The following is a 57,671-nucleotide window of genomic DNA, read 5'->3' as shown; positions in this document are numbered from 1 at the left end:
ATGGAGGGTCACCTCGATTCCGATATATATGGAACTGGAAAGATCATTGAGGATTTTCAAACGGATATGGCAGAAGTGCTGGGGAAGGAAGCGGCGGTGTTTTTTCCAAGTGGGACCATGGCACAACAGATTGCCTTAAGAATATGGTGTGACCGCAAAGGTTTGAGCAAGGTGGCCTATCATCCGCTCTGTCACTTGGAGATTCATGAACAAGATGGTTTGAAGAAACTGCATCATATCGAACCTGTGCTGCTCGCTGATAAGAATCGCTTAATTACGCTTGAAGATGTTCAGGGGATGCCGGAGGAGGTTGCTTGTCTGCTATTGGAATTGCCTCAACGTGAGATCGGTGGGCAGTTGCCGGATTATAGAGAGCTTGAAGCCATTTCTGCCTATTGCCGGGAAAAGGGAATTCATCTTCATCTGGATGGCGCAAGATTGTTCGAGATTTTACCGTATTATCAGAAGAGTGCTGCTGAGGTTTGTGCGCTGTTCGATAGTGTGTACATCTCTGTCTATAAAGGGATCGGTGGGATTGCCGGAGCTGTTCTGGCTGGCGCAGCGAGTTTCACAGCGGAAGCGAAGGTATGGAAGCGGCGGCATGGCGGGGACTTGATCAGCTTGTACCCTTATATCATCCCTGCCAATTTTTATTTTAAACAAAGAGTTCATAAGATGGAGAAGTATTATGAAGAGGCTAAGGAGCTGGCCGTTTTATACAATCAATGCCATGCGATCACTACGCTTCCGGTAGTGCCAGTGTCGAATATGTTCCATGTACATGTATCCCTGCCCAAAACGGTAGTTGAGGATGTATTAATCGATCTTTATCAGGCCACGGGGATTGGACTCACCTCTTATGTAAGGGAAGTAGATGAGTTCTCTTCGTATTATGAAGTGAGTATCGGAGACAATTATAGTGAGGTTCCCCAAGACAAGCTGCAATCATTATTCGCTATGCTGAACGAAAGGCTGCAACAAGCTTCTTCCTAAGGAACGGAGTGGAAGGTAGTTGTTTGTTCAGGGGAATAGCCATATATCTTTGTCTGTGAAAAAGAAACGCCCGTCCAAATCCCTATTGGGAAGTGGACGGGCGTTTAATGTCTGACTTGGCCTGGATTAGTCGATCAGGCCAGTTTTGCTCAGCAATTGATGCAAGGTAGCTGCAACTGTCTCGCGAGTAGCTGCTGCTGTCGGATTGAAGCTTGATCCGACTTCGCTGCTAATAACACCAGCAGTAGACAAGGATTGCACGCTATCCTTAGCGTATGGAGCAATCTTGGTGCTATCGGCATAAGTCGTGAATGATGGATTGGAGGCTTTCAGCTCCACACCTGTCAGTTTCACGGCTCTTGCCAGGATAACAGCAAGTTCTTGACGCGTAACTTGGGCACTCGGGGCAAATTTGCCATTGCCGATTCCCAGAATCAGTCCTGCCTCGGAAGCAGCAGCAACATCATTTGCATACCAGTCAGAGGACTTCACATCTGTAAAGGTAGAAGCCGAGCTAGAACGTAGTCCGAGCGAGCGGGACAGCAGCGCTGTGAACTCGGCACGGGTCAAGTTGCTCTTCGGCGAGAATGTTGTTGCCGAAGTGCCTTCAATGATCAGTTTGTTAGCCAGTGCTGTAATATCGGCAGCAGCTGGGGAGTTGGCGATGTCACTGAAAGTAACAGGGCGGCTCACCGCAGCGTAGACCGAGAACCCAGGGCGGCTAACCGTAACGAGAGTCGTGCCGTCTGCTTGTACTTTGAACACGGAAGATACCGGAGTAATCTTACCGTTCGCTTCGAACAGTACGCCAGCTGTGTTAGGTTCAACTTTGCCTGGAATTGTGAAGGATCTCTTAATGAAGACATTATTAGGTACCTTCAGAGTTGTGCTTCCGGAAGCTGTAGTCCAATTAGCTTCAAAGGCTACCGGAGCGCCAATAACTGTTGATCCAGCGCTTGTCGAGAATTTGGAGGATTGGTCATCCGCTTTCTTGATGATCAGATCCAGATTGGCATCGGCTGCACCGCCAGTCAGCAGGCTTACTGGCAAGGCGAATGCAGAACCTGCTGCATTTACAATAATTGTACTCTTCGCTGGTGCACCAGTGAGCAGCTTCACTTGCTCAGCAGTCAGAGCTACTTTAGCAGTTGCATCGGCGGTTACCGGAACATTGATCACAATCGCTGCCGGAGAAGCCGAAGCAGAGGCGATGGCTGCCTTCAGATCATCGTTAGTTACCGTAACGGTTGCTACGCCATTGCTGGAGGCTACAGCAGCCTTCACAGGCGCTTGCTTCAAGCTTTGGTCAATGACTGCATTGGCAGCGCCGCTAGCTGGAGCAGGTGCTGCAGATGGTGCTGGTGTGGCAACTGGGCCGCCTCCACCGCCGCCTCCATTGCTACCACCGGTGTTGGACTCAGGTGTGGCTGTCGGAGAAGGAGAAGGAGAAGGAGAAGGAGTTCCACCGCTCTCTCCGCCGCCTTCTCCACTGCCATCGTTAGGTGTAGGTGTTGTTGTTGGAGAAGGAGAAGGAGAAGGAGAAGGAGTTCCGCCTCCATTATCCGTGCCTGGGGTATTATCCACTCGGAAAGATGTATAGGCTTTGTACAAAATAGGATTGCCTTGTGCATCATTAACGACTCTATTGTTCTTCAATTGAGCGGCTACAATGTTGATTTTATATACGCCATCGTCCAGTTTCTTAATAACAAGGTCACCATTCTCGTCTTCGAGAGGTACGCCGTCTTCATCAACTGCAACATAAGTTCCGTCAATGCCCTTCAGACTGTAGAGTCCAGGTGCAAATAGTTGATTGGCTCCTACTGGAGTCCGTGCATCAAGAATACCGATCTGTTGGTCTTCCAGATTGATAAGATCCACTTCATAATAATTTGTATTTTTAGCTGACAATCTAAATGAAAGATCAGTAGTTTGTTTGCTGGTAGCATTAGGAGTAATCTTAGGGTTGGTCAACTTCACTTCCTGAATGCCAAATGGATTGGCTGGAAGATCATCTACTACATACAGACTGAATGGTAAATGCAAGGTAGGAACACCATCGGCAGTCAGGTTAACCTGTCCTTCATAGAACTTCCCTTTGACTGGATTTGTTAAGTCTAGATTTAGGTTAAAGGTCGTTGTTTTACCCCCGGCGGCAGTGATATCACTGCTGCTCAGAGAGGCAGTAATTCCGTCATGATCAGCATTGTGCCACTCAACAGAAGCGGAGTAGGTCAGGGACTCACTGCCTGTATTTTTGAGTTGCAGATTTTTGGAGACGGATTGTCCGGATAGAACTGTCCCGAAGCTGGCGGAAGAATTATAGTTGATAATATTTTGTGGATTGTAGTCCTTGTCCAGAATGGTGATCGGCTCAAGGGCTTGTAGCAGTGCTTTAGTCGAAATAGCATCTTCTACATTTACACGTCCGGCACCTTGTTGGAAAACATCGTACTCTTCGTTAGGCTCAGCGGTATTAGCCAGAGCTGCGCGAATATCAAATGGTGACCAGTCGGGATGAGCCTGCTTGATCAGCAACGCCAGTCCGGCAACGTGTGGCGTGGCCATACTTGTACCATTTAGACGCTCATATGCTCTGGCGTAAGAGACGTTAGGATCATCTTTGCCGTAGGCGGGATATGTGGATAGGATGCTCACTCCCGGTGCGGTAACATCTGGTTTGATACTCAGTTTGTCATCAGCGTTTGGACCCCAAGATGTGAAGCTAGCAAGCACATCGCCTTTGTCTTCTTGGGGATGGTAATCGGAATCAAATTTGAATTGAACCTTTGTACCTGGGTGACTGAGGATTCCACGCGCTAGAGCGCGACCTTCTTTACCTTTGATATCGAAGGTTGGGATGTTATCAAAACCGTCTCCAAGAAGGGAATTGATATAATCATCACGGTTAGCAATGCTTTCGCGCAAATCGACAGCTCCGTTTGCATCAGCGTTGCCGTTAAAGATCACGATCGCTTTAGCGTTGCGCTCTTTAGCGTTGGCGATCTTATCTGTGAACGCCAGCTGTCCACGAGATAACAAGACAATTGCTCCGTTCAGATCAGTTACACCGTGGTAATCTGCTTCAGCGCCTAGACCTGCGTATACTACATCAACTGGATCGGTGCCGATAATGTCTGCGAAGTTTTCTTTGCCAAGCTCCCAAGCCATCACTTTAAAGTCACCATAAGTGCTGTAAGTGGCAGTTGAAACCGTATCTCCTACGAATTCAGGAGTGAAATGTCCGGAATACTGCTTGCTTGGACTAGTTACTGCTCCGACAGAAATGCCCAATTGGGAAGTGGCAGGCGAGCCGAGGGTATATTGACCTGGCCCAGCATTACCATTAGCAATTACCGCTGTAACGCCCGAAAGCACAGCGTTGTTAATAGCGATGGCATCTGGAGAATTTACATCCTTCTCTTCATCGGAGCCAAGCGATAGGTTAATAACGTCCATATGATCTTTGACAGCGCGTTCGATGCCATCAATAACCTGTGCGGATGAGCCTGAAGCGGAAGAAGGGTTGGCTGGATTGTATCCGAGAACCTTGTACACATAGAGATCGGCATCGTACGCTACACCCTTCTGGGCAACTTCCCCTTGGGTATTAGCGAATTGTCCGATGATAGTACCGGAAACGTGTGTGCCATGAGAGGTGCCGGGGAAATTCTTGCTGGGATTCGGCAGCTCTTCATAAGGATCGTCATCATTGTAGAATGAGTCATATCCGCCTTTGTATGCATCTTTGATGTCAGGGTGGGTGTAATCTACGCCTGTATCAATTACGCCGACTTTTAGACCCTCACCGGTAAAGCCATGATCCCATGCCCAGTCTGCGTGGATCTGCTTCAGAGGGCCTTTGTCGTTTTTCGGAACGATTGCATCCTGAATGGCTGCATCAGCCTGCTCAACAGGCACTGGATACCAGGTGCTGTTCTTATGGATGGAAATAACGCCTGGAATTTTAGCCAGCTCAGGGATTTCATTCGCAGGAATTGTGACTTCAAAACCGTTCAGTACCGTGTTGTACTTGTAATTGACTTCAAGGTCCAGTCCAGCCTTAGACGCTTTGTTCAGGACATCGGTTTGTTGGCTGTTAACTGCGGCTTCGGTGGCTGTGGAAGCTAGCGAGGAGATACCTTGCTTCGCTGCATATTTGCCGACGGCTGCCGGCTGCCCGCTAAGTTGTACGATGACGCGAATGTCATCTGTGGATTTTGTATTGATCTGAGGCGAGATGAATGTTTTCTGAGAACTTTGAACCAATGAGAGTACGCTTTGGCCGATTTTAGGTTGCGCTGCTCCTGCTGCGGAAACTCCTCCGGGAATCGTGCTGATCGTCACTCCCGCGGCAAGTGCCAGCAGTGATAGTTTACGAGATAATTTGCCCCACTCCAAAAAAATCCCCTCTTTCATAATGATTTTTCAAAATATACTTTTTCCGGCTTCTCGGCGAAATCGCGGCAGACTCTCCTTTCCTATGAATTCAAAAAAATAATTCCACCCAAGTTAGTAGGAAAAAATGTTAAGAAGATTTTACCACTGGTAAAATGTAAAATCTATATGAAAATAAAAAATATTTTAGTAGATTTTCAACCCTTATATTGGAATATAAAGATTATGATGGGCAAAAAACGTTGGAAATGGCTCTGTAAAAGGGATTTTTGTTAACAAATGGTGTTATGTTAATACATACTCTTTTAATAGGAAATGAGGTTCACATCTCCGACAAATGACCCAATTTCTCGCACGAAACCAACTATTAAAACACATCATAAGACACAAAGTGAGTCGCCAAGCAACACGATTGTAACAAACATTGAATCGGAAATAGGGATAATTTCGTAGATATAAAGCAACGGTAAAATGCTGTTTTTAAGAACAGGAGAACAGATGCAATCACAGCTCGCAACCTATTAGGATTAGAAAAGGAAAAGCCTCGGAACCCTATGAAAAAGGGTCCAGAGGCTTTTTTAGAGGATAAAGAGCGGGGTGGGCACTACTTGGAAAGGAGATTAAACAGTACCTGTGCTACTTCTGCTCTTGTAGATACACTACCAGGGTTAAGCTTGCCGTTGTTTCCTGCAATGACTCCAGAGGCTGTAAGAGCCTGCAGGGCTTCTTTGGCGTAGTCTGCGATCTGGCTGGCATCGCTATAGCTGGACAGAGCAGGGCCATTCTTAGACGCTGGGAGCTCTCCCAAGACATCCAGAGAACGATACAGTAGCGTGAATAGCTCCTGGCGTGTGATTTTGCTGTCAGGCTTGAATTGATTCTCGCCGACACCTGTGGTAATACCTAGGCGTTTGGCAGCAGCCAGATAGCCGGTGTAATACGTGTTTCCGGCGTCAGCGAAGTTATCGGCAGCATTCTCGTCGGCATCAATGCCATAGGCTTTCAGCAGCAGAACAGTGAACTGTCCGCGGGTGACCGAGGCGTTCGGGCTGTAGTGGCTGTCGTCCGTTCCAGACGTGATGCTACGGGCAGCCAGGAAGCTAACGGCATCGTTGTACCATGCAGTTGCTGCAACATCGGCGAAGTCAACTTTGTTGTAAGCGACGATGTATTGGGAGAAGTGAGTAGTGACAAAATCCACAGTTCCCGCAGCATATTTGCCACGTACATTGTCGAGACTTCCCGACTCATTGATATGGTAGATGATGATAGAATTCGGCTCTTCACCGGCTTGCAGTTTGTAAGGAACGCTGATCTGCACTTTACCTCCACCGAAGCTGGCAACAGCAAGCTCGCCTGCTTTGACAGACAGATCGTAGACGGGTCTGTCACCAAGGACAGCTTTACCTTCGTCGGTGAGTGAAACCTTGGCGATCCGAATATGGATATCGCCCTCATCTTTAGCTCCGCTGATATTAGCGATTGCTTTGGCATCCAAAGTGATCGTTCCCACGTTGGCATAGTTAATCTTAACCTGAGCTTTTGTGCCGGAAGCAACTGCATTGAACGCACTTCTTGGAATGGTTAGCTCAGCGGTTTGAGTCTTAGCAGTAGTCTCAACCTTGATTTCTAGCAGTGCCGATTTTCCATCGGCTTCTGCTTTTTTAGCACTCTCTACAAGTTCCGTTACATCAGCTGCTGTAATGGAAGCTGTCGTAACACCCGTAGATTCATCAGTAGTAGCAACCGCTGTTTTAGAAGCGATGATTGTATTTCCTTGAGCACTAGTAACTGGTGCCGCACTGGCAGTAGGTGCCGGACTGCTAACTGGAGTCGGTGCAGGTGAGTTGCTGCCAGTTGATGGACCGGTATCTCCGCCACCGGTTGGTGCTTTGTACTCCGGTACGACTACATCAGTTACAGGGCTTTCTTTGTAGCCTTCTTTGGCAGCATATCGCACGTTATAAGTACCAGGCACAAGTCCTGTAATTTCGACATCTGTGGCGTATACATAATTAGTAACAGTGGACAGTTTATATTCCAGTGCTGGCGTTGTGCCGGTGATACGTCCGTCATTATTGGCAGATGAAGTAGGGGCGATACCGGTGAGGCCGGTCGGCGCTGCTTGCTCTGCGGTATAGGCTGGCACAATTACATCGGCTGCTCTGCCCGCTTTGAAGCCTTCCTTGGCTGCGTATCTAACGTTATAAGTACCAGGCACAAGCCCTGTAATTTGGACATCTGTAGCATAGACATAATCGGTTACGCCCGCCAGTTTGTATTCCAGTGCAGGTGTAGTTCCGGTGATACGTCCGTCATTATTGGCAGGTGAAGTAGGAGCAATGCCTACCAGTCCGGTTGGTGCCGCCTGCTCGCCGTATGCAGGTACCTCAACGCGAGTTACAGGGCTGGCACTGTAGCCTTCCTTGGCGGCATAGCGAACTTCGTAGAAGCCAGGCACGAGCCCTGTGATAGCTTCGCCAGTCACTGGAATGTAATCAGCAGCAGCGGCTGGCTTGTATTCCAGAGCTGAATTGGTTCCTGTAATTTGCCCGTCATTATTGGCAGGTGTTGTAGGAGCTACGCCGATCAGTTCAGTTGGTGCTGCTTGCTGGTGTGTAAAAGCTGGTACGACGATTTCGATGGCTTGACCCGGTTTATACGGGATTGCAGTTGCTCCTGCTGCATTAGTTGGACCTTGATAACCCGGTTTGGAGGCATATCTTACCTGATAGGTGCCTGGTGCCAGCCCAGTAATGGCTTCACCGGATACTGGTTTGTAGTCAGCCTCATCGGCGCGTTTGTACTCCAGGGATTTGTTCAGAACGCCTGTAATCTGTCCGTCGTTCGCGGTGGTCGAAGTTGGCGCTACCGCTGACAGTTCGGTTGGGATGGCTTCCAGTCTGGAGAAAATTTTATCTAACGCGTTCAGGTAGAAGCCATATCTTGCACCGATAGCGTAACCGTTGCTGATGTTATCGGGCTGGATATTTGTCCAGCTGTACATCAATTCGATGTGTCCAAGAATGGGAGCTGGTTGCCCGTTGTCATCCTTATTGTTTTTGCTGTAGGTAAAGAAATAAGGAACTTGCAGACGATCTCCATAGATTTGCGTACCATTTTGATCCACATAACTAATTGTGTTAGGTGGAGTTGCTGTGTTGTCTTGTGTCTTGATATTGGTCAAATAATTGTTTACGAGATCAACATACAGTTTAGCATAAGAATGCTTGGTGTCCCGGACTTGCAGCTCATTATTGGTGTGTGGATTTCCATCTTTGGAGGAATTGCCGCTATTGTTGTTCGGCACTCCTACCGTCACACCGGAATCAAGCTTTGTATCCCACAGGTATATTTTCTTGATGTTGTTCTTCTTGGCTTGCTCGTTAATGTATTTAATGACGGCCTGGGTATTCGGGCACCAGGAACCCCCGAACAGGAAGGCATAGTTGCCGTCGCTGGACAAGATTTCTTTTAATTGATGATAGGTAACATGTTCGTAGACGAGATCGCCGTCAGCCTGGGTAAAGATCGTTGGCTTGCCCGGATTCTCTCCTTCATAGTTCTTGTTAAATGCAGCTTTGATATACTCCGATTCATTGATCGTATCGTATTTCACAGCTTTGGCGAATACGGATCGAACCTGGTCCTTATAGGCGTTGACCTTGGTTTGATCAAGGGTTCCGTTAGTTTGGAACTGTGACCAGGATTTACTGTCATTAAGGTAAGAGACAATTGGAGCACTGTTGCCTTGGGCATCCTTGTTGTCCTTGTTGTAGACAAACAGGAACGGTGCTTCGATTTTGTTCGCCGAGACTGTGCTGCCGTTCTTGGCTGTATAGCTCACATTGTGCGCCGGGTCGTTTTTATCGTAAACATTCAGGTTCGTCAAATACTTGTTAACCAGATCTACGTACTTGTACGCGAATTTGTTATTGGTATCTGCGATTTGTAGTGTATCGCCATCCAGCTTGGTATCAAAATTATAAATAGTAGAAATGCCGTAATCCTTGGCAACTTCATTGATAAAGCCGATATCTGCTTGTGTATTCTCATCCCATGAACCGCCTACCAGAACGGCATAGGTGCCTTGGGTTTCAAACAAATGAACGATGTCCTCGTAAGTTGCTGTTTTATAGACATGGTTCGGATCGTTCAACTTCGGGTATACCTTGCTGAAATAATCAAAAGTAGATAGAGGAGTAGCAGCTGTAGAAACGGTTGTTTCAGCAGCCGCTGCCCGGCCTGCCTGAAGAGGCAGGACCGCCAGGGAGGCTGCCAGCAGCAGACTCACGATTTTTTTTGGCTTGAACTTGATGGCCATTGAATTTGCACCTCGATTTCTGTCGTTTTCTGAAAATATAGTTGGCTGGAGCTTAGCTCAGCGGCGATGATGCAGTAATCAAGGGCATACTTCTTCATCAGATGACGAAGCAGGTGCAGGTGCTGGTGCCTGATCAGAGGCAGGTGCCGGAGCTTGCACACTCTCTGTTGGGGCAGAAGCGCTTGATTTGGAATGAACGGGTTCCGCAGCTGGAGCAGCGGTAGCCTTGGCTTTCACCACTTCGGTCGTGGAGAAGGTGATTTTCTTGGCTGGAGCAGCTGTAGGCTCCGGTGCAGCAGTGGCTTTAGCTTTAGCTTCAACAGCTGGAGCTTGTGCTGGTGCTGCCGTCGGTTGGGCGGCTTTCACTGCTGGAGCAGTGGTAGCTGCCGGTGTGGTCTTGGAGACCACGGGCGCTACTGCGGCTGCAGGTGCAGTGGTTGCTTGCGGCTGTGCCGGTGCAGTTTGTGCGGCAGGTGCAGCAGTGGCTTGTGCTGGCGCAGCTACTTTGACAGCGGCGGTGGTCACGATTGCTGCTTCGGCAGCTGGTGCAGAAGCTGTCTTCACCTGTGCGGCTTGTGCTGGCGCAGGTGCTTCAGTTGCTTGTGGCTGTTGGGTATTAGCCACAGCGGTTTGGTCGGTAGTTGCGGTAGCGGCCTGTTCGGCAGGCGCGGCAGTGGCCTCAGCCTGCACAGTTTCAGCGACTGGCGCAGGAGTCGCTTCCGGTTGAACGGTCTCGGCTACAGTCTGCACAGCTGTCTGTGTGCCTGCAGCGGAGGCGGTATCAGTGGTTGCAGCGGTGGTATTGTTTTGGACAGGCGCAGCTTCCGGTTTTTTCTGATTGGCCGATACGGCGGCATAAGTCAAAGCGGAGAAGACTACAGCAGCAGTAACGATCGAAATAGTGAGCTTTTTCATAAGAGTAATCATCCTTTTCTTTGCGCCCTGGGCCAGGCAGACAAGACGGTTAAGCCTGTCGCCTCCGGGCTTATTTTTAGTGCGTTTTGCGAAAAACAATTTGGCTTCGAAAACATGTCTTGAGCAGTACGTGTATATCCATTCCTTCAAGCTGGGTTCCAGCGGAAACAGCAAAAAGACTCAGGCAGGTGGTGCTATGACATCACCTGCTGAATCTCTGGCTGTCCAGTAGACTCATTACTCCGCTAGTTATGTATGCTCATGCTGGATTGATCGGCTAAAGTTCCATCCCCCCTTTTTTACGCCAATAAAAAAACCAGAGACTCAAGAGAACGCATACCTAGCGCTCTAACTCGAATCTCTGGCTGTCCAGTTGATTCTATCCCTTTGGTGATCCAGCAAATGATGCATGCATCGTGTGATGTTTTTAATATTATTCAATGCCGAAAGTAGTTGTCAATCAATATTTATTTTTCATACCGAAATTATCGGAATTAAATAGGATTAACATATTATTACATTGACTTTCATAGATTTTGAATATACATTATTTTCATTATTCATATCAAATAAGTGGGGTATGGGAGGGTTTTAGAAAGAATGAAGAATATAGACAATAATCTACTCTCGGCGATTCAAACAAACTGGTACGGATTTGTAGTTTCCATCGTTGTTTTTGGAATTTTATTTCTTCTGGCACGCAAGCGGGTAGGTTTTGGTACCCGGGTTATCATCGGTTTGGTAATTGGACTTGTGGTCGGGATTCTCTTTCAAAAGCTGGAGTTTGAGACTAAGGCCATCAGCACCTTCGGCAGTATTTATGTAAGTCTGATCCGCATGCTTGTTATTCCTCTTGTATTCATTCTTGTATTGAACAGTATCGCATCTCTGACCAATCTGGAGTATTTGCGTAAAGTTGGTATCAAGACCTTTGCTTGGTTCCTGGGGACAACGGGAATCGCTTCTATTATAGGGCTGACGGTAGCCCTACTTTTCAACCCTGGTCAAGGTATCCAGCAGGAAGTGCCAGCAGACTTCACTGCACGTGAGATTCCAACCTTCTCGCAGGTCATTCTCGACCTCGTACCTTCTAACCCGGTGAATGAAGCAGCGACTGGCAAGGTGGTTCCACTGCTCATCTTCGCAGTCTTCCTGGCGGTAGCAATTATCAAGATTGGTGCTAAAAAGCCGGAGGCAGTAAAGCCTGTACGTGATCTGATCGAATCCCTGACCCTGGTTCTGCACCAGGTCGTCAAATTCATTATCCGCTTAACACCATATGGCGTGTTCGCACTCATTGCCGCGATTACGGCGCGTTACGGATGGGAGACGTTGCAAGAGCTCGGAAGTGTTATTGTTACCTCCTATGTAGCCTTGATTATCCATTTTGTACTGATCTTCGGTGGCTTGGTCTTCTTCGTAGCCAAGGTTAATCCGATTAAGTTCTTCCGCAAAATCTATCCGACCATCGCTGTAGCCTTCACCACTCGCAGCAGCTATGCTACGCTTCCGGTCAACTTGGAAGTTATCACTAAGCGCTTGCATATCTCGCCGCGTATTGCGAGCTTTATCGCTCCGCTTGGCGCATCTGTGAACTTCAATGCCTGCGGCGGTATCTGGCCAGCAATTGTAGCGGTGTTCACTGCTCAGGTATTTGGTATCAACTTGACCGTAACGGACTACATAGTTCTAGTGCTTGTTAGTATTATTTCTTCTATTGGTGTAGCCGGAGTTCCTGGTCCTGCGGTAATTTCTACTACAGTTGTATTAACTGCACTGGGACTGCCACTTGAAGGGATCGCGATTGTGGCAGGCGTAGAAGCACTTATCGATATGGGACGTACTGCCGTGAATGCGACAGGGACTACCGTTACAGCTCTGTTGGTTGCTAATTCGGAAGGTGAATTTGACCGTGAGGCCTTCAATTCGGATAACGACGACGATGAGATCGTGCTTGGTACGGCATAATTTAACCTAACATTAAAAACAACACTACAACCCTCCAGTTCCTGCACGTGCGCAGTGCTACTGGAGGGTTGTTTTGCACATCCATGGAAGTTGCAACGTACAATAACCTATATTTTAGAGAATACAGAGTCATGGGAGGTACAGCAGTGATTACGTTCTTGAGTGGCGATATCAACGACATTAACATGCCCGGTTTGTCCGGGGTAGAGCGGGAGATTGTGGCGGAGAAACAGAGAAGTCCGGAGAACTATGTGTACGAAAATCCGGCGGCACTGGAATTCGAGTTGAAGACAAGAAAGCACATTGTGGATGCAGCAAGGGCGCTGGATGCTAGCGGAGCGGAGTTTGCCTCCTTCGAGACGACTCGGGGCAACCCGAATTACTGGACCCGAACCAGCAAAGGCGGGCTACAGCTGAGAAAAGGGGTTCAGCCATCCGATGGGATCAACGACATTTTCCGTCACGGTTATCTTTATGCATTTGAATGCGCAACAGCTACAGTAGTGATTCTATACAAGGGCGTCCTTGATGCGCTGGGTCCCGCTGTATTTAACGCCTATTTCAATGATTTGCTCTTGTATGACTGGCATTATGATAACGATTTGCAGCTCACTACTATTAATAACAATCTGGAGGCCTATCCTGGCGATGTGCAATATTTCAAGAACCCCGATCATGATCCGAATAAACCTGAGTGGCAGGGTGAGAACGTTATCGTCCTGGGCAATGGAAAATATTTTGGTCATGGCATCGGGATCAGCTCCGGGCAGGGCATCATTGCTGCGCTGAATGAGGAAAGGGTACCGGGAAGCACAACGTCTGCGTATCTCTTAGATGAGACTTTTCATCCCGACTTTGAGTATTTGCGGAAATTATCCGAGGGGCAAAGCCGTTCGTCTTCTGGAGTCAGAGGTCCAGACCGGGCGGTTATCGCCAGAATTGGGGGTCATCAGTATATTTATATGTATAAAAAGGCAGACCTCCCTACCACATCGGTATAAACCAGCGAGTTTTAAACTATGAACAAGATCGCAAAGCATCAAAAAACCGGCGCTACGCTACGTCATGAACGTGTGCAGGCCGGTACATCCACCTTTCAGGAGGTCTCAGAAAGACAAGCATTCCCCCCAACCTATCAGAGATTGGAGGGCTGTCTTGTCTTTCTGACTTTTAAAGTTGGACAAAATCGTTACGGTACTTCTCAAAGTCTGCAATTTTACACTCCAGCGTCATCCGGGTACCATTTTCTTCATAGCTGACGGCTTGGACATGAGCGTTCTCGTTGAAGTAAGAGACTAAACGTCCCTGGTCAAAAGGCACGAGAATCTCGCATTGCATATAGTCATTGAACACATGACTGCGGATCAGCTCTGTCAATTCTGAGATGCCTTTATTCTGCTTCACGGACAAGTACAGGTTATCCCCTTCAACCAGCGGGTAGGACAGCTCTGTCAAATCTGCCTTGTTGTAGGCGTAGAGGACCGGAATCTCATTTGCGCCAAGCGCCTTCAGGGTCTCCTCCGTCACAGCCATATGCTGCTTGTGCTGCGAATCAGCGATATCAACGACATGAATTAGCAGATCCGCTTCGGTCACTTCTTCAAGCGTGGAGCGGAAGGCTTTGACCAGATGGTGAGGTAGCTGGCTTACGAATCCTACTGTATCCGTCAAGAGAAAGGTTTTGTGATCCGGTAAATCGATACTGCGTACCGATGTTTCCAGGGTGGCGAACAGCATATCCTTCGCGAATACCTGTTTGTTGGAACCTGGGTGGTAAGTCTCAACCATAGCGTTCATCAAGCTGGATTTGCCGGTATTGGTATATCCAACGAGACAGACCACAGGTATTTCATTCTTGTGGCGTTGCTTGCGTTGAATCTGGCGCCGGGCTACCTGCTGTGTAAGCTCAGTCTGGAGAGCGGTGATGCGCTCCTCGATTCTCCGCCGGTCGAGTTCAAGCTTCGTCTCCCCGGTACCTTTGTTCTTCATGCCGGCACCACCGCCCTGGCGTCCCAGAGATTCACGCAGACCCGATAGGCGGGGGAGCATATATTGCAGCTGAGCTACTTCCACCTGGAGCTGGGCTTCCTTGGTCTTGGCCCGTTCGGCGAAGATGTTGAGGATCAGAATTGTCCGGTCAATAACCTGTCGGTCCAGTGTGGATTCCAGATTGCGGATTTGGGAAGGGGATAATTCATCGTTAAAAATAACAAGTTCAGTATCCGCTGCTTCCATTAAAGCTCTCAGCTCTCCGATTTTACCAGTCCCGAGATAATGGGAAGGGTTGATCCGGCTGGTCTTTTGGCTTAATTCCCCAACAACCTCGATATTGCATGCGGCTGCGAGATTGCGCAGCTCTTCCATGGAATAGGCGAAGTTATGGTCTTGTTGAAGCTGGACTCCAACAATGATTGCGGTCTGCTGTGTAGGTTCCATCATATATAATCATCCTCCGTTATTTAGCAAAAAGTGAAAATCGAAATTCAGCAAAAATAAAAATCAAAAAAAGCACAGGCCATCTGCCTGTGCTTACAGTATCTGTAGAGGACTTCAGAACAAGGAACCAAGGGAAGACGTGCTTCCGCTGCGAGACCTGGTCTTCCATAGGATGCAGGACACAAATAACCTTCCGCATGAGGGTGGATGCGTGAAATCTCCCCTGCGATAGCAGGCTATGCTTGTGTTCATGGGTTACTATGGAGGTTCCTAAAGGCGGAATGCCGAAGAGCGTGAAGCTTCTTCGGACAGTCCATAGCTGTGGGTTACCTTTAAAAATGGCAGACCTATCCTGAGTCCTCTGCACATGGGCAGAGCTTGAGCGCTATTCAATTAGCCGCGCAACGTACGAACTCGGATAAAGTCTATCACACGTAACCCTCCGTTCAATCAAAGTTAAGTCGATTCTAACACATGCACTAATTTATGGCAAACCCGGTATGATCCCGGGTTCACTTCAAAGCTCTACATAATGAAAGAGAGCCTCCATGTCTGTAGCGTACAAGAAGATAAAACCTCACGGGCTTACGGATAGGCACACCACTTTACGCCATCCACTCCCTGCGCAGGGTAAACAAGTCCTTGAGCGCGTCTGTAGACAACTCGGTAATCCAGCCTTCTGAGCTGGAGATGACATTGTCGCTAAGCTGCTGCTTACTCTCCAGCATCTCATCAATACGCTCTTCGAGCGTGCCGAGGGAGATGAATTTGTGGACCTGAACATCCCGGGTCTGACCCATCCGGTAGGCCCGGTCGGTCGCCTGATTCTCAACGGCAGGGTTCCACCAGCGGTCGAAGTGGAACACATGGTTGGCCGCGGTCAAGTTGAGGCCAACCCCGCCGGCCTTCAGAGAAAGGATAAAGACGTTAGGCTGATCGGACGCTGCATCGGTCGAACCTGTTCGCGCAGGAGCTTGGAAACGCTCGATCATACGATCGCGTGACGTTTTGGAGGTGCTACCATTGAGATACAGCACCGGCTCTCCCAGCTCCTGCTGGAGCACAGCCTGCAGCATTTGGCCCATGCCGACATACTGCGTGAAGATGAGGCAGCGCTCATCCTCCTCGCGCAGCTCCCGTACCATGGCCATCAAGCGCTCCAGTTTGGCTGAACGCCCGATCAGGGCCGGGGCGTTCAACGGTGCCATCTCTCCTGAATCGGCGTCCATCTCCTGCAAGGCTTCCTTCGATAGCAGTGCTGGGTGATCACATAGCTGCTTGAGCCGGGTAAGTGCCGAAAGAATAGCACCCTTGCGCTCGATGCCTTCAAGCTTCTGCACACGTTCCAGTAGTTCGTTGACGGTCTGGTCATACAGTGCAGCCTGTTCTGCCGTCAGGTGAATATAGGTCTTCATTTCGTTCTTATCCGGCAGATCCAGCTGGATTGCCGGATCTTTCTTCTTGCGCCGCAGCATGAACGGCTTGACGAGTCGTTGCAGCTCACCTGTACGGCGCTCGTCATGCTCCTTCTCGATGGCATTGCTGAAGCGGTCCTGGAACGACTTGGAGCTGCCAAGGTAACCCGGCGAGATAAAGTCGTAGATCGACCACAGCTCGGAGAGACGGTTTTCGATCGGTGTGCCTGTCAGCGCAATCCGGTGCAGCGCCGGGAAGCTGCGCACGGCGACCGATTGCTTCGTCTGGGCGTTCTTAATATTCTGCGCCTCATCCAGGCAAATGCACCCCCAGGTGAACTGCTTCAGCAGTTCCTGGTCCAGCGAAGCCGTGGCATAAGATGTCAGTACCACATCGGCCTGCGAAGCGGCTCCATAGAAGTAGCCGGCTTCCAGACGTTTGCTGCCGTAATGCAGCATAACGTTCAGGGACGGGGCGAAGCGGGCCAGTTCTTTCTGCCAGTTGCCGAGTACCGAGGTCGGGCAAATAATGAGCGATGGCCAATCCGCAGGGGCCGCATGGGGGTCCCGTTTGACAGCCGCGTCCTGTTTGGAGGCGGCGGTATAGTGTTCTTTAAGGTGGAGCAGATAGGTGATCAGCTGCACCGTTTTGCCCAGGCCCATATCGTCGGCCAGGCAGGCGCCAAGCCCGAAGCGACGCAGGAAAGCCAGCCAGGCGAAGCCGTCGTGCTGGTAGCTGCGAAGCTCGGCCTTAAGGCCGGCCGGCACCTCGGGCTTCGGCCACTGGGCCTGTTGCCCGAGCTGGCCGATCAGGCCGAGCAAGTGCTCGTTCAGCTCCACCTCCAAGCGGAGCCGTGAGGCCTCTTCCTGAAGCTGCTCTTCAGCGGCTTCAGCGTTCTCGGCTTCATCACCTGCATTCAGGAGATGAAGCTGCAGAACATCCTGGAAGGACAAGCCCTGCGACTTGTCCATGCCAGCCATGGCCCGCTGAATCTGGGCCAGGAGGGTGGGGTCGAGCGAAATCCACTGGCCGCGGAAGCGGACCAGACGCTCGCCCCGGGCGACCAGCTCGGCGAACTCGGACTCCGAGAGGTCCGCGTCGCCGATGGAGATTCGCCAATCGAAGTCGATCAGCGAATCCAGCCCGAATAGCGACTGGCCGTTGCGCTCGCCCTCGCCGGAGCTGACCTTGGCGCGCAGTCGCGGCTTCTTCCGGCTGGCGGCTTCCCACCACGCCGGGAGCAGCACCTGCCAGCCCGCTTCCAGCAGCCGGCGGCTGTCCGCCGTCAAGAAGCGCCAGGCCAGCTCATTGCTAAGCGGCGCGCCTAGCACATCGGCGCCGTCCAAGAGCTGCTCGCCTGGCAGGCTGGCGCGCAGGCGGGTGAGCCAGCCTGCGGCGCGTTCGCGGACATGGGGCGTCCACGTCGCAGGCCACTTCCCGGCGGCTTCGCCCACGCCGCTCAGCTGTATCGGTACCAGCACGGACTCGTCAAACTTGTCCTGCAGGACAAGCCTCAGCACCCAGTGCGGATCATCCCTTTTCGGCTCCAGCAATTGCAGTGCTGGGCGGAATGGGGCGGTGTCGGTCTTCCAGCCGATGGAGATCAGCCAGGAGGCCTCATCCATCCCTGCCGCGCCTGAGCCGCTTTTATCGAACAGCAGTGGGTATTCGCTGCGCAAATCGCCAGCCGCAGCTTCAGTTCCGTAATATCGCTGAAACACCGCTGCTGAGAAGGCTGCACGTAGTCCTTCCGTGAACTCGGAATTCTCAGTAAGCATCTGGCGTAGAGTAGACGATTCGTTTCGGTCTGTGGCGATGCGTACAAGCGCGGCGTCTTCCCAGGTCCATTGCAACTGCCCTTTCCGATAGGCGGACAGACTTGGAATATACTTTTTCCCGTTCAGGCAGTCCGTCAGTAGGGGGGCCAGTACATTAAGCCGGGCAGCGCTGCCTTCCCAGACCCAATGTACATGGCTCAGAAGCTTAAGCTCTGCGAAGAACGGGATTACCTGCTCTGCAGGAAGAATCACCAGTTCCACATCCTCCACCTGCCGCACCGCCAGCTCTGTACCATAGAAGGAAGGTTCATGCCAGGCGAACAATCGCTGTTTGAGGGTCAGACCAGGAACATAATCATCCCGTTCGTTAATCCCAAATATTAAGGCATCGCCGTACTCGCTCAAGGCAAGCTTCACGGTGATCGCATTCAAATGCATATTGATGCTCATGTGATTAGCTTTCCTTTCCGAAGCTCTTCCTGCAAGGCGCGCAGCCTGCTATTCCGGACGGAGAACGAATGCATGTACAGCTCCCAGCGCTCCTCCTGCTTCATTTTCTTGTATAGCTTGGATAGCCGCTTCAATAACTTAACTGCGGCTTTATAACTTTGCCTGTTCTTGTCCAGTACGAATCGTTCTACAGCCTGATGGTAGAAGGGGAGCAGCGTTTCCGGTGCGTGCTTCTCCAGCGGCTGAAGGTCCCGAACACGGAAGTCCGCAGGCTCTTTACCGTTTGCAAGCTGGTAGTCCATCCAGGCTTGCCATTTCTCATAGATGATCAGTTTCTCGCTATAGATCTCACCGGCCAAAGGCAGCATTTCGCTCAGGGTGCTCCACATCAATGGCTCGCTTTCCGGTCGCTGGGCAACGGCCGCATCCCAGTAGGTCGAATAATCCTTCAAATTACCGTAGATTCGGCTACCGAGCAGCGGACCGGTCTGGGTTAGCCAGTTCACCAGTCGTTCCCAATCCCCGGTGTTGTATAAGGGCTCTAGGAAGCCGAGCAAGTCTTCTGGTTGTAGAGCCGGGGTATCCGCAGCGGTGCGAAGATGATCCCAAGCGGGAGGATCATCCCCGAGGTAGAAATACATCCGGCTCTGCGCCAGCAGCCAGGCATGTCGCGAGAGAGAAGTGCCGAGCTCTGTCTCTGCTGCACGTAGCTGAGCAATCTCCTCTTCGTATAGCTTGTTGTCGCTGAGGTTGGGTTCGAGCCAATATTTCCAGTACAGCTCATAAGCTATACGGAAATAAGGCTGCTCACGGGAACGGCCGCGTGGCTCTGATAGCATTTGCATCCGTAGATAGGCCAGAATTTCCGTCGCACGAGGCCATTGCTGTGATTCGACCTTCAGCGGCAGGCCGCTGGTCAGGAGCTGCCCGATGGAATCCTGCAGCTCCGTGACAGTCAGATGGGCGAAGTAGCCCATGGAGGAAGCGAACGCACCTTGCGCCGCACCCTGGGGTTTAGTTATCGTTTCCAGCACAAAGAGGTGGGCATGAAGTAAGAACAGCTTCTCTGTAGCCGGAGACATCGATGGTTTGTATTTCAGAATGGCAGCGATGGCTTTCTCGGCATAACCCGGCGTCCGGCTCGTGTGAGCCAGTGGTGCGATGCAGCTTACACAGTACTCGCGCCACTCCGCAACTCCGGCATCGGGCATCCGGTCTGCCTGTTCTTTAAGCAGATCTTGCCGTGCTAGCATTGAGGCGGCCCCGGGAGGAAGCTTGGGACTGGCTGGGGGATGCAGGGAGGCGGCGGCCTTGGCGTTCGCTAGCATCTGCACGGAACGATTTTGCATGTCTGCATAATGCATCAGCACAGCAGCCATATGCTTGCAGGGGCCTTTGACAGGACATTCGCAGCGGCTGTGGCCGAGATTGTCCAGATCGATGGTCACGGAGTAGTCATCGTTCCCTTCAACGAGCGTGATGATTTTGTGGTCATCGGTCACCGCAAACGGCCGGACACGTTTTTGCTTATAATATTGAAATCCACGTTTGAGCGTCAGATCATCAAAAAGATACGCCACATCCTGAATGAGCTTGTCCCACTGCTCATCATCCATGGCATCTATAGTAGATTGCATCGCTTTGTTCTCCCGTAATATATAGTTGTTGCGTTATCTTCTTCTATTATATCACTTATTGTCTGCTGTTCTCTTCATCGTCAAATGGTGGTTTCGGATAGCATGAATGATATAGATTTGCCGGGGTTATTGACTTATACTTACAGAAAAATGAAAAAGAAGGGTGTGACCCGTTTGGCTGTGCTTAGACAACCCCGGCATTGGCTGGACTATGTGGTCCTTGGAATTCGTTTGGTGTGGGGAGGGCTGGGCATCTCGGGCCTTCACTTCAGTATCGGGAGCCACGGTGTGCTTTTTTGGTTGGGGGCGGCGGGATATTTGCTGTCGAGCTGCGTTCCCTTTGGTCTCTATATGCTTCGAAACGTGCCCCGTTATCTCCCGGTTGCAGCGGAGCTGCTTATTACAGGCGGACTGTTTCTGATTCTTCCAGAAATGAGAGAGACGGTCTTTGCTTTTTTTCAGGTACCTTTTTTAACACTCGGCTATTTATGTATGGGCTGGCCCACAGCGGGGGCGCTCCTGGCCGCCTTCTTCCTCCCGGTCCTGCTGTCTGGCGGGGTGCGGGAGATGCCGCGTGCCGAATTTATCGATGCTACAGCCAATCTGTTGGTCCTTCTCGGCATCGGATTTTGTTTTCAGAAGCTGGTCCATTCCTATCATAAAATAAACGGGATGTACGATATCATTCAAGAACAGAACGCAACCCTTGAGGTTTATGCTAGTCAGATTGAATCGCTTACCCTGGCAGAGGAACGGAACCGTCTGTCGCGTGACTTGCATGACACGGTGGGTCATACCTTTACTGCGACCATAATGGGGATGGATGCTGTTCGCTATCTGATAGATGTGGACCCTGAAGAGGCCAAGAAGAATTTGGCCGAGCTGCTGCAGATGACGAGAACCGGACTGGACGAGATCAGGCAGCATATTCACGGGATTGCGCCGGAGGCGCAAATTCACTCTCTCTCGGATGTGCTGAGCCAGGTGGCCCGGCAATTCGAGCAGCATACGGGAATGAAGGTGACACTGGAGACTGACGGTACCACAGTAGAGACATCGGAGCAGGTGCGGCTGGTTCTGATTCGCTGTCTTCAGGAATCACTGACCAATGCCAAGAGACATGGGGCAGCTTCCGAAGTGTCTTTAAAGCTCATTACCCGGGCTGATTTTATCACTCTAAGGATCGAGGACAATGGGAGAGGGATTGAAGGGACTGGTGAGCTGATCCATGGATTCGGATTGAAAGCCATGGAACAACGGGTGGCGAATCTGAATGGCAGACTGGAGATTGCTGTAAGAGACGTTGGAGGAGTATTGGTAGACTGTACAGTACCGGTTCGGCCTCGTAGGGTGCCGGAGATTGGAAGGGAGGGAGCATAATCTATGGGAGCTATTCAACTGCTGATTGCAGAGGATCAGGATTTGATCCGCAAAAGCCTAGGAATTGTCCTCGGTATGACTCCGGGAATTGAAGTTGTAGGCATGGCCGAGAACGGGCAGACGGCGATTGCGCAAGCGGGAAGTCTTTAGCCAGATGTGATTTTGATGGATATTCATATGCCGGTTATGGATGGGGTAGAGGCTACGGCAATCATTAAGAAACGGTGGCCCCAGATCAGGATCATCATCCTGACGACCTTTCAGGAGGTTGACTATGTGGTGGCCGCGCTAAATGCCGGTGCAGAGGGATATATCCTGAAGGCCATTGATCCGATGGATCTGGCGAATGCGATTGAGCTCGTTCATCGGGGCGAGACGATGATTACCCAGGAGGTGGCCCGCGCCTTGTTCTCACAGCATATCTCTGGTAGTCGAGAGACCAAGACCTCCGAGCCTACCAAGGATTCACTTCATGGACTGACAGAACGCGAGCTCCAGGTCTTGCAATACATTTCGGAAGGGCTGGTGAACCGCTTCATTGCTGAGCGCATGTTCTTGTCCGAAGGAACCGTCAAGAATTACATCTCCAGCATCTACTCCAAGCTGGGGGTTCAAAACCGGGCTTCGGCCATGCGTAAGGCAGCTGAGGAAGGGCTTTTGTAAAAGAACACAATGTATACCTGTGATCTCATAACAATTTATGAGCCGGTCATCCGCCGGCTTTTTATATGCGCATTACTTTTTATAGCCGAACGTCACTAACCGAGTATTACTTTTCAAGGGTATTCTGAATTCATAAGAGAGGAATGAAGCAGTCCACTACTATATGAAGGAAGATGACGCCCATGTTTACTGATTTAAAGGATTCCACTAAAGCTGTCGTGTTCACAATCATGGTTCTGGTACTGGCCGTTGGATTCAGCCTTGTGCCGGGAATGAACGGATTTTTGTATATGATGACCCCTGCGTTCTCTGTGCTGCTGATGATGCTGGTCGTTACCCGGGACGGATATTCACGAGCGGGTTGGGGCAGTCTCGGTCTGAACAAATTGGGGAGAAAAGGGTGGGCTTTCGCATTGCTCGTACCGGTGATCCCAGTTGTGCTCGGTTATGGAATAGTCTTGCTGACAGGACTATCGAAGCTGTTTATTCCAGCAGATTTTCAAGGGATTAGTTGGAAGGTGTTCCCGATTGTGCTTGTGGTTCTCTATGTGAAGGCTACGATTATGGAATCTATGGGCGAAGAGCTGGGATGGAGAGGATATTTGCTTCCGCGCATGTTGGGTCTGGGGAAGAAAAAAGCCATGCTGCTGAATGGTCTGGTGCATGGGATATGGCATTTCCCCATCATTATAAATACTGCGCAGTACCATGCCGGGGAGAAACTGTGGATCATCCTTCCCTTTACAGTAGCCAGTACAGTATTCCTTGCCCCGGTCATTGGCACCTTGCGGCTGCGCACGGGAAGCGTATGGACGGCGTCCATGCTTCATACGAGCCACAATCTGTTTTGCCTGATCATGACTTCGTTGTTTGTCAGCCAATCTGCAGCTTCCTCGGTGATTGCAGGGGATATGGGACTTGTCGTTGTCATCTTCTATGCCGCCTTGACCTTCTATTTGTGGAGAAAGAAATCACGGAAGTCTGTGGTACCTAACAATCCCCAGACCGTTTGAACTGAAAAGCTTGCTATGAGGGAAGCAGCATGGCGGGGGTTATGCAAAAAGAAGCAGCTCAGGATATCTGAGCTGCTTCTTTTTTTGATCGTTAAGGCGCTTTGATATAGGTGCCTTGTTCGTAATCATCGGCGTCCTTCCAGTTTACGCGCAGGGACTTCGTAGTGTACAGCTCCGCACTGTTGGCTACCTCGAAATGCAGATGCGCTTCACTGGAGTTACCTGAGTTGCCGCATTTACCTAGCAGATCTCCAGCCTTCACCTGGTCGCCGACTTTGACGCTGACCGAACCCTTTTGCAGATGAGCATAATAGCTGAATTCTCCATTGCCATGATCGATAATAACATGATTTCCAGCAATCTCCTTCGTATTCTCCGTTCCGACAGGGGTGTTGTCATGAATGTTATTGACTACTTTCACTACCTTGCCTGCTGCGGCAGCATAAATAGGTTTACCGAAAGCGTAGTAGCTTTCATTTTTGGTAGGATCACCTTTATAGCTGAAGCCATTGTTAACGACAATCAGGTCATACGCATATCGCTGCTGCTCAGCTCCATAGTGGTAGTTGATCAGTTCATTGGGTCCTCCCCAGAAGACAAACCAATTCCCTTTAAAGGGGAGCTGAAAAGTCGTCTGCGTAAGCTTAGCATCGGTCTCAGGATACAGTTTCAATGTATCGAAGATCAGGAACTCGAGCTGATTTTTGCTGTTAAACATCGCTTGGATCGTTTTTTCGTCTTTAGGGTCCGTCCAGGCATAGTAGTTGGTACTGTTCAAGGATACATGACTCTTCAATTTATAGGATGTGACGTTACTGTGATACAAGCGGGCTATTTGCTTGAATTCCTGAAGCGGGAACGCCTGCTTGAATGCGTCGATCGTCTGCCCATAGATACGTTCATATTTCTCTTGCTGCAGCAGTTGCAGTAGTTGGTCCGGTTTGAAATAAGAAGCCTGGAGCTGTGATTTCGAACTCACTGCAGCTACTTTCGTGGCAGAACTTACGGGTGCGGTGTCAGGCTTGACGGAATCTGCCGAAGCTGAGGCGACAAGTGAACCTACACTTAATGAGCTAACAAAACTTAACAGCAGCAGGCTTTTTTTACTAATAAAATCGTTCATCGGTTCCTCTCCTTTATCGCTGGTTTCATAAGTGAGTCTATCCGATGAGTGTTAACACGTGCGTAACTGAATCTTATCATTATATTAATCCCGGGGCTTTGAGTTAAGGTGCTGTTAAGGTAAGATCGCGACCCTTTTGTCTGATTGAAAAAGGGAGGGCTTAAAGGTGGTTATACTACTGCTATTGCCGTTTGGTGAAAATTTGAAAGGATACGCCGAACTTATCCTTAACCATCCCGTAAGCCGGACTGAAATAAGCCTCTTCCAGCGGCAAAATAACCTGCCCCCCTTGTTGTAAGGTCTGGTAAAATTGCTTGGCCTGATGGCTATCATCGGTGGTGAGGCAGATCGTCAAGAGGTTGCCCTCTTGGAGTGTTAACCCTGGAATGCAATCGGCCACAAAAATTTGCGTGTCGCCGATCTTCAGAATGGCGTGCGCGACGAGTGCTGCTTCCTCTGCCTTCAGCGGAGAATCGGGGTTCTGCGGGCCTTCACCAAAAGTTTGTTTGAACAGCAGTTTGGCGCCTAAAGTTTGTTCATAGAATTGGATGGCTTCCTCCGCCTGACCGTCAAGCATAATGTAGGGAATTAATTGAAAAGACATTCTTATACATCTCCTTAGGTTGAATTATGGTGTGTTGGACTTCTTGTTCTGGCTGTAATCTTATTGTAGAGTCTAATAGTGACAACTCTTGTCACTAATAAAAAATTATTGGAGTCGGTCATATGCCAAAATCAAAACGGCTACTGGAGCTAATGATGACCGTCAACCGGAAACGGAGATTTACCGTCAAGGAACTCGCCGAGGAATTCCAAGTCTCTACAAGGACCATCCTGCGGGATCTGCAGGAGCTTAGCGAGCTGGGTGTTCCTCTGTATTCAGAAGTGGGGCCACACGGTGGTTATCAAGTGTTGAGAGAAAGCATTCTTCCGCCCATTGCCTTTACGGAGGAGGAAGCAGTTGCCCTGTTTTTTGCCAGCCATGCCTTGCGTCACTATACTTCGTTACCCTTTAAGGAGGAGTCTGCGTCAGCGCTTCAGAAGTTCTACCACCACATGTCCAGCGAGGTGCGAGACCGTATTGACCAGGTGAAGAATCGCTTCGATCTTGTGACCCCTGTGCGGCAAACAGAGTCCCCTTATCTATCTATGCTGCTGGAAGGAGCGATCAGGCAGCGGGTGATGACCATTGAATATGAAGCGAAGGGAGAACATTCGCAGCGGCAGATCCAGCCCATAGGAGTCTATGCCCATAATGGCTTATGGTACTGTCCCGCGTATTGTTTTCTCCGTGAGGGCATTAGGGTCTTCCGCTGCGATAGAATGTACTCCGTGGATTTGGATACTTCTGGCCTTGCACCGATGGATTTGCGGGATGTCCATTTGGGCAACCGGAAGGAAGTATTGCACAAGGAGACGGAGACCATACCACTGTTTGTCGAGCTGGGTAAGGCAGGGGTTCAGAGATGTGAAGCGGAACTATGGCTGGTCTCCAAGCTGCATATCCGTGACGATGACACCGGGTGGCTGGAAGGAGAGGTTCCGAAGCATGACCTTGCTTTCCTGGCTGACTTTATGATCGGCCTGGGCCATGAGGCAACCGTCCAACAACCAGCAGAATTGGTGAGTGAGATGGTAACAAAGCTCTCTCGAATGATGTCCAAATACGAATAGAAAGATACTGTCAGGATGTACCGGTGCGCCGGATATGAGCCGATAGGTGTTATCACTTTTCCGTTCCGTAAAGCTCCATATCTATGTTGTGAGAAAATCCTTTCATGGACATAATGAGCAGCAGCCCGTTCCACTTTTCATGGAGCGGGCTGCTTTATTTGGATTTGGAGTGGAAAGAATGACGTTATTCCAGGTTCAGGACTGGACTTAACGTAATTTCAAAGGCACGGCCCCAGATAAAGTCCGGGTTCTCGTATGGGAGTATCGCGCAGGCATATTCAGCATAAGTCCAGTCGGAGCCGCAGATTTGGAGAATCGCTGAGTTGCTGGCTTGAAAAGCCGCTTTATCAGCAAGAGTGGCGGTATGGATCTGCATCTGCTCCCGCAGGACAGTTTGCATATGGGTATAATCGGCAGGTGAGTTGAACAGCAGCATATTCTGATCGGCAAGTGTTGAAGTATTGGTATATAAGGAATGATCTCTGGAATAGGTTCGGATCAGAACGATGGCGACGGTTTTATAGTAATAGTCTTTCAAAAAGCGTTTGAATAGCAATGACCCGTGAGCATTCATGGCTGCCTTAAGGGCGGTTTCATTCGTTTCTGTCACCAGGTAGGCATACCTGGCTTGACCCATGCCGAGGGCGATCCCCATTTTGTTACCGGCAGTATTCCAGGCACAGTATCCCAGAAGACGGCCTGTGTGTTCATTGCCCAGTAGGGCTTCTGTCACTGCAGGATTGCCTTTGCCCAAGTCGACGAAATCAATGACGATGGTCGGAATACACTGCTCACTGTTGGCGGTGATTCTGTTCAGAGCTGCGGGGAGTTGATCTGCTGCAGTAATCGCGACGATTTCCACTGCAGGGTCGTCCGATACCATGTAGCCGCCGATGATGTCCACGTGGCGCTCTAAATTTTGATGCACATCCATATATTCATAAGCGCTGGTAATAGTAGAGCCATGGGGGCCGAAATAGTGTACAGCATAACCAGGCTTTGCCCCGCCGCGATATAGCAGGTTCGCCATACGAGCTACCAGCGCTTGCCCCAATCCATCCGCATCTGGAAGAATGATGGCTCGATCCGGATTTTGACCGTTACTTCCGCCCCCTAGCCAAGCCTGAATGCGTCCTTCCACGTATTTGATCTCATTGATCTGCACCCCTTGGGTATTGGCGTCGTCCACACCAATCGCCAGGAAATCAATATAGCCCTCTTTCGCCAGAGACTCCAGAATATAGCGGTTGGATTTGAATTTGTGCTGGCGAGTGTTATAGTACTGCTCTTTATCAAAATGAATGGTATTTCCATAGGAGGAATCCGGGGACAGGTTATACCCCTCCAAAATATCATCGAACGCCGTCAAAGTTCTTCTTGGCTGTAGCATAAGCCCACGCGATTCATTATAGGCGTCTAAAGTGAGCCCCTCAGTAAACACTGTTGTCGCCAGTCGCATAATCGTATCCAGCACAAACACCGGTTTGTCCGGGTAATCTTGCTTAACAAGGCGAATAACATCTAACAGATTTGTTGTTGAGTCATCATAGTCCGGGTAAGCCCCGCCAGCGTTTGTACGAAGACGTCTGCTACCGATCAGGCCCCCGTAGGCCAGCATATCACTCGAAATAATAAAGCCATCCACCGATGCGGCATGGCTCAGAATGAAATGGCGGATATGCGCCGGATGACCATAGGTTGGTGAAGAGGTACTATCCAGTGTGGTGCCGGAGGAAGTTTTCTCGGAATCCGGCCGGTTCCTGATATCGTCAAGTTTCGGTGTAATGATATGGATGCCGGCAGATCTTCCTTGGACAATGACATCATCCAGGTTCACCGGGCGATCATCCAGTGGTACATACAGCACTTTTTTCATCATAGCAGCTCCCTTAGGTTGGATAGGCTGTCATAGCCTTCACTTATATAGGTGCTCCCGTATAGAGAATAACAACCGGAAATCTATTTTTTTTGAAAAAGCACTCAACCAGTGCATTTGAAACAGAGAATTCCCAGATCATTTCACAATGTAGTTAAATAATGGTACTATAAACAAGAACAAATGTTCCTGTTTTAGTTGTAATAAATTCTCTTGAATTTCCCTACTATAGACAACACCAGAGAGGAGAGTCTTAATTGTGGACAAGCAGACGTCGGTTTATGAATTATGTAAAAGCGAGATTTATCGCATTGGATGGAGAGTTCAGTATCGAGCCAGAAAAATCAGGAGCCGGGAGTGCTCCTTATATGATAATCCCTCTGTCGGTAAAAGCTTTGCGGTTTCCTCAGAAGAGAAAGTTTGGGTCCGGCAGCTTATCGACACGTTGCCTCCGCAGGGAAAGATCATTATAGATAAACTTTACTTTCAGGATTTGACGGAAGCCGAGGTCGCCCGGCAGCTGAATATCAGTCAACAGGGGGTGAATAAATGGAAACAAAAGATGATCCGGGAATTATCCCGGACCGTGAAATCCTAGAATTGCTGCGTGCTGCTAAGCAAAGGAATACCGAGGCCATGCTGCGGCTTATAAATTTATATGAAGAGGATATTCTGCGGATCAGCAAATTCATTCATTTGCCAGAGGAGGATGCGGTCTCTACGATTATTCTGGAGTTCCTGGAGTTTATTCAGGGTGAGAATGAGACCTTTGGCGGGTAATCTTGAGCATGCTAGATCATGAATAACTTGAAAGATATGTAGGTGAATATTAGCTAAGGAGAACGAAGACATGTGAAAAGGCCAACCCAGATCGGCTGGCCTTTGTTTTTGCAGTGAGTTTGTACCCAGCGTAACCATCATCCAAAGTTAGCTGCCTCGTTTATTCCACCCAAGGTACCAGATGAGGCTGCTCGTCGAGGATGGAGACATACTGTTCCTTCCACCCATATTGACCTTCAGGGTCAAGGTGCATGTATCTTGCGAATTTTTGGAGACGGAATTCCTGCCGGGACCATCCGAGATGCTTAATACGTAGCAGGCTCAATTGATGGGGCACTTCGAACACGTTCTCCGGCAGACGGCCACAGTGCTGCGGTGAATTCTTCCAAGTGTAGTTCAAATCCTTGTTGTATCGAAGCAGAAATGGTCGGAAGCTGTGGTGGGAACTCCAATACTGGTCATCTCTATAGTGATTCTCATCCCAGAAATCATAGAGCCGGAAGCAGATCAGATCAGACGTTGTCGCTCGTAGCAATTCGTCGACCTCTTGGGGAAATCTATTCTCGAACACTTCATCGGCATCTAGGGTGAGGATCCATTCCGGCTCAGTTTGGACTACTTCCTGCCATAGCTGTGTGCGCAGTTCATATTCATTGCTGAATCTGGACTCCGTATTGCGTACAAGAGTGACAGGAAGGCCTGCCAGTACCTCCAGGCAGATATCTGCCGTATCGTCCGTGCTGCCATCATCGATAATTACGGCTTCGTCGATATACTTACGGTGTTCTTCCAGCACCTGTCGTAGAAATCGGTTCGCCTCATTCTTAACAATCATAGCTAAGGTCAGCTTGGGCCGCTTCACGGGGGCTGGAATAGAGGGTTCTTGCTCAATAAGTTGGGATTCTTCTGGCGCGGTAGAGCCTAACGGTCCATCGGAATGATCCGGGCTTGTGGAGCTTTCCGATCCTGCGGAGTCTCCAGGTTCAGTGGGATCCTCCTGCGGAGAGGGAGCCTCTGGGTCGCTAACTGGTAGTGTGCCTGCCTCACCCGATGTGCTCTGCACAAATTCATCAACTTTGCTGAGATCACTATCCCTGTAGAGGTGCAGCGCAGGATAGTGCGTGTCTACGAACAGCGGAATGCCAAGCGCTGCGGCGCGAATACAGAAGTGACGATCCTCTCCCCAGAAAGAGATGTTCTTAACAGGATCATAGCTGACGCCTCTGATGACGGCTGCTTTACTGATGAGCGTGCAGGCTCCGAGACCACCAACTTCATAGACTCCGGGAACCTGCAGTCTGCCAATGAATTCGTAGAATCTGCGATTGGTCTCTTCAGGTGATAACTGCTCGCCTGGTAGAAGATCCCACTGGTTGTATTCATCGTGCATCCAGACCTGGGGCTGGAACATCGTGCCCGGCTGCCATTGCGTCCAGAAGACCTCAGAGATAATATCTTTCTCCGTGCTGATGAGATGACTCAGCGTATCGGGATGGAGGATTAGATCTGAGTCCAGCAAGAATAAATAATCATAGCCCAGGATCTGAGCCCGCTGGATCATAAGGTTCTTGAAGGTGGCTACTTTCCAGACCAGGTTAGAATTCCAGAAATGGGTGGTATCGTTTCGGATATAAGCATCATTGTAGCCAGAGGGTTGAATCAGAACATTGTCTGTACTGCCCTGGAACATCTTGAGTAATTCAGTGGACTGCTCATCCTGATTGTCATCGATAAAAAAGAAATCAAGCTGGATTCCTTCTGACTTCAAGCGGCCGAGTGACTCCAGAAATTGCTGCAATACAGGCGCTTTCTGATGAATGGGGCTGCCAAGCAGCACACGGGTAGGTTGGTTGTCGCTCATATGTCATCTCCTTGGGTGTTTTCCGGCTCCGCTTGTGGCTGCGGATTCAGGACGCCCTCCAGATAAGCCTTGTTCAACAGTATACGTTCGTCACTGGGACGGTAGGTCCGAGCCGCCTCGTTATGGGCGTAAGCCAGCTGATGCTGGCCGATTCTGTCATAGCAGACGCAGAGCTGAAGGTGGGGCAGCCAGGTAGAGCAGGCCAGGTTGCGCAGTCCCCATTGCTCGCCAGAAGGCTGATCTGCAGCGGCTGCCTTATACCAGAAGATGGCCGCGTTGATATTATTTTTATTGAGAAAATGGTATCCAATCCGGCAGCAGAATTCCGCGCGCGGCTGATCATACCGGAAGGACAGAAGTGCGGCTTGCAGCGCCCGGTCCTCATCTTTCAGCCCGTGGTAGCAGTCCGCCAACTTGCCGCAGGCGGCGATGTTATCCTCAATCCAGCCAAGCTCCGTCGCGAGGAACTGCCCATAGTAGCTGATGGCCCGCTCATACTGGCTGTGGTCCAGTAGCTCATTGGCAAAGTAATATAAGTCCCGGGGCGAGAATTGTTCCCCACCAGCCAGCCTCTGTTCATAAATATTCAGATTTCGATCGCTGTCATGATGAATGCTGCTATGGGTAACGGCGATATCGCTGTTGATGATGTTCCCGTTAACCTCCAGATATTCATGGACAGCGCCGATCCAGCGAAAGCCATTGCTTCTCTTGACCAGCCGGTTGCGCCGCAGGCTGGACACTACATTTCCTTGTTCATCAAAGGCGAGGTGATAATTCATGGTTACGGAATCGACCGCTGGGTCCAGCGACTTCTTGAGAGCGCGGAGGCGTTCACGGTCCACATCCTTGAAGACATCGTCGGCATCCAGCCACAGGATATATTCCTTCGTCGCTTGTGCGAAGGCATGGTTGCGGGCGGCAGCAAAATCATGAATCCATTCAAAATCAAACACTTTTTCCGTATACTTGTGGGCAATCTCTTGTGTGGCGTCTGTCGACCCTGTATCGACAATGATGATCTCATCGACCACATCGGCCACGGAGCTCAGGCAGCGACCCAAGGTATCCTCTTCATTTTTTACGATCATACACAAACTGATTGTGATCATAAGGTCCTCCCGTTCTCTAAATACATTTTTGCGTTTGGTTTAATATATTTAGAAAACGTGAACGTTGACCCTTTTTTTTCATGAGGCGCTTTTTTCTTTAATTAAAACCTGAATAATGGAGCAATATAGGGTTGTGGTGTGGTCAGCGTATTTTAAAATTGATGCAAATGATGTACAATAACCTAAGGGTGTCGTTACAAAAGGTAAGGTTAGTACACTTAGTTACTAATTTCCTTCTTGTTACATTTATGTGAAAATACATCCATTGTAATCCCTAGTATTCCGATGTATAATTAAAAAAACATCTTGAGGATTCAATAGAGAGATATGGGGGAAAGAAACATGCGTAAACGACTAACTGGTTTTATCGGTGTAATATTATTGACACTCCTGGTGAGTGCATGCTCCGGCGGAAATAACGCAGCACCTGCTGCAAGTAATGCACCTGCGGAAACGCAGCAGCCTGCTGATAATGGTGCACCAAAAGACGGCGGTAATCTAATTATTGGAGTGGCTGCCGATCCGGTCATCCTGAACCCGAACTATGCGGGCGACCGTGTCAGCCTGACTATCGACCAAGCGCTGTATGCACCATTGTTCCAAGTGAATGACGGGAAGAAAACTTTTTATCTGGCGGACAGCCTGACACCATCCGCAGATAACCTTACTTATACATTGAAGCTGAAGAGCGGACTGACTTGGCATGACGGAGAGAAGCTTACAGCTGACGACGTTGTGTTCACCATCAACAGCATTTTGGACGAGAAGCAGAACAGCCTTTTGAGATCCAACCTGATTATCGGTGGCAAGCCGATTGAAGCAGTTAAGGTGGACGATCTGACTGTTGAGTTCAAGCTTCCACAAGTTGCACCGGCTTTTGAAGCTACATTGGTACAAATCAGCCCGATTCCAAAGCATATCTTTGAGAACGAGGCTGACATCGAGAAGAGCCCTAAAAACGCCGCTCCAGTCGGCTCCGGTCCATTCAAATTCAAAGAATACAAAACCGGTGAGTACCTGACATTGGAACGCTTCGATAATTACTTTGGCGGTAAACCACATTTGGATTCCGTAACGTATCGGATTGCTAAAGACACTAACAGTGCGAACCTTGCGCTGCAAAACGGCGAGATCAACGTGAAGTATCTTGATCCGCAAGACGTAGCTACATTCCAAGCGACAAATAACTTTGAAATTCTGCCTTACAGCGAAGGACGTCTGGCATACCTGCTATTCAACGCCAACAGCGACAGAGGTGCTCTTGCTAAGAAAGAAGTACGCGAAGCTCTATCCCTGGCACTGAGCCGCGATGAGTTGATCCAGACAGCCTATACATCTACTGATTATGCTGAACCGGCAAAATCGTTCCTGACACCGGATGGCCTGTTCTTCACGAATGACGTCACTTCGTACGATAATGACGCAGCCAAAGCCAAAGAATTGCTGGACAAAGCTGGTGTAAGCAACTTGAAGCTAAGATTTATGACAACGAGCGGTAACAAGGTACAAGAAGCAGTTTCCTTGTATGTGCAACAAAAGCTGAAAGCGATCGGTGTGGATGTGGAATTGCAAAGCATTGATGCTTCCGCATACTCCAAACGATTCATCGATAAGGACGCTAAAGACTTTGAACTTGCTCTGGCTGGATATATCATGGGTTATGACCCGGATGCATACAGTATTCTGTACACCTCTACCGGGAATTCCAATTACTCGCATTATAACAATCCTGAAGTAGACAAATTGTTTGAAGCAGGTGCTGGTGAAGCTGACGCTGCTAAGCGCGGAGAGATTTACAAAAAAGCACAGGAGATCGTAGCTGAAGATGCGCCGATCTACCCTATTGCGTATACCAAGACCATCGTAGCTGTCTCTAAACAATATGGTGGCATTGAAGAAGCAGTATTGAAGCCTGTCGTTATTTTTGAAGATTTGTCTAAAATCTACCTTAAATAAGAACGGGAAAAAATAAGCTGGTTAATCCAGCTTATTTTTTTGCCGATATGAGCTGGGAGAGTTTACGTATGAGACAACTCATCGTCCGTAGATTGCTGCAAACTGTACCGCTATTGTTCTTCGTATCAGTGGTATGCTTTTTCATGATCAAGCTGGCGCCGGGAGACCCGGTGCTTTCCTTCGTCACCCCGAATATGCATGCTGAGGACATTGAGCGTGTCCGGCATAATTTGGGACTGGACAAGCCGGCCTACATTCAATATTTCATCTGGCTTAAAGAATTACTGCGAGGTAATCTTGGTTATTCACTGATCAACCACCAACCGGTGCTGGACCAGATTTTGGAGCGCCTGCCGGCTACAGCCGGTTTGATGGGAAGCGCCATTGCTCTGGCCGTGCTGCTCGCAATTCCGCTCGGCCTTCTGGCCGGAGCGAACCGTAACCGCTGGGTGGATAAGCTGATTAACTTTATTTCGTATATCGGGATTTCCGTGCCGCTCTTCTGGCTGGCTATTCTGATGATTTATTTATTCGCGATCAAGCTTCATTGGCTTCCTAGTATGGGGATGCGTACTATTGGCGTGGAGTCGGCGGCAGATGTCTTTAAGCATGGAATTCTGCCTTGTACGGTGCTGGCTTTTGGATTCCTGACCAGTTACGTGCGGTATATTCGTTCTAGTACAATTGGTCAGCTAAAAGAAGAGTACGTGCAGATTCAATATGCCTTCGGAGCTTCGAAGACTACAGTGCTGTTCCGCCATGTCATGAAGCATGTACTGCTACCCGTAATTACGCTGCTCGGGATGTCTATGGGTGATCTTGTAGCCGGAGCGATTGTTACGGAGACGGTATTCTCCTGGCCCGGCATTGGCTCTCTAGGTATGACTGCAGTACGAGGGATGGATTATCCTGTTATTATGGGTATCACTTTATTCTCTTCTCTGATGCTGATTATAGGCAATCTGGCGGCGGATATCCTGTACAGCTTCGTGGATCCGCGAATTAAACTAACGAGGTGACCTCATGAATCGCAGTAAATGGAAAAATGTCGGAAGTGAGCTGCTGGGAAACGGTATGGGTGTCGCTGCCCTTATCCTTCTGATCCTGTTCACGCTTGCCTCGATCTTCGCGTTCTTATCCGGTCATGATCCGAATGCGCTGAATGTAATGGCACGTTTGACCCCACCCGGTGCAGAGCATTGGTTCGGAACCGATGATTTCGGGCGTGATTATTTCGCCAGAGCACTGTACGGGGGCCGTGTATCCTTGTTAGTTGGCTTCACTGCCATGATTATCGCGACTGGCATTGGCGTCACGGTAGGTGTAATCAGCGGTTACTTCGGCGGTTGGCTGGATAACCTCCTGATGCGCATGCTGGATGTAATATTGTCGATACCGACCTTTCTAATCCTGTTGCTGCTCAGCGTATTTTTGAAGCCGAGCGTCGGCAATATTATTGTCATTATAGCTTTACTGATGTGGATGCATATCGCCCGGGTCATCCGGGCAGAGACGATGACCCTGAAGGAACGGGAATTTGTACTTTACGCCAAGGCCTCGGGTCAAAGTGCATTCGGCATCATCTTGAAGCATATTATGCCGGGCTTGATCCCGGTCATCATTGTAGGGGCTACGAATAACATCGCTTCGGCGATTATGATGGAGTCTTCCTTAAGCTTTTTGGGCTTTGGGGTACAGCCTCCGAATGCCACATGGGGCAGCATGCTGAACAATGCGCAGGGGTATATCGCGCAGGCGCCATATTTGGCGGTGTTCCCGGGTCTGCTGATCCTTTTGACCGTACTGAGCTTTAATATACTGGGCGATATTTTGCGGGTTGGCTTTGAACCGAAGCTGATCAAGAGATAGGAGTGTGGAGACATCATGACGGAACGTCTACTGTCTATTGAAGATTTGAAGGTTTCGTTCTCCACGCGGGATGGAGAGAATCAGGCCGTGCGCGGTGTTAGCTTTCATATTGATGCCGGGGAGACCGTGGGTATTGTCGGCGAGTCCGGCAGCGGCAAGAGCGTGACAGCCAAGGCAATTATGTCTTTGATCACACCACCTGGCAAAATCACCTCGGGGAATATCAACTTCCGCGGTGAGAACCTCCTGAAGCTGCCCGAGAAGCAGTGGAGAAAACTGCGCGGCAATCAGATCGCGATGGTCTTTCAAGACCCGATGACCTCGCTGAATCCGGTCAAAAGAATCGGTCAGCAATTGACGGAAGTGATCCGCAGACACCGCGGATTAAATAAAGAAGCAGCGCTGGCGGAAGCGGCTAATATGCTGCGTCAGGTCGGGATCAGTCAGCCCGAGCAGCGCTTACAGCAATATCCGCATGAGTTCAGCGGCGGGATGCGGCAACGGGTGATGATTGCGATGGCGCTTTCCTGCCAGCCAGAGCTTTTGATTGCGGATGAGCCGACAACGGCGCTGGATGCGACCATCCAGGCGCAAATTCTAGATCTGTTCAAGGAACTGAAGGGTAATTCGCATACCGCAGTCGCGCTAATAACCCATGATTTGGGCGTAGTGGCCCAAGTCTGCACCCGGGTCATTGTCATGTATGGCGGACTGATCATGGAAGAGGGCACGGTGGAGGACATCTTTTACCGTCCGCAGCATCCTTACACCAAAGGCTTACTGCGCTCTATTCCGAAGAATGGGGGCAAGTCAAAGGAACGCCTGGTGCCGATCGAAGGCTCACCGCCGGATCTGCTGAATCCTCCGCCCGGCTGCCCGTTCATGGACCGTTGCCCGCATGCGTTCGCTCGCTGCGCGGAGCGGCCACCGGTATTCGAACTGTCTCCTGGACATCGCTCGATGTGTTGGCTGGCTGATGGTGAGGTATCCGTAGGTGTGGAAGGAGGGACGTTCGCTTGAGTGAGAGCAAAATATTGGTCGACGTGAAGAATCTCAAGAAGCATTTCTCCAAAGGTAAAGACATCTGGGGACGCGATACGGATGTGCTGAAGGCGGTGGATGGCGTCAGCTTCCAGATCCGTAAGGGTGAGACCTTTGGTCTTGTTGGCGAATCGGGAAGCGGCAAGTCGACAGTAGGGCGCTGTCTACTTCGTCTGTACGATTATACGGACGGAGAAGTGTCCTTTGATGGTCAGCTAATCGGTGGACTGGGCGAGAAGAAGCTGAAGCCGTTTCGCAGACGCATCCAGTCGATTTTCCAAGACCCGTATTCTTCGCTGAATCCCGGTTTGAATGTACTGGATCTGATCAGCGAGCCGATGAAGATTCACGGCATCCACCAGGGCGAAGATCGCAAGGAAATCATTGCGGCATTGCTGGAGAAGGTAGGACTTAAGCGAGAGCATTTGTACCGCTTCCCGCATGAGTTCAGCGGCGGGCAACGTCAGCGGATCTCCATTGCCAGAGCTTTGTCAGTAAGGCCGGAATTTGTCGTCTGCGACGAGCCGATCTCCGCGCTGGACGTTTCCGTTCAGGCCCAGGTTGTGAACATGCTGGAGGATTTGCAGGCTGAGTTCGGACTGACCTATCTCTTCATCGCGCACGATCTGTCGATGGTGCGGCATATTTCTGATCGCATCGGAGTGATGTACGCCGGCCGTTTGGTCGAGGTTGCCGAAAGTGATGAATTGTACGAGAATCCGCTTCATCCATATACACAAGCGCTATTGTCTTCCATCTTGGAGCCAGATCCGAAGAAGGCCGGTCAACGACTGAGCCAGAACAGTTATACGGCAAAGCGCGGCGGTGAGGGGAATCCCGAGCTCCGTGAAGTAAGTCCTGGCCATTTCTTGGCTGATTTCTAAACCGTTGTACCTGAGAATGGGAGGAATGAAAGATGTCGGAGAATCTGAACAAAGTGAAGCTGTCCCAGTGGGATGCCCTAATCCTGGAATCGCTGCGTACCTTGGGCTGGTCTGATGATGAGCTATTGAGCAAAGTCGCTGCAGGTGAGCTGCCTGTGGACGAGAGTGAGTTCCACTTTGATTATAAGCGGCTTACAGCGCTGCAGGCTGAGCAACCCGAATTCTTCGAGCGGGCGGTACGGGAAGGTTATCAGATTAAATACAATACCCTTCGCGGTGTTCGCAGCTGGATTTTCGTTGCCCTGGGCAAAGAGCCTGTGCTGGAACTTGAGCCTGGTAAGGAATATGTAGAGGTATCGTTGACGGCAGCCGAGAAAGATCGGCTGGAAGGGGTTCTATCCTTCGGTTGGGAGATTCATGAAGGAAATGGAGCTGCGAATGGCGAGACTGCCAGCTATCGAGTTGAGCCTGTGCAGCGTTAAGATATAACTAAGGGTTAGGATTAGCTAAAAAGACTTCAAAAAAACGATTGCTCTGCAAGGCTTTACGTCCTGCTAGCAATCGTTTTTTTTGTATGATCATATTTGAATTAGAGGGACAGTAGAGTGCTACACTCTCACAGCAGGCAAGGCTACCTCGTATTGTGCCGAGAGAATCCAGGTTCCGTTCTTGAAGTCGCGGCCCCGTACCAGCACTTTATCGCTGTAGATTTCCACATAGAAGCCTTGGCTTCCCTCTTTGCGCTCATCTTCGTTCGTCCAGAGGTAGGCAACCGATGCAGCATTGAACATCGTCGCGGTCTCCCCATGGCCTGGATACATCGTATTGTCCACTTCCAGTTCCCAATGGGTATGCCCTGTGAACAGCAGGGTCTGCGGATGTTTGGAAAGAATGTCCCGTAATTCCTGATCCTGAGTCACACCGTACCACTCCTGGGACTCTAGTGAGCCGGCCACAGTATCTTTAAGTGGCTGATGGAGGAATAGGAAGACCGGCTTATCCGGTGCAGCTTCTTCGCCGAGTTTCAGATCCAGCCATTGAAGCTGCTCCTTGGAAAGTTCGCAGAAGAGCGGTAGATTCTCTTCCGTACCGATAAAGATAAAGTGGTAGCCGTCTATCCAGTGATCGTGATAGGGGCCAGGCATTCCTGTCCGGGAGGCATACATCGCCAGGCGTGAATGCCAGTCACCCAGACCGACATCATGGTTACCAAGGGTGAAGCGGACAGTTGGCAGTCCTGCTTGGTGCAAGTTCAGGATGCGGCGTACTTCCTCATACTCCTCAGGGAATCCGTGGTCTGTGACATCCCCGATATGCATGATGCCGCTGCTGCCCTCAGAATGGGCGGCAATATCGAGCAAAGCCTGTCCGAAGTTAAGATTATACTCATGATTAGGATCGGCAGTGACGTGTGTATCTGTAATGATCTGAAAGCTGGCAAGAGGTTTTGCCACTTCTGCAGAATTCATGTTCATGTGGAACAGGCACCTCCTGGAATAATATGAAGGGGACGCGGAAGCACTTAGTGGCTTTTGTCGCTAAGATTAAGTCCGACGATCCCCACAACGATGACGGCAATCCAGAGCAGGGAAGACATGGGCATCCGTTCTTTGAAGAGGAAGATGCCTGCTACGGAGATCAGTATGATTCCGGCTCCCGACCATATGGCGTATGCCATCCCCACCTTGATAGAGGTAAGGGCGTAATTAAGTGATGTAAAGCTGATCGCATAGAACAGAAACATAAGCACAGAAGGCAACAAACGGGAGAACCCCTGAGAGGCTTTCATCGAAATGGTGCCGGATAGCTCGAAGACAATGGCCATGGCCAAAAAGATCCAGGCCCATGTTCCTTCCGGCTTCATTTCCCGTGTCTTCCGATACTCAGTTCTTCGTAGGTACGTACGATGACATCGGCATCAGGCAGCAGGATGGTTGCCTCATCATCCGAAGCTGAACCCGGGAGCCCGATAGCCAGGGCGGCTCCCGCCGCCTTGGCCATTCTCATATCGCCGTTCGTATCTCCGATCACCACTACCCCGGAAGGGTCAATACCAAGCTTGCTACAAGCCAGCTGAACCATATCCGGGAATGGCTTCCCGCGCTCTACCTGATCGGTTCCGATCACCTCGGAGAAGTAATCACGGATGCCGAGCCAGCGCAGATGCTTCTCTGCCGCATCGGTCTCATCGGCGGTGACCACGGCCATAGGCAAACCATGGCTGCGGACCTCCTCCAGAAAGCGTTCCAGCCCCGGCAGGGAAACCACTGGCCGCATCTCGTCCATCATGGCGTCCGCTTCCTTCCGGCACAGATCAACGATCTCCATCGTCTCAGCCCAGGATAGACCCTGCAGGTAGCCCTGCCAGGCGAGGATGGCGTAGAGGTCAGCCATCGTGCCCATGGCGAGCGGTCCATTGCGATCATAATCCGTGATGCTTCCGCCCTCATTGTAGACGGTACCGAACAGGGATGGGATAGTCTCCGGCTTGAGCATGAGCTGGCGGCTGCCCAGATGTGCGTCAAAACGCTCCAGCAGGCACTTGGCCCAGACTCCCCAGAGAGATACGAATTCCAGCAAGGTCCCGTCCTTGTCGAACAGGATAGCAGTTACAGCTTGACGCCCTTGCGGAGTAATAAGCTCAGACATTACGATTAGCCACCTTTATTTCAATTTATCCAAAGCCGCTTGAGCGGTTTTCTTAGCTTCTTGAAGTGCCTCTGCAGCAGGAATGTTCTGGATTTCTACCTTGTCAGCTGCAATTTTCAGCGCATCCGTGATCTTGCCGCCAGTTGGGTCCTGGAATGGTGCGGAACCATGTGCTGCTTGCATAAGCGGAATCTTGATCTGTGGATTGCTCTCGCTGAACTTCACGAATTCTGGATCTTGGAGTGCGGATTGACGAACAGAGATGTATCCAGTCTGGATTGACCAGAACGCTGTGTTCTCGGAATTAGTGAAGTAAGCCAGCCATTTCATCGCTGCTTGCTTTTGCTCGTCGCTGGCTTTGGCAGGAATACCGGCCATCAAGGCTTGAGCGACAGGTTTGCCTTCGCCAACGCCGGCCCAGCCTGGTTGTTCCATAGCAGCTACGACACCAAAGTCCAGATCTCCTTGGTCACCGCTGGAACCGGTGTAGCCTGCAGCTTGGCCCTTCATAACATCGTCAATTGTTTTGTACCAGTACTCCCAGCCTTGACCGCCGGAGTGAATGCGCATGATTTTATCTTCATGAATCCATTTGCGGAAAGAATCCCAAGTCTCTACCCATTCCGGAGAATCGACTGTTACTGTTTTTCCATCTTCACTAAGGACACTTCCACCCTTGCTCAGCACCGCATCATACATATTTTCGTAACCCCACATTGGCTCCCAGCCATAGAAGGAAGTTTTGCCACCGTCTTTGACAGCCATTTTCTCAGCTGCTGCTGCGAGGTCTTCCCAAGTCTTCAGTTTATCGGCCTCAATCCCGTTCTTCTCGAAAGCATCCTTACGGTAGTACATCACTTGTGTAGTTCCGTACATTGGCAGGAAATACTGCTTGCCGTCCACTTGTCCTTGAGAAAGGAAAGTCTGTACAAAATCCTCTTTGTTGAAGTCAGGCAGTTGCGCAATCAAATCATCCATTGGAGCGAAGTAGCCTTTACGCGCCCAGTCTACATTGGAGGATAGAACAGCAGCTGGTACCTGTCCGGTTGCAATGGCGGCCTGTAGCTTTTGTCCGGTCTCCGTGTAGTCGCCCTGTACAATTCCCTTAACGATAACTTCCTTCTGTGAGGCGTTGAATTTTTGAATCAGCTTGTCCATGTTCTCGCCCAGCTTGCCGCCGAGTCCGTACCAGAATTCAATCGTTACCGGAGCGCTAGGTGCGGAAGAAGCCGGAGCGGCCGTTTCAGTAGCAGCTTCGTTTGTTTTGCCAGCGGTGTTTGCAGAGTTCGCAGTGTTTCCATTGTTTCCACCACAGGCGGTGAGCAGAGCAAAGCTGGCAACCAGGGATACGGCAGATACTTTTTTCAAAACGTTCATCATCATTCTCCTTCAAATTAAGTATTATGGTGATAAGAATATTAACCTTTGCTGGACCCGGCGGTCATGTTGACGCTGGACATAATAGTTTTTTGCGCCACCAGGAAGACAAGCAGCAATGGAGCGATTGTAAAGGCGCTAGCGGCCATGATCAGCGGCCATTTTAATCCGTATGCACCTCCTTCAACGAAGAAGCTACGAAGTCCGGCAGATACTAACTGGAGGTTAGGGTCTTTGGTGATCAGCGTCGGCCAGAAATAGTTGTTGTATTGATCAATGAACGTGATGAGGGCTAGCACCGCAAAGGAAGAGCGGGCAATCGGAACGATAATGGTCCATAGAATTCGCATATGCGAGGCACCATCCACTTCGCCAGCCTCTACCAGTTCATGGGGAACTTGCAAGAATGCTTGTCTAATCAGGAAAATCGAGAACACGCTGACACAGTTGGACAGAATCAGCCCGGCATAGGAATTGAGCAGGCCAAGCTCGGACAGAACCAGATAGCTTGGAAGATAAACGGCTGTGGCAGGAACCATGTAACCGAAAAGGATGATTCCAGAGAACAATCCTTTGAGCCGGAATTTCATATGGGTAAGTGCGTAAGCCATCATGCCGGAATTGAACATTTGGATCAGGACGATGGAAGTAGCTACGATAATACTGTTGCCCATATACCGGGAGAACGGTGCTGCATGCCAGGCATCTGCAAAGTTGCCCCATAATGGTGTCTGTGGCCATAGCGTTGGCGGTGATTGCCAGATCTCATCATTGGTTTTGAGCGCATTTGTAATCATCCAGTAGAATGGAAAAGCCATGATTAAAGCAAGTGCAGCGAAGAACAAATGGCGTGTCAGCTTGCCTATGTTTGAAAGAATACTCATAAAGCCCTCCTAGATGGCTAGTTTCGTTATTTAGTAGTGAGTGTTCCGGCTGCTGAAAATAACGGACAGCAAGGATAGCAGCATACATATAAAGACAAGCGTCATGGCTATAGAGGAGGCTTCCCCGATCTGGAACGATTCGAAAGCGGACTGGTAATACATGTATAGCAGGGTACGCGTGGAACCAGACGGTCCACCTTGTGTCAGTACGTTAATCTGGTCGTAAGCCTGCAACGCCTGAATAAGTTGAACGATAAACAGGAACAGGGTAGTCGGCGAGATCAGCGGGAGCGTAATGCGGATGAACTTATGAACAGGATTTGCTCCGTCCAGATCAGCTGCCTCCATAAGATCGTTAGGTACATTGCGCAAAGCTACCAGATAAAAGATCATCGCCCAGCCGACAGATTTCCAGATGGTGACGAGCATTACGCCGAAAAGCGCCCAGGTTGGATCTTGTAACCAGCCGAGCTTTTCGAATCCCAGAAAGCTTAGGATTGTATTGGCGAGGCCGATCTCCGGTTCATAGATCCACGACCAGACGATGGATACGGCCACCGTTGGAGTCACCCAAGGCGAGAACAACAGAACCTGATAAATTGCGGAACCCTTCAGCTTCTTGTTCATTAGAAGAGCCAGCCCAAGGCCGATCGCGATGACCGGAAGCACGGTGCCTGCACAGAACAACGCGGTAACCCGTAGTGCTTGGTAAAAAGCAGGGTTGGTCAGCAGGCTGATGTAGTTATCGAGCCCGACAAAGGTTTTCTCCGGACTCATGAAGTCCCATTCAGTAAAGCTTAGATATAAGACGTACAACAGCGGCGCAAGCCAGAACACGGTGAACGGAATCATGGCCGGCAGTGTGAATAACACTGGCTTTAAGCCGCCGATAAACTTCGAACGAATCATTGTGTATATACCCCATTCCATCTTTTCAATTTCACTGTATAATTTGGAGTAAAGCTCCTCTGTTCAAAAAAAATTGTACACTCAATATCGGCAAGTGTGGTAAAGACGACGTAAAACGGAAGCTAGATTTATGTAAAATTCTTAAAAAACGCGATAAAAGTTTTAGTTTTGTGTAATGTAGAGGATAGATTCCACAGGAAGTGAAGGTGTGCATGATGAAACGTGAAGGCATTGGAGAGCTAGATTTAGAGCTGACGCCGCGAGAGCAACTGCAGCGCAGAATGATCGATGCCATCGCTCAGACGATGGATCTATATGGAGCTAATTATTCATTCGGGCAGTTGTACGGGATCATGTTCTTTGAGGATCGGCCGATGACGCTTGAAGAAATGAAGCATATGATGAGCATGAGTAAGAGTAATATGAGCTATGGGGTCCGTTCTCTAATCTCTTCGGGCATGGTTACGAAGCTCACAGAGAAGCAGGAGCGCAAAGATCTGTATATGGCGGAGACGGATTTCTTCCGGGCGTTCAGAAGCTTCTTTACAATGAAGCTGCAGCGGGAGATTGATGTGATGAATGAAGCGCTGGAGTACGTGCTGCCAGGTCTGCAGGAACTGCTTGAGGAGGTAGAGCTGTCTGAGGATGAGCGCGAGCGCTGCCAGCTAGACTACGCCAAGATACAGCATGCGGTGGAATTCTATCAATCGCTGCAGCAGTTTGTAGATGATTTGCGCGAAGGGGATATTTTACCATATAAAGGGGGAGCCTAAACGAATAGCAGGACAAAGAGGAAGGGTACGGATGCATATTTCTGCAACATCTCTTAATTTTTTCTAAAAAAGCACAAAAACCGCGGAAATACGACCGAATTCGGGACCGTTATTTGCTATAATTGTTTCCATTAATGTAGACTATAATAAGGTGCCAATTGTAAGCGAATGGAGAGGAAGCATGGAAGTGTTCAAGCGTTTTTTAGAGAATTTGACGATTCGGCGTTTCGGAATATTATTTCTGATCTGCCTGCTGTTGTTCAGTATCAGAGATATGCTCAATCTGGTGCTGCTGACCTTTCTGATTGCTTATGTCATGAACAGCTTTCAGGTGATGCTAACCAAACGACTTGACAAATATGTCCGGATTAACAGCAAGGTTATCATTGTTTTTCTGTACCTGGCTTTGATTGCCACGATTGCTTTTGCACTCGTCAATTACCTTCCGAAAGTATTTGTCCAGATCAAGCAATTAACGTATTTTCTAACCAACCTTACTCCTGAAGATATTCCCCAGAATGAAATCACCCAGTATATATTTAGAACCTTGAAGGATTTGAATTACCAGTCCTACATGACTCAAGGGATCGAATACGTTCTGAGAATCAGCAATTGGGGTACAACCTTTGTGTTATCCACGATCCTGAGCTTTGTGTTCATCTTGGAGAAGAACCGGATTGTCGCCTTCACATCCAGACTACGCACTAGCAAGATTGCTTGGTTCTACAAGGAACTGGAGTATTTTGGCCAAAAATTCATTTCTTCCTTCGGCAAAGTTATTGAAGCGCAACTTCTGATTGCGATGTTCAATACCCTGTTTACGGTGGTTGGCCTGTGGATTCTGGGCTTTCCGTATCTGTTCGCGTTATCCATTATGATTTTCCTGCTTAGCTTGATCCCGGTCGTAGGCTTTGTAATCTCGTTGATCCCGCTGTGCATCATTGGTTACAACATCGGCGGTCTGATGATGATCATCTATGTAGTAGCAATGATCGCTATACTACACTTTATTGAGGGGTATTTCCTCAATCCGAAGCTGATGTCTTCCAAAATGAATCTACCTATGTTCTACACCTTTATCGTCCTGTTGTTCTCTGAACACTATATGGGCGTGTGGGGCCTGATTCTGGGTATTCCGATCTTTGTCTTCTTCCTAGATATTCTGGAGATTAACCGGGAGAATGAGATTAAAGAATAACTTCTATTCACATACACACAAGAAAGCCCGGCCACCAGGCCGGGTTTTTTAGTTCTGCTTACGCTAAGAATATCCGTTCCAGCCAATTATAAAAGGACTTCCCCCTACAGAACGCTGGCGTGTTAGCCCAGACTGATCTGATGGGGGAAGTCCTTATTCACGCCTTAAGCGGCGTAGTCTGAAGGAAATCGGTTCGTTTCCTATGTAATCCTGTTAACCGAATGAAGTGAGGACACTCTGCTCAACAATTTCTTTGATCTCTGCCTTGTGCGCAGCATATTGCTCGGCTGTGATGCTTCCGCTGTGTAGGCGGTCATCCAACTGCTTTGTAAGCTGTGTCAATTGCAGCTCGATTACATTCGCAATATCTCCGCCCTGATCAGCGGCAATGTCATGCAGTGACTTCCCGTCATACAACGATTCATACAGCTCCTCATCGGATGATTGATTGAGTGCTTCCAGAAGGTCATCCTTATCTGCAACACCAGTGGCAGTCCACTTCGCTACCGGACTTGCGCTTGTGATGGAGCTGCCCCAGGCGGTGCCTCCGAAAGACATGGCTACTACCATCGTTCCGACAATCATCACTCGCTTTATGTTCATGGTTAGAAATCCTCTTTTCTTGTTTTTTGGTGCCTGTTATATACGTAGGGTTATGGGTGTGAGAGTTTCAGCCTTGCGTTCTTCCTAATGTTATTGTAAACAGCGAACCTGAGATGAACCTTAATTGTTCTTTAAGATAATCTAAAGATTGCAGGCAGTAGCCAACCTTTAGATTGGGTGTATATAACCAACGAAAGAGCACCAGTGACGGTGCTCTTTTATTTTGCCGCTTGGACTTTAGATTATAGAATTAAACACTAATCGCACTAATCTTCCATCTTGGGCGGAACGCGATGCCCGCTGGCCTGTTCATAGGCATAGGCCAACCCCAGCAGCACCGGCTCGCTGAAGGCGGTCCCTACAAAAGTAATCCCTTGATGTCCTTTGGTGCTGTATCCTCCCGGGGCAATGACTCCTGTTGCGGCGAATCCTCCGGGAACAGTGATGGACGGATAACCTGCCCTAGCGGCAATGTCGGCTCCTCCTTCGTCGTCCAGAAACAGAAGGGCATCTAACTGATGGCTTTGCAGTGCATGGTCAATCCCCTGCTCCCGGGACATGTACAGGTCCTTTCTTCTGCCCTCCAGATAGACCTCCTCGGTCAGTGTGCCGCTGGTTTCTTCGGACCAAACCAAGGTATCCTGACCATATTTAAGCGCGGCCTCTCCATGCTGATTATTATAGGCAATGACCTCTGTAAGCGAATGGACAGGCACGTCATTCGGCAATTTCCCAAGATAACTGTTAAGCGCGGCCTTGAATTCGTAGCGCATTACATTGCCATCCCACTCCATATCTTGGCAGGGCAGATATACAGGATCTATGATCACAGCCCCCTGTGCCTCGAGCTGAGAGATGGCTTCTTCAATAATCGCCAGTCTGGCCTCGTCCAAGTCCTGATAGTAAAATCGCGGAATCCCTATTCGCGTCTGCTGCAAAGCCTCCCGTTTCAGATAGGGCCGGTAATCCTGCGGCTTGCCCTCTACGGCGAGTGCGCCGAGCAGAATCGCTGTATCGGTCACGGTTCGGGTCATTGGACCGGCGCAGTCTTGGCTATAAGTAATAGGGATAATGCCGGTTGATGGAATTAAGCCTGCCGTAGGCTTTAATCCGACCAGGCAATTGCGTCCTGCCGGTCCAATAATGGAGCCAGAGGTCTCCGTTCCAATGGCCACAGCGCCCAGATTAGCTGCAACAGCTGCTGCGGAACCGGAGCTGGAGCCGCCAATGAACAGCTCACCCGGACCATAGGGGTTCAGGACAAGGCCCCCTCTGGCGCTATATCCTGCCCACATCGTTGGCGACATGAAATTGGCCCATTCAGTCATATTTGTTTTGCCCAGAAGGACCGCCCCTGCTGCACGCAGCCGGGCAGCCACATAGGAATCCTCAGGTGCGATGCTAGCTGCCAACGCCAACGAGCCTGCGCTGGTATGCATGGCATCATGGGTGTCAATATTATCTTTTAATAGTACTGGAATACCATGCAGCGGACCACGAGGTCCTTTATCCTTTCGCTCCTGATCCAGAGTTCTTGCAATATCTACAGCCTCCGGGTTGATCTCCAATACAGAACGGAGCACAGAATCATACTTGCGGATACGCTCCAGATAGAGGTTGACCAGATCCTCTGCGGTCACTTTCCCAGCGGCCATTTCCGCCTGCATGCCTGTAATATCTGCTTCAATAATCCAATCGTCAAGATGGTTATCCATAGCGCTTCACCTCTCTCAGCTCAATGATGTCTTAATGTAGAACAATTCCCTAAGGCGCGGTGAAGTTCCTTTGAGGAGAGAGGGGGGACTTTAGCTATATCCATTCTTTACAGAAAAATAGCGCCATTTCGGCGCCATCTTGTTCCAATTATTTGGGGGCGGATTTTTCTAAATCGGAAAATCACCGCTGCCGGCAGCTCATACCAATCAAATCGGGATTTCGCGGATTCATCCAGTTCGAAGCTGGGCTCCTCCAGGCAATCCAGCACAAAACCAGACTGCATGAACGTATGGATGTAATAGGACAGGGGTCTATGAAAAATAAGATGGGCCACCGGCTGCCCCTTTATGCCTATGGAGTACATAGGCTCTGGAGTCAGGTAGCTGCTGACCTGCACGCTGTTGCGGTGAATGATCTCCCCGTTGCGCTCCTCGGTCTCATGGATTTTTCGTGTGCCAGGAGCCTGAAAACACGGATGTGGAATCGAAAAGACGACCACACCATTGTCTCTCAGTATCTGCCCCAGCGCTTGTACCAGAGGAACAATGTCGGCAATATCCATAAATGCCATATTAGCGACAGCAGCATCATATTGAGCGATACCCAAGTTCAGCAGAGAGTCGTAGTCTGTGGCGTCGATCACCCGGTAATCAATATTCGGTGCAACCTGTTCGGATCGTGAGATTGCTCGCTGAACCATGTTGGGGCTGTAGTCAAAGGCAGTCACGACAGCACCAAGTTCAGTTAGCCTTCTGGAGAAATTCCCGTTGCCGCAAGCGATATCCAGCACGGCTTGACCCGTTTTGACACTCAATAACTCCTCGGTTTTGGGCCTTATAATCTCCCGATGAAACTGGTTGCTGAGGTCGCCCATATAGCTATCCCAGAACTCTGCATTTTCCTCCCATTTGGCCTTGGATTCTTCCGTCAACTCTTTCCATTCGTTCATGTAAAGCCCTCCCTTAATAAGTTATCTGCCTAACTGAATAACGGTCTCCTTCTATCTTAAGGTACAAAATGAACCCTTGGTTCGCAATTATTTCACGCATTCAGGACATTAGAGGTTTAAAGTTCACATTATATAAATTGCCTTATGTTTCATTTTGGTGTGAACAGGATCAGAGGGTATACTGGATGAAAGACAGACTTAAATTATGTTGAAAAGGTGAAACGCCTATGAATAAAAAAGTGCTGGTCGTCGATGACGAACCGGGTATCGTGAGCGCCATTGCTTACGCGCTGCGCCGTGAGGGCTACGAAGTGGATACGGCTGGGGATGGTGAAGAGGCGCTTAGTAAGGTGAGTACCTTTCAGCCGGACGCCCTGGTGCTGGACGTGATGATGCCGCGAATGAGCGGATATGATGTGTGCCGGAAGCTGGAGAACCGGAGCGACATTGGAATTATACTACTAACTGTCAAAAATGATATTGTCGATAAAATCATCGGCCTGGAGCTTGGTGCAGACGATTATATGACCAAGCCGTTCGAAATTCGCGAACTGCTGGCCCGTGTAAAGGCGCTGCTGCGCAGATTGGACAAGAAGGCCGGTGATGCAAAGCCAGAACTGATCCAGTACGGCACGCTAAGGGTGCAGCCGGATCACCGGAGTGTGCAGATTGCGGGGGAGCAGCTGGACCTGACACCCAAAGAGTTCGACCTTCTGCTCCTCCTACTGTCCCATCCGCAGCGGGTCTATATGAGAGAAGAGCTGCTGGAGCAGGTATGGGAGATGGACTATGCAGGCGGCACGCGCACGGTGGATATTCACATCCAGCGTCTGCGCAAGAAGCTGGGCGAGCCCTACCAGAATATGCTGCAAACCGTATATGGAGTTGGATATAAGGCGGTCCCTGCGGGAGACTACTCATGAAGATCAGCATCAAGCTGAAGTTCAGTTTTTTTCTGGCGCTGCTGCTAATTCTGGCTATCGGGGTGCTGAGTTTTTTTGTGTTGCGTGGTGTGGAGAACAACCAGCAGGCTCAGGTGGAGAATTATCTGGCTCAACATGTTAAAACCGTTAATCTGCGAGTGAAGCAGACGTATTATACGGGAACGGGCGACCGCCCGGAGCCGCAGGCTTTCCTTCGGCTGCGGGGTCGAGGAATGGCTGCTGAGTTGGCCGGGTTCACAGGTATGGAAGTTACACTGTATGACGGGGAGGGGTCCATGGTTGGCTCCTCGGCCCAGGGCAGCCCGACGCCTGTAAAGCCGGATGTCAGCACGGCCCTATCCTATGCGTTGAATAATAAAATCGCCTATCAAAGTGCAGGTGATACCCTGCTCTACCTGGCCCCGCTGCAAGGCCCGGAGGGGCAGATGGGAGTGGTTCAGCTGCGCTATTCGCTGAAAAGCAACAACGATTTTCAGCATACGCTCCAGAACCTATTCCTGACCACAGGCGGAATCGTCTTGTTATTGAGCTTTTTACTGGGATATCTGTATTTCAACACCGCAGCTGCTGCCATAGGTCGGTTGAAGCAGGCTGCAGAGAAGATCCGCCGTGCGGAGTATCTCGCTGAGCCTCCGCTTCGCCGAAAGGACGAGCTGGGAGAACTGGCGCAGGGTATCTTTTACATGAGTCAGGAGATTGAGACGAGTATTGCGGCTAAGGATGAGGAGCAGCGCAAGCTCCAACTGGCCGTCGAGAAACTTCAGGCGCTAGAGCAACAGCAGAAGCAGTACATCGGGAACATCAGTCATGAATTCAAGACCCCACTAACCTCGATCAAAGCCTATGTGGATCTGCTCAATATGTATGACGATGATCCTCGGCTCCTGGCGGATGCCAAGCAGAATATCGCCAAGGAAACACAGCGGCTCTATGAGATGGTGGAGAAGGTGCTGCAGTTGACCGCACTGGAGAAGTATGATTTTGAATCCCAGAGTGAGCTGCTGGAGGTCGCGGCGGAGCTCAGGGAAATTTGCAGCCGGATGAATGGCAAGGCGGAGCGATTCGGCCTCACGATCAGCCTGGATGTACACCCTGCCCATGTCTGGATGGACCGCGAAAGCTTTATGCATATTTTTATCAACCTGCTCGACAATGCGATCAAATATAACGTTTCCGGTGGAAGTATTAACATCTTCTGTGCGCAGCAAGAGAGCCGGGTTCGTGTTATTGTTCGTGACTCTGGAATCGGCATTCCCCAGGATGCCAGGGAGAAGATTTTCGAACCGTTCTACACCGTCAATCGTGACCGTTCCAGGCAATCCGGGGGTACAGGTCTCGGCCTCTCACTGGTACAAAATCTGGTGGAGAAGCATCACGGTACGATTGAGCTTCTGGATACCGAAGAGCCCGGCTCTGTCTTCGTCTTGTCTTTCCCGGCGGTATCGTGAAGACCCATCCGATTAAGTTTACATCATGGAAACATTCTGCAATGGTTTGGAAATATGGCTCTACTATGCTGAGAGCAACAATGTTCTAGGAGGATTTCTGCATGGAAGATCAGAAAGGCGGTAATGAAGGCAAGTCTAAGTCCACTCTCCGATTGGTCAAAGCAGGAAGTCTTCTGCTGGGGTGTGCCTTTCTTCTAACCATGACCGCATGCGGGACGACGGGCACCGAAGCCCGGCATGTTGTGGAGAAGTCAGGGCAGAAGGTCACGGTGATGGACAATACAACAGATTCCGTCTATACCAAGCTCAAACTTGATAGCATCGACAAGTTCGAAGGCATTCGCGGGATGGATTGGTTAAGTGAGAACACGATCGCTGTCGACAAGGAGAATCGAAAGCTGACTCCTGAAACAATCGAGGGTCAGGAACGGTATCCCCATAACTTCTATATCCGCGATCTCGCGAGCGGTCAGGACCAGCCCCTCAAGGAGGGGAAGGAGAGTCTGGGCAATGCTATAGTGTCCCCGGATAACAAGTATATTTTTTATAAAGAAGTGTATGAAGCTACCGGCATCGGCTACTTAATGAATCTGGAGAACCGTGAGACGGTTCAACTCGGAAAAGATGAATTCATGGCGACTGAAGGGGAGTGGGCGGACAGCGGACATGTGATCTACCCGGACATGAAAGGCGATATTATCAAAGCTGATGTGCAGGGCAAGAGTGAGGTTGTGCTGGAGACGGGGGCAGGTTTTATCCATAATGTAGTGCAGTCAGGCAGTATCATCTATTATGTTGCCCATGAGGATAGCCAATTGTTCGCCTATGACACAGAGACCAAGAAATCTAAGGTGATCAAAAAGAATGTAGCTTGGGTCATCCCTTCCCCTGACGGTTCTCGGTTGGCCATTGTGAAGCGGGAGGGTCCCGGGGATATGAGGCTTGTTCTCTGCGATCCTGCAGGCAATGAGCAGTCTGTGATCGACAGCGGGACGCAGATTTTTGGTACCAATTGGTCCCCGGACGGCAGCAAGCTGGCCTACAATGTTAGCTCCGACAACGGCAATGTAAATCGTTTGTTTATCACCGAGGTGGAGACCGGAGAACAGACCCCCATTTCTGACGAAATGCAGGCTTCTGACAAGCTGCGCTGGAGTCCCTCCGGGAAGAAGCTGCTCGTTTCAACGTCTGTGTTAAAGGACAATAAATATCAGTTTGTCACTTATGTAATTACGTTCTCTTAAGGGATATTAATTACTTAAATGCATCATTTTATGAAGCCAAGGGCACCCATTGGGTGTCTTTTTTAGTCCATTAAAATGGAAATTTACGTATCTATTTTACAATCGACTCCATCATCCTTAATCTCCGGCAAATAATCGGCTCCTATACTGCAAGTGGGTGAAGAACTGCTTGGACCTTAGAGAAGAGCCCACAAATAGGAAATGGGAGTGAAGGGGAAATCATGACAATGCGATTCAGAAAACAATGGTTCATCGGTCTTACACTGTCTTTGCTCGTCCTGTTGCTTGCTGCTTGTGGAAATTCGGAAAACAAGGCGAATGCGCCGGAAGGTAATGCCGCTGCACCAGAGCTCAGCTTGAGCGACATTGAGAGCAAAGCTAAAGAAGAAGGCAGTGTAATGAGTGTCGGCATGCCTGATTCATGGGCGAACTGGAAAGACACTTGGGCAGATATGAACAGTGTATATGGATTGAAGCATGAAGATACAGATATGTCGAGCGGTGAGGAAATTGCCAAGTTCGAAGCTGAAAAAGATAAACCGACAGCAGACATCGGCGATGTAGGTATTGCGTTTGGACCCGTTGCTGTAGCAAAGGGCGTAACTCAACCGTACAAAACGTCGTATTGGGATGAGATTCCTGACTGGGCGAAAGACAAGGACGGCAACTGGGTCGTTGGTTACCAAGGCAGTATCTCGTTCCTGACGAACACCAAGCTTGTACCGAACCCGCCGAAGAGCTGGGAAGACCTCAAGAACGGCAATTATAAAATCATTGTTGGTGATGTGACCAAAGCAGCGCAGGCGCAAATGGCGGTACTGGCCGCAGCGATTGCCTTTGGCGGTAACGAGTCGAACATTGAGCCGGGGATTGCTTTCTTCGAAGATCTGGCTAAGAAAGGCCGTCTCTCGAACGCAGAAGCTTCTGTAGCTAATATCGAAAAGGGTGAAGTTGAAGTAACCTTGCTGTGGGATTTCAACGCTCTTAACTACAGAGATCAAATCAATAAAGATGGTTTTGACGTTGCCATTCCGAAGGAAGGTAGTGTGGTTAGTGGTTATGCCACTATCATCAACAAATGGGCTCCGCATCCGAATGCAGCCAAACTGACACGCGAGTACATCCTGAGTGATAAAGGGCAGATCAATTTGGCTAATGGTTACGCTCGTCCGATCCGTGACAGCGTTAAGCTACCTGAAGAGGCTGCAGCGAAGTTGCTGCCGAAGGAAGAGTACGCTAACGTCAAACCGGTAGGTGACTACAAGGTGTGGGAAGAAACAGCCAAGAGCATTCCGCAATTATGGCAAGAACGCGTTCTTGTGCATTTGAACTAATCGATCCCGGGAACAAGGGAGCAATACTTTAATTAGAGGGCGTCTTCGTCATGTATCATGCCGAAGCGCCCGCTTTTTTGAATGGAGCAGAGAGGTGGCTTGTAAAGAATGAAACAGAACAGACGCGGCGGTGTCATTCTGGCGTTGATTCCATTCGTACTGATGGTACTGGCGTTCCAGCTTGTGCCTGTATTGTCTATGATCAGCAACAGTTTTCATAATGGAGACAGTCAGGGCATTACCTTTGGCAACTATGTGCATGCGCTGCAAAGTGCCTATTATATGCAGGCGATTAAGAACAGCTTGTTCATCTCCATCGCTTCTAGTGTGGCTGGAATCATCATTGGACTGGTGTGCGCCTATTGCATCACCCGTTTCACGCCAGCCGTACGCGACCGGGTGTTGATGGTCTCGAATATGACGTCTAACTTTGCCGGTGTACCGCTGGCTTTTGCGTATATCATCTTGCTGGGTAACAACGGAATATTCACCCTGCTGTTCAAGGATTGGGGCTGGGATGTATTCGCGGGATTCAATCTATACAGCTGGACCGGTCTGGCGCTAGTCTACGTTTATTTCCAGGTGCCGCTGTCTTTGCTGCTGCTGTATCCGTCTTTTTACGGTATTCGGGAGCAGTGGAGAGAAGCGGCGGCGCTGCTTGGTGCGGGTCGTTGGCAGTTCTGGAAGACGATCGGTCTGCCGATGCTGGCCCCAGCGATCTTTGGGACGCTAGGGATCCTTTTCGCTAATGCCATGGGTGCATATGCTACAGCCTACGCGCTGGTCGGCGGTAATTATAATCTGCTTGCTGTACGTATCGGTTCACTGGTCGCGGGTAATGTAGTTACCCAGCCGGAGATGGGAAGTACACTGGCCGTCCTACTGGCACTGACAACGTTGCTGGCGGTCTATCTCAACCATGTTATGGTCCGGCGAGCCGGACGTTTCGTGGCGAGGCCTGCGGATAAGCCCCAGCCTAAAGCCAATGTGGTACGACGCTTTCTGCCAAGGGCAAGGGAGGAGCTGGGACAATGAATACCCGCAAAGCGGGGCTTACCCCCCGTGTACTAATCTTGCTGCTGATGGTGTATCTGCTCGTGCCGCTGCTGGCTACCGGATTGTATGCTTTTGCACAGGACTGGCAGAACACCCTGCTGCCTCGCGTCTGGACCTTTGACTGGTTCATACAGATGTTCCAGGATCTCCGCTTTATGGAGGCGCTGTGGACTTCACTGTACCTCTGCCTCATCAGCGTAGTGGTGAGTCTGGTTGTTATGCTGCCGGCTGTGTTTGTCATTACGATGTATTTTCCGCGCTGGGAGAGTTTGATGAAAGGTATTGTTGTTCTACCGTATGCGGTTCCCGGTGTTGTGGCGGCGGTGGGTCTCATTCGCACTTATTCTTCCGGACCGATTAATATCGCGGGTACTTCCTACTTGCTGGTCGGTGCTTATTTCGTGGTTATTCTTCCGTACATGTATCAGGGTATCCGCAACAGTCTGCTGACTGTCTCCGCTGCGGAGCTGCTGCAGGCCGCCGAATTGCTTGGTGCCCGCCGCCGTGAGGCTTTTATGAATGTGATTCTCCCTAATATCTGGCCGGGCATAATGGTCTCTGCATTGTTATCCTTCTCTGTGCTGTTCGGTGAGTTTGTACTGACAAATATGCTGGTAGGCGGACATATCCAGACGATCCAGATTTACTTATACAAGCGGGTTGGCGAGAGCGGGCATTTGGCTAGCGCGATTGCGATTTCATACTTTGTGTTTATTTTGGCGCTGTCCATGGTGCTAATGAAGCTGGGTAAAAAGATGGGAGGCGTTCGCGGATGAACGATTATTTGAAGCTGCAAGGTGTGCGCAAATTATTCGGGGACGCCTGTGTCCTGGACAATGTGGATCTGGAGATCAGGGAGGGGGAGCTTGTGACCTTGCTTGGACCTTCCGGCTGTGGAAAAAGCACGCTGCTGCGCTGTATAGCCGGCCTGACGGAGCTGGATGGCGGCAGCATTATGCTGGCGCAAAAGGACGTCACCCGGCAGCCGCCCCGCAACCGGGAGGTGGGCATGGTGTTTCAGTCATATGCGCTATTTCCTAACCTGACCGTAGGCCAAAATGTTGAATATGGGATGAAAATGCGCGGGATGTCCAAGGCGGCCCAGCGCAGCCGCAGCGAAGAGCTCCTGGCCCTGGTCGACCTTGAAGAGAAACGGGATGTATATCCGCAGTCGCTGTCCGGCGGACAGCAGCAACGGGTCGCTCTGGCTCGCTCACTGGCTGTGCAGCCCAAGATGCTGCTGCTGGACGAACCGCTCAGTGCGCTGGATGCCAAGATCCGCAAGAATCTGCGGACCGAAATCCGCGAGATCCAGAAGCGTCTTGGCATGACGACCCTATTCGTCACCCATGATCAGGAGGAGGCGCTGATTGTCTCCGACCGAGTGTGCGTCATGAAGGGTGGACGGATTATTCAGGATGATTCACCTGAAGGGCTGTACACGGCGCCGCGCACCGAGTTTGTAGCACGGTTTATGGGCAGCTACAACGTGTTCACCCGGGCGGAGGCGCTGGCGCTATTCGGTCGGGTGAACAGCTCGGCGGACAGCTTCGCCCTACGCCCTGAAGCGATCACGCTGCTTCAGGCGGGGGAGGCTGGTGCGGCTGAGGGAGATGGCCGGATCCTGCTGGACGCCAGCATTCATTCGGTATCGATGCTGGGGAATATCATTCGCTGCACAGCCGAAGCCGCCGGTATTCGCCTGACGGTAGACGTGCTGAACGATGGAAGCTGGCTGCGACTGCGGGAACAGGACCAGGTTACGCTGGTGCTGGACCCGGCACAGCTTAGACATTTGGAACGGGAAGGCGCATAACATCATCCATTCTCTGATTCAGGAAGGGCGGGGACAAAAATGAGTGAGATAACAAACAAGCTGATTGTGGTGGTATTGGATGGACTTCGGTATGATGCGGCTCGAAAGTATTTGGGCTACATGGAGCATCTGGTAGAGCAAGGAGTTATGTCTTGCTACCGGGTACAGTCGGAATTACCCAGTTTGTCGCGGCCGCTTTATGAGGTGCTGCTTACTGGCACGCCTGTGGTCAAAAACGGCATCACGGCCAACCATATCAACAGACCCAGCAAGGAGCAGAGTGTCTTCCATTTGGCCGTAGCTGCGAATCTTCGTACAGCTGCAGCCGCCTATCACTGGGTCAGTGAGCTGTACAGCTCATCCCCGTTCAATCCCGTTACAGACCGCCACCAGCACAATGTGCTGCGCCCGATCCAGCATGGCAGCTTCTACTTCGAGGATCACTATCCCGACAGCCATGTGTTTGCAGATGCTGAATACTTACGCGAGGCGTTTGATCCCCATTTTCTCTACGTTCACTCTATGAATATTGATGATGCTGGCCACCGCTATGGCGGGGAGAGCAAAGAATACGAATTAGCTGTGCGCCAAGCCGACGGTTTGCTGGCTACGATGCTGCCGCTCTGGATGAACGAGGGCTACAAAATCCTGGTCACTGCCGACCACGGCATGAACGCGAATGGCTTCCACGGTGGCGTCTCGCCTGCGGAGCGTCATGTCCCTCTGTACACTTTTGGCGAAACCGTATTATCTCCGGAAAAAGAGGTCCAAGCGCTGCCCCAGCTTCGCCTTGCACCTTTAATGTGCCACTGCCTGGGCCTTATGCCTGCGGCTGCTATGAGCACTGAGGGCCTGCCACCCCTGGTTCCGGCTGCAGTAACCCGTGAAGCGGAAGAGGTTGTGTGAGCACAGGTGATGCCTGTGAGAGTTGAGAGAATGGGGAAGGACTGCGGGTGTAGGGAAGTCTAGCCAGTCTAGCCTCACTGCTTTCCTGCATTTCCTACATTCGCAGTCTTCCTTCTAGCCCCTTGCAGAGGGCAAGGTTACGTTGGATGAGAACTGCCTTTCCGTTAAAAGAGCTTACCTGGCAGTCGGAAATGGATTAACACCACCTCAATATTTAGCACTTTATAACTGTCGTTCACTCTATCCCCCCAGCTTCGGACCCTTTGTCCGGACCGGGGGATTTGTGTGTTATAATGAACGCGCACAGAATAATGGAGT

Annotated in this window: 46 protein-coding genes (1 of these 46 running past the window's edge); 26 read left to right on the top strand and 20 right to left on the bottom strand. The window is 50.1% G+C overall.

Going from position 1 to position 57,671, the window contains the following annotated elements; all coding sequences use genetic code 11:
• A protein-coding gene (locus tag AC3Y23_RS22240) for a threonine aldolase family protein (RefSeq protein ID WP_379203129.1) crosses the window boundary here: on the top strand, positions 1–993 show its 3' portion. Its footprint begins 105 nt before the window's first position; 993 of the gene's 1,098 nt are visible here — the last part of the coding sequence; its start codon lies off the left edge, out of view; it ends in the stop codon at positions 991–993.
• Positions 994–1,119: 126 nt separating this feature from the next.
• Here the strand turns inward: AC3Y23_RS22240 and AC3Y23_RS22235 are convergent, their stop codons facing one another.
• The 3 genes from AC3Y23_RS22235 to AC3Y23_RS22225 form a co-directional block, all read right to left on the bottom strand.
• Positions 1,120–5,394 carry a S8 family serine peptidase gene (locus AC3Y23_RS22235; protein ID WP_379203127.1) on the bottom strand — a complete coding sequence of 1,425 codons (4,275 nt, stop codon included), beginning with the start codon at positions 5,392–5,394 and terminating at the stop codon, positions 1,120–1,122.
• A 601-nt stretch (positions 5,395–5,995) separates the two neighbouring features.
• Entirely contained in the window at positions 5,996–9,715 is a 3,720-nt protein-coding gene (locus tag AC3Y23_RS22230) for an S-layer homology domain-containing protein (RefSeq protein WP_379203125.1), read from the bottom strand.
• A 78-nt stretch (positions 9,716–9,793) separates the two neighbouring features.
• Complete coding sequence (locus AC3Y23_RS22225; protein WP_379203123.1) at positions 9,794–10,630, bottom strand: hypothetical protein; 837 nt, start codon at positions 10,628–10,630, stop codon at positions 9,794–9,796.
• 600 nt (positions 10,631–11,230) lie between these two features.
• Between AC3Y23_RS22225 and AC3Y23_RS22220 the strand changes: the two genes are divergently transcribed.
• Together AC3Y23_RS22220 and AC3Y23_RS22215 are read left to right on the top strand one after the other, a co-directional pair.
• On the top strand, positions 11,231–12,598 hold the full coding sequence (locus tag AC3Y23_RS22220) for a dicarboxylate/amino acid:cation symporter (protein WP_379203121.1): 1,368 nt from the start codon (positions 11,231–11,233) through the stop codon (positions 12,596–12,598).
• Positions 12,599–12,744: 146 nt separating this feature from the next.
• Complete coding sequence (locus AC3Y23_RS22215; protein WP_379203119.1) at positions 12,745–13,599, top strand: protein-glutamine gamma-glutamyltransferase; 855 nt, start codon at positions 12,745–12,747, stop codon at positions 13,597–13,599.
• Positions 13,600–13,768: 169 nt separating this feature from the next.
• Here AC3Y23_RS22215 and hflX read toward each other — a convergent pair whose 3' ends face one another.
• From hflX to AC3Y23_RS22200, 3 genes are all read right to left on the bottom strand, one after another.
• A complete protein-coding gene (gene hflX, locus AC3Y23_RS22210) occupies positions 13,769–15,034 on the bottom strand; it encodes a GTPase HflX (RefSeq protein ID WP_379203199.1) in 1,266 nt (421 codons plus the stop codon).
• A 605-nt stretch (positions 15,035–15,639) separates the two neighbouring features.
• Entirely contained in the window at positions 15,640–18,672 is a 3,033-nt protein-coding gene (locus AC3Y23_RS22205) for a DEAD/DEAH box helicase (protein ID WP_379203196.1), read from the bottom strand.
• 2 nt (positions 18,673–18,674) lie between these two features.
• The gene (locus tag AC3Y23_RS22200) at positions 18,675–20,315 is read right to left on the bottom strand and encodes an SWIM zinc finger family protein (protein WP_379203117.1); all 1,641 of its coding nucleotides are present in this window, start codon (positions 20,313–20,315) and stop codon (positions 18,675–18,677) included.
• 102 nt (positions 20,316–20,417) lie between these two features.
• Between AC3Y23_RS22200 and AC3Y23_RS22195 the strand changes: the two genes are divergently transcribed.
• The 4 genes from AC3Y23_RS22195 to AC3Y23_RS22180 all read left to right on the top strand — a co-directional run bounded on the left by AC3Y23_RS22195 (position 20,418) and on the right by AC3Y23_RS22180 (position 23,371).
• Positions 20,418–21,695 (top strand): sensor histidine kinase, encoded by a 1,278-nt coding sequence (locus AC3Y23_RS22195; RefSeq protein WP_379203115.1) that lies wholly within the window; start codon positions 20,418–20,420, stop codon positions 21,693–21,695.
• Between the two features lie 3 nt (positions 21,696–21,698).
• Positions 21,699–21,845: a helix-turn-helix domain-containing protein gene (locus AC3Y23_RS22190; RefSeq protein WP_379203113.1), complete on the top strand. Its 147-nt coding sequence runs from the start codon at positions 21,699–21,701 to the stop codon at positions 21,843–21,845.
• A gap of 6 nt (positions 21,846–21,851) precedes the next feature.
• On the top strand, positions 21,852–22,358 hold the full coding sequence (locus AC3Y23_RS22185) for a LuxR C-terminal-related transcriptional regulator (protein WP_379203111.1): 507 nt from the start codon (positions 21,852–21,854) through the stop codon (positions 22,356–22,358).
• Positions 22,359–22,540: 182 nt separating this feature from the next.
• Positions 22,541–23,371 carry a CPBP family glutamic-type intramembrane protease gene (locus AC3Y23_RS22180; RefSeq protein WP_379203109.1) on the top strand — a complete coding sequence of 277 codons (831 nt, stop codon included), beginning with the start codon at positions 22,541–22,543 and terminating at the stop codon, positions 23,369–23,371.
• A 91-nt stretch (positions 23,372–23,462) separates the two neighbouring features.
• On the opposite strand, the gene AC3Y23_RS22175 is transcribed toward AC3Y23_RS22180, so the two are convergent.
• Complete coding sequence (locus AC3Y23_RS22175; RefSeq protein WP_379203107.1) at positions 23,463–24,494, bottom strand: M23 family metallopeptidase; 1,032 nt, start codon at positions 24,492–24,494, stop codon at positions 23,463–23,465.
• Positions 24,495–24,675: 181 nt separating this feature from the next.
• Complete coding sequence (locus tag AC3Y23_RS22170) at positions 24,676–25,098, bottom strand: VOC family protein (RefSeq protein ID WP_379203105.1); 423 nt, start codon at positions 25,096–25,098, stop codon at positions 24,676–24,678.
• Between the two features lie 122 nt (positions 25,099–25,220).
• On the opposite strand from AC3Y23_RS22170, the gene AC3Y23_RS22165 reads away from it, so the two are divergent.
• Positions 25,221–26,168 carry a helix-turn-helix transcriptional regulator gene (locus AC3Y23_RS22165; protein WP_379203103.1) on the top strand — a complete coding sequence of 316 codons (948 nt, stop codon included), beginning with the start codon at positions 25,221–25,223 and terminating at the stop codon, positions 26,166–26,168.
• Positions 26,169–26,352: 184 nt separating this feature from the next.
• On the opposite strand, the gene AC3Y23_RS22160 is transcribed toward AC3Y23_RS22165, so the two are convergent.
• The gene (locus tag AC3Y23_RS22160) at positions 26,353–28,044 is read right to left on the bottom strand and encodes a DUF4127 family protein (protein WP_379203101.1); all 1,692 of its coding nucleotides are present in this window, start codon (positions 28,042–28,044) and stop codon (positions 26,353–26,355) included.
• A gap of 259 nt (positions 28,045–28,303) precedes the next feature.
• On the opposite strand from AC3Y23_RS22160, the gene AC3Y23_RS22155 reads away from it, so the two are divergent.
• A complete protein-coding gene (locus AC3Y23_RS22155; RefSeq protein ID WP_379203099.1) occupies positions 28,304–28,642 on the top strand; it encodes a sigma-70 family RNA polymerase sigma factor in 339 nt (112 codons plus the stop codon).
• Positions 28,594–28,824 (top strand): hypothetical protein, encoded by a 231-nt coding sequence (locus AC3Y23_RS22150; protein ID WP_379203097.1) that lies wholly within the window; start codon positions 28,594–28,596, stop codon positions 28,822–28,824. The genes AC3Y23_RS22155 and AC3Y23_RS22150 overlap by 49 nt, the downstream gene beginning before the upstream one ends.
• A 160-nt stretch (positions 28,825–28,984) precedes the next feature.
• Here the strand turns inward: AC3Y23_RS22150 and AC3Y23_RS22145 are convergent, their stop codons facing one another.
• Together AC3Y23_RS22145 and AC3Y23_RS22140 are read right to left on the bottom strand one after the other, a co-directional pair.
• Positions 28,985–30,685: a glycosyltransferase family 2 protein gene (locus AC3Y23_RS22145; protein WP_379203095.1), complete on the bottom strand. Its 1,701-nt coding sequence runs from the start codon at positions 30,683–30,685 to the stop codon at positions 28,985–28,987.
• A complete protein-coding gene (locus AC3Y23_RS22140) occupies positions 30,682–31,797 on the bottom strand; it encodes a tetratricopeptide repeat-containing glycosyltransferase family 2 protein (protein WP_379203093.1) in 1,116 nt (371 codons plus the stop codon). The genes AC3Y23_RS22145 and AC3Y23_RS22140 overlap by 4 nt, the downstream gene beginning before the upstream one ends.
• Before the next feature lie 342 nt (positions 31,798–32,139).
• On the opposite strand from AC3Y23_RS22140, the gene AC3Y23_RS22135 reads away from it, so the two are divergent.
• From AC3Y23_RS22135 to AC3Y23_RS22110, 6 genes are all read left to right on the top strand, one after another.
• Entirely contained in the window at positions 32,140–33,753 is a 1,614-nt protein-coding gene (locus AC3Y23_RS22135; protein WP_379203091.1) for an ABC transporter substrate-binding protein, read from the top strand.
• Positions 33,754–33,821: 68 nt separating this feature from the next.
• A complete protein-coding gene (locus AC3Y23_RS22130) occupies positions 33,822–34,772 on the top strand; it encodes an ABC transporter permease (RefSeq protein WP_379203089.1) in 951 nt (316 codons plus the stop codon).
• A gap of 4 nt (positions 34,773–34,776) precedes the next feature.
• Positions 34,777–35,622, top strand: coding sequence for an ABC transporter permease (locus AC3Y23_RS22125; RefSeq protein ID WP_379203087.1), 846 nt, complete (start codon positions 34,777–34,779; stop codon positions 35,620–35,622).
• Between the two features lie 15 nt (positions 35,623–35,637).
• Positions 35,638–36,642: an ABC transporter ATP-binding protein gene (locus tag AC3Y23_RS22120; RefSeq protein ID WP_379203085.1), complete on the top strand. Its 1,005-nt coding sequence runs from the start codon at positions 35,638–35,640 to the stop codon at positions 36,640–36,642.
• Positions 36,639–37,547 carry an ABC transporter ATP-binding protein gene (locus AC3Y23_RS22115; protein WP_379203083.1) on the top strand — a complete coding sequence of 303 codons (909 nt, stop codon included), beginning with the start codon at positions 36,639–36,641 and terminating at the stop codon, positions 37,545–37,547. The genes AC3Y23_RS22120 and AC3Y23_RS22115 overlap by 4 nt, the downstream gene beginning before the upstream one ends.
• A 32-nt stretch (positions 37,548–37,579) precedes the next feature.
• Positions 37,580–38,029, top strand: coding sequence for a hypothetical protein (locus AC3Y23_RS22110; protein WP_379203081.1), 450 nt, complete (start codon positions 37,580–37,582; stop codon positions 38,027–38,029).
• Positions 38,030–38,155: 126 nt separating this feature from the next.
• Here the strand turns inward: AC3Y23_RS22110 and AC3Y23_RS22105 are convergent, their stop codons facing one another.
• From AC3Y23_RS22105 to AC3Y23_RS22080, 6 genes are read right to left on the bottom strand one after another with little or no spacing between them, the layout of a single operon-like run.
• Positions 38,156–39,022 (bottom strand): metallophosphoesterase family protein, encoded by an 867-nt coding sequence (locus AC3Y23_RS22105; RefSeq protein ID WP_379203079.1) that lies wholly within the window; start codon positions 39,020–39,022, stop codon positions 38,156–38,158.
• Positions 39,023–39,069: 47 nt separating this feature from the next.
• The gene (locus tag AC3Y23_RS22100; RefSeq protein WP_379203077.1) at positions 39,070–39,411 is read right to left on the bottom strand and encodes a DMT family transporter; all 342 of its coding nucleotides are present in this window, start codon (positions 39,409–39,411) and stop codon (positions 39,070–39,072) included.
• A complete protein-coding gene (locus AC3Y23_RS22095) occupies positions 39,408–40,196 on the bottom strand; it encodes an HAD family hydrolase (protein ID WP_379203075.1) in 789 nt (262 codons plus the stop codon). Before AC3Y23_RS22095 ends, AC3Y23_RS22100 begins: the two co-directional genes overlap by 4 nt.
• A 15-nt stretch (positions 40,197–40,211) precedes the next feature.
• Positions 40,212–41,573, bottom strand: a complete 1,362-nt coding sequence (locus AC3Y23_RS22090) for an ABC transporter substrate-binding protein (protein ID WP_379203073.1) — start codon at positions 41,571–41,573, stop codon at positions 40,212–40,214.
• 41 nt (positions 41,574–41,614) lie between these two features.
• Positions 41,615–42,457, bottom strand: a complete 843-nt coding sequence (locus tag AC3Y23_RS22085; protein ID WP_379203071.1) for a carbohydrate ABC transporter permease — start codon at positions 42,455–42,457, stop codon at positions 41,615–41,617.
• A gap of 30 nt (positions 42,458–42,487) precedes the next feature.
• A complete protein-coding gene (locus tag AC3Y23_RS22080) occupies positions 42,488–43,387 on the bottom strand; it encodes a carbohydrate ABC transporter permease (RefSeq protein ID WP_379203069.1) in 900 nt (299 codons plus the stop codon).
• Positions 43,388–43,578: 191 nt separating this feature from the next.
• Between AC3Y23_RS22080 and AC3Y23_RS22075 the strand changes: the two genes are divergently transcribed.
• Both AC3Y23_RS22075 and AC3Y23_RS22070 read left to right on the top strand, forming a co-directional pair.
• Positions 43,579–44,139 (top strand): GbsR/MarR family transcriptional regulator, encoded by a 561-nt coding sequence (locus tag AC3Y23_RS22075; RefSeq protein ID WP_379203067.1) that lies wholly within the window; start codon positions 43,579–43,581, stop codon positions 44,137–44,139.
• Positions 44,140–44,320: 181 nt separating this feature from the next.
• Positions 44,321–45,337 carry an AI-2E family transporter gene (locus AC3Y23_RS22070; RefSeq protein WP_379203065.1) on the top strand — a complete coding sequence of 339 codons (1,017 nt, stop codon included), beginning with the start codon at positions 44,321–44,323 and terminating at the stop codon, positions 45,335–45,337.
• Between the two features lie 213 nt (positions 45,338–45,550).
• On the opposite strand, the gene AC3Y23_RS22065 is transcribed toward AC3Y23_RS22070, so the two are convergent.
• The 3 genes from AC3Y23_RS22065 to AC3Y23_RS22055 form a co-directional block, all read right to left on the bottom strand.
• Positions 45,551–45,940: a hypothetical protein gene (locus AC3Y23_RS22065; RefSeq protein WP_379203063.1), complete on the bottom strand. Its 390-nt coding sequence runs from the start codon at positions 45,938–45,940 to the stop codon at positions 45,551–45,553.
• 266 nt (positions 45,941–46,206) lie between these two features.
• Positions 46,207–47,655, bottom strand: coding sequence for an amidase family protein (locus AC3Y23_RS22060; RefSeq protein ID WP_379203061.1), 1,449 nt, complete (start codon positions 47,653–47,655; stop codon positions 46,207–46,209).
• A gap of 107 nt (positions 47,656–47,762) precedes the next feature.
• Positions 47,763–48,605: a class I SAM-dependent methyltransferase gene (locus tag AC3Y23_RS22055; RefSeq protein ID WP_379203059.1), complete on the bottom strand. Its 843-nt coding sequence runs from the start codon at positions 48,603–48,605 to the stop codon at positions 47,763–47,765.
• 227 nt (positions 48,606–48,832) lie between these two features.
• Between AC3Y23_RS22055 and AC3Y23_RS22050 the strand changes: the two genes are divergently transcribed.
• From AC3Y23_RS22050 to AC3Y23_RS22015, 8 genes are all read left to right on the top strand, one after another.
• Positions 48,833–49,528 (top strand): response regulator transcription factor, encoded by a 696-nt coding sequence (locus AC3Y23_RS22050; protein ID WP_379203057.1) that lies wholly within the window; start codon positions 48,833–48,835, stop codon positions 49,526–49,528.
• A complete protein-coding gene (locus tag AC3Y23_RS22045) occupies positions 49,525–50,997 on the top strand; it encodes a sensor histidine kinase (protein WP_379203055.1) in 1,473 nt (490 codons plus the stop codon). The genes AC3Y23_RS22050 and AC3Y23_RS22045 overlap by 4 nt, the downstream gene beginning before the upstream one ends.
• Positions 50,998–51,098: 101 nt before the next feature.
• Positions 51,099–52,241 (top strand): TolB family protein, encoded by a 1,143-nt coding sequence (locus AC3Y23_RS22040; protein WP_379203050.1) that lies wholly within the window; start codon positions 51,099–51,101, stop codon positions 52,239–52,241.
• A 227-nt stretch (positions 52,242–52,468) separates the two neighbouring features.
• Complete coding sequence (locus AC3Y23_RS22035; protein ID WP_379203048.1) at positions 52,469–53,575, top strand: ABC transporter substrate-binding protein; 1,107 nt, start codon at positions 52,469–52,471, stop codon at positions 53,573–53,575.
• Between the two features lie 108 nt (positions 53,576–53,683).
• Complete coding sequence (locus tag AC3Y23_RS22030) at positions 53,684–54,610, top strand: ABC transporter permease (protein WP_379203046.1); 927 nt, start codon at positions 53,684–53,686, stop codon at positions 54,608–54,610.
• A complete protein-coding gene (locus AC3Y23_RS22025) occupies positions 54,607–55,407 on the top strand; it encodes an ABC transporter permease (RefSeq protein ID WP_379203044.1) in 801 nt (266 codons plus the stop codon). The genes AC3Y23_RS22030 and AC3Y23_RS22025 overlap by 4 nt, the downstream gene beginning before the upstream one ends.
• Complete coding sequence (locus AC3Y23_RS22020; RefSeq protein WP_379203042.1) at positions 55,404–56,447, top strand: ABC transporter ATP-binding protein; 1,044 nt, start codon at positions 55,404–55,406, stop codon at positions 56,445–56,447. The genes AC3Y23_RS22025 and AC3Y23_RS22020 overlap by 4 nt, the downstream gene beginning before the upstream one ends.
• A gap of 39 nt (positions 56,448–56,486) precedes the next feature.
• Positions 56,487–57,353 carry an alkaline phosphatase family protein gene (locus AC3Y23_RS22015; protein WP_379203040.1) on the top strand — a complete coding sequence of 289 codons (867 nt, stop codon included), beginning with the start codon at positions 56,487–56,489 and terminating at the stop codon, positions 57,351–57,353.
• Positions 57,354–57,671 lie beyond the last annotated feature (318 nt).

This window comes from Paenibacillus sp. MAHUQ-45, from assembly GCF_058133325.1.
Note: the sequence above shows the minus strand (reverse complement) of the source record. Positions and strands in the feature narration are given on the sequence as shown.

What these genes read in the sequence shown, in the direction of transcription:
- AC3Y23_RS22230 (WP_379203125.1), bottom strand. Translation starts at nt 9,715, where the DNA reads ATGGCCATCAAGTTCAAGCCAAAAAAAATCGTGAGTCTGCTGCTGGCA.
- AC3Y23_RS22225 (WP_379203123.1), bottom strand. Translation starts at nt 10,630, where the DNA reads ATGAAAAAGCTCACTATTTCGATCGTTACTGCTGCTGTAGTCTTCTCC.
- AC3Y23_RS22220 (WP_379203121.1), top strand. Translation starts at nt 11,231, where the DNA reads ATGAAGAATATAGACAATAATCTACTCTCGGCGATTCAAACAAACTGG.
- hflX (WP_379203199.1), bottom strand. Translation starts at nt 15,034, where the DNA reads ATGGAACCTACACAGCAGACCGCAATCATTGTTGGAGTCCAGCTTCAA.
- AC3Y23_RS22200 (WP_379203117.1), bottom strand. Translation starts at nt 20,315, where the DNA reads ATGCAATCTACTATAGATGCCATGGATGATGAGCAGTGGGACAAGCTC.
- AC3Y23_RS22195 (WP_379203115.1), top strand. Translation starts at nt 20,418, where the DNA reads ATGAATGATATAGATTTGCCGGGGTTATTGACTTATACTTACAGAAAA.
- AC3Y23_RS22190 (WP_379203113.1), top strand. Translation starts at nt 21,699, where the DNA reads ATGGGAGCTATTCAACTGCTGATTGCAGAGGATCAGGATTTGATCCGC.
- AC3Y23_RS22180 (WP_379203109.1), top strand. Translation starts at nt 22,541, where the DNA reads ATGTTTACTGATTTAAAGGATTCCACTAAAGCTGTCGTGTTCACAATC.
- AC3Y23_RS22175 (WP_379203107.1), bottom strand. Translation starts at nt 24,494, where the DNA reads ATGAACGATTTTATTAGTAAAAAAAGCCTGCTGCTGTTAAGTTTTGTT.
- AC3Y23_RS22170 (WP_379203105.1), bottom strand. Translation starts at nt 25,098, where the DNA reads ATGTCTTTTCAATTAATTCCCTACATTATGCTTGACGGTCAGGCGGAG.
- AC3Y23_RS22165 (WP_379203103.1), top strand. Translation starts at nt 25,221, where the DNA reads ATGCCAAAATCAAAACGGCTACTGGAGCTAATGATGACCGTCAACCGG.
- AC3Y23_RS22160 (WP_379203101.1), bottom strand. Translation starts at nt 28,044, where the DNA reads ATGAAAAAAGTGCTGTATGTACCACTGGATGATCGCCCGGTGAACCTG.
- AC3Y23_RS22150 (WP_379203097.1), top strand. Translation starts at nt 28,594, where the DNA reads ATGGAAACAAAAGATGATCCGGGAATTATCCCGGACCGTGAAATCCTA.
- AC3Y23_RS22145 (WP_379203095.1), bottom strand. Translation starts at nt 30,685, where the DNA reads ATGAGCGACAACCAACCTACCCGTGTGCTGCTTGGCAGCCCCATTCAT.
- AC3Y23_RS22140 (WP_379203093.1), bottom strand. Translation starts at nt 31,797, where the DNA reads ATGATCACAATCAGTTTGTGTATGATCGTAAAAAATGAAGAGGATACC.
- AC3Y23_RS22135 (WP_379203091.1), top strand. Translation starts at nt 32,140, where the DNA reads ATGCGTAAACGACTAACTGGTTTTATCGGTGTAATATTATTGACACTC.
- AC3Y23_RS22130 (WP_379203089.1), top strand. Translation starts at nt 33,822, where the DNA reads ATGAGACAACTCATCGTCCGTAGATTGCTGCAAACTGTACCGCTATTG.
- AC3Y23_RS22125 (WP_379203087.1), top strand. Translation starts at nt 34,777, where the DNA reads ATGAATCGCAGTAAATGGAAAAATGTCGGAAGTGAGCTGCTGGGAAAC.
- AC3Y23_RS22120 (WP_379203085.1), top strand. Translation starts at nt 35,638, where the DNA reads ATGACGGAACGTCTACTGTCTATTGAAGATTTGAAGGTTTCGTTCTCC.
- AC3Y23_RS22110 (WP_379203081.1), top strand. Translation starts at nt 37,580, where the DNA reads ATGTCGGAGAATCTGAACAAAGTGAAGCTGTCCCAGTGGGATGCCCTA.
- AC3Y23_RS22105 (WP_379203079.1), bottom strand. Translation starts at nt 39,022, where the DNA reads ATGAACATGAATTCTGCAGAAGTGGCAAAACCTCTTGCCAGCTTTCAG.
- AC3Y23_RS22100 (WP_379203077.1), bottom strand. Translation starts at nt 39,411, where the DNA reads ATGAAGCCGGAAGGAACATGGGCCTGGATCTTTTTGGCCATGGCCATT.
- AC3Y23_RS22095 (WP_379203075.1), bottom strand. Translation starts at nt 40,196, where the DNA reads ATGTCTGAGCTTATTACTCCGCAAGGGCGTCAAGCTGTAACTGCTATC.
- AC3Y23_RS22090 (WP_379203073.1), bottom strand. Translation starts at nt 41,573, where the DNA reads ATGAACGTTTTGAAAAAAGTATCTGCCGTATCCCTGGTTGCCAGCTTT.
- AC3Y23_RS22085 (WP_379203071.1), bottom strand. Translation starts at nt 42,457, where the DNA reads ATGAGTATTCTTTCAAACATAGGCAAGCTGACACGCCATTTGTTCTTC.
- AC3Y23_RS22080 (WP_379203069.1), bottom strand. Translation starts at nt 43,387, where the DNA reads ATGGAATGGGGTATATACACAATGATTCGTTCGAAGTTTATCGGCGGC.
- AC3Y23_RS22075 (WP_379203067.1), top strand. Translation starts at nt 43,579, where the DNA reads ATGATGAAACGTGAAGGCATTGGAGAGCTAGATTTAGAGCTGACGCCG.
- AC3Y23_RS22070 (WP_379203065.1), top strand. Translation starts at nt 44,321, where the DNA reads ATGGAAGTGTTCAAGCGTTTTTTAGAGAATTTGACGATTCGGCGTTTC.
- AC3Y23_RS22065 (WP_379203063.1), bottom strand. Translation starts at nt 45,940, where the DNA reads ATGAACATAAAGCGAGTGATGATTGTCGGAACGATGGTAGTAGCCATG.
- AC3Y23_RS22060 (WP_379203061.1), bottom strand. Translation starts at nt 47,655, where the DNA reads ATGGATAACCATCTTGACGATTGGATTATTGAAGCAGATATTACAGGC.
- AC3Y23_RS22055 (WP_379203059.1), bottom strand. Translation starts at nt 48,605, where the DNA reads ATGAACGAATGGAAAGAGTTGACGGAAGAATCCAAGGCCAAATGGGAG.
- AC3Y23_RS22050 (WP_379203057.1), top strand. Translation starts at nt 48,833, where the DNA reads ATGAATAAAAAAGTGCTGGTCGTCGATGACGAACCGGGTATCGTGAGC.
- AC3Y23_RS22045 (WP_379203055.1), top strand. Translation starts at nt 49,525, where the DNA reads ATGAAGATCAGCATCAAGCTGAAGTTCAGTTTTTTTCTGGCGCTGCTG.
- AC3Y23_RS22040 (WP_379203050.1), top strand. Translation starts at nt 51,099, where the DNA reads ATGGAAGATCAGAAAGGCGGTAATGAAGGCAAGTCTAAGTCCACTCTC.
- AC3Y23_RS22035 (WP_379203048.1), top strand. Translation starts at nt 52,469, where the DNA reads ATGCGATTCAGAAAACAATGGTTCATCGGTCTTACACTGTCTTTGCTC.
- AC3Y23_RS22030 (WP_379203046.1), top strand. Translation starts at nt 53,684, where the DNA reads ATGAAACAGAACAGACGCGGCGGTGTCATTCTGGCGTTGATTCCATTC.
- AC3Y23_RS22025 (WP_379203044.1), top strand. Translation starts at nt 54,607, where the DNA reads ATGAATACCCGCAAAGCGGGGCTTACCCCCCGTGTACTAATCTTGCTG.
- AC3Y23_RS22020 (WP_379203042.1), top strand. Translation starts at nt 55,404, where the DNA reads ATGAACGATTATTTGAAGCTGCAAGGTGTGCGCAAATTATTCGGGGAC.
- AC3Y23_RS22015 (WP_379203040.1), top strand. Translation starts at nt 56,487, where the DNA reads ATGAGTGAGATAACAAACAAGCTGATTGTGGTGGTATTGGATGGACTT.